The organism is Streptomyces sp. NPDC000345 (genome assembly GCF_042898825.1).
Taxonomy (GTDB): Bacteria; Actinomycetota; Actinomycetes; order Streptomycetales; family Streptomycetaceae; genus Streptomyces.
This window is the reverse complement of the sequence record NZ_JBIAZE010000020.1, coordinates 1-56,871: the sequence shown is the minus strand read 5'-3', so window position 1 is coordinate 56,871 and position 56,871 is coordinate 1. Positions and strand designations below refer to the sequence as shown.

Here is a 56,871-nt window from a genome sequence, read left to right as displayed (position 1 = left end):
CATGATCGTCGCCGGGTTGGAGTTCACCAGGACGACCCGGAGGCCCTCGGCGCGCAGGATGCGGCACGCCTGGGTGCCGGAGTAGTCGAACTCGGCGGCCTGGCCGATGACGATCGGGCCGGAGCCGATGACCAGGACGGACTGGATATCGGTGCGCTTAGGCACGCTGGCCCTCCATCAGGGAAACGAAGCGGTCGAACAGGTAGGCGGCGTCGTGCGGGCCGGCTGCCGCTTCGGGGTGGTACTGGACGGAGAAGGCCGGCTGGTCGAGCAGCTGCAGCCCCTCCACGACGTCGTCGTTCAGGCAGACGTGGGAGACCTCGGCCCGGCCGAACTTCGTCTCGCTCACCTTGTCGAGCGGCGCGTCCACGGCGAAGCCGTGGTTGTGCGCGGTGACCTCGACCTTGCCGGTCGTACGGTCCTGGACCGGCTGGTTGATGCCCCGGTGGCCGTACTTCAGCTTGTAGGTGCCGAAGCCGAGGGCGCGGCCGAGGATCTGGTTGCCGAAGCAGATGCCGAACAGCGGCGTCCTGCGCTCCAGGACGGCGGTCATCAGCGCGACGGGGCCGTCGGCGGTGGCCGGGTCGCCGGGGCCGTTGGAGAAGAAGACTCCGTCGGGCTCGACGGCGTAGACGTCCTCCTCGGTGGCGGTCGCCGGGAGCACGTGCACCTCGATGCCGCGCTCGGCCATGCGGTGCGGGGTCATGCCCTTGATGCCGAGGTCGATGGCGGCGACGGTGAACCTCTTCTCGCCGACCGCGGGGACGACGTAGGCCTCCTGGGTGGTGACCTCCTCGTAGAGGCTCGCGCCCTTCATGTGCGGCTGGGCCTGCACGCGCGTGAGGAGCTCCGCCTCCGGGGCGATGGCCTCGCCGGAGAAGATGCCGGCGCGCATGGAGCCGCCCTCGCGCAGGTGGCGGGTGAGCGCCCGGGTGTCGATGCCGGAGATCCCGACGATGTTCTGCCGGACCAGCTCGTCGTCCAGGGAGCGCTTGGCGCGCCAGTTGGACGGCACGCGCGCGGGGTCGCGCACGACGTAGCCGGAGACCCAGATGCGGCTCGACTCGTCGTCCTCGTCGTTCCAGCCGGTGTTGCCGATCTGCGGGGCGGTGGCGACGACGATCTGGCGGTCGTACGACGGGTCGGTCAGGGTCTCCTGGTAGCCGGTCATGCCGGTGGAGAACACCGCCTCGCCGAAGGTCTCCCCCACGGCCCCGTAGGCACGGCCGCGGAAGATCCGGCCGTCCTCCAGGACGAGTACGGCGGGAAGCACCTTTTTCTCAAAAGCGATTCCCCTGGTGGAGGTCGTCATCGTGCGCCTTCCGTCGTGTTGTTCTTGATCATGGAGTTGATGGCGTCGACCCACTCGGTGTGCTCGGCCGCCCGGTCGGACCGGAAGCCGGAGTCGATCAGCTTGTCGCCGTGCGCCCAGGTCACCACGAGCAGTCCGCCCTCGGTGAGGACCTTGCCGGCGATGCCCTTGCCGAGCAGGGCCTCACGCAGGGCGCCGGCCGGGATGAAGAAGTCGGTCGCGCCGGGGCGTACGACGTCCAGTCCCGCGTCCGTCAGGGTGAGCTCGGCCCGGCTGCGGGTGCCCAGGCCGCGCGCCACGATGCGGTCGAGCCACTGCCCGGCGGTGGTGGAGCCGTGGTAGCGGCCGCTCATGCTCAGTCTCGCCGGGCCGGGGTCGTCCGGCGCGGCGGGCAGCTCGGGGAGGTCGCCCTGGAGCGTGCCGCGCCACTTCCAGCCCTCGCGCATCAGCCAGTAGACGAGCGCGACGAAGAGTCCGAGGCCGACCACCCAGCCGATCCGCGCGGCCCAGTCGGTCACTTCGGCCGATTGTTTCCCGGCCGCGAGCAGTAGTGCTGCAGATGTCACGTGAGCTTCCCGTCGACGAGCGTGGCCTTGCCCCGGAGCCACGTGTGCGTCACACGGCCCGGCAGCTCACGCCCCTCGTACGGGGTGTTGCGGCTGCGCGAGGCGAAGCCCGCGGGGTCCACGGACCCACGGTATGCCGTGTCGACGAGCGTGAGGTTGGCGGGCTCACCTGCCGAGACGGGACGCCCGTGCCCCGTCGCCCGCCCGATCAGCGCGGGCTTGAAGGACATGCGCTCGGCGACCCCGGCCCAGTCCAGCAGGCCCGTCTCGACCATCGTCTCCTGGACCACCGACAGCGCGGTCTCCAGGCCGACCATGCCCATGGCGGCGGCGGCCCACTCGCAGTCCTTGTCCTCGTGCGGGTGCGGGGCGTGGTCGGTGGCGACGATGTCGATCGTGCCGTCGGCGAGCGCCTCGCGCAGGGCGTGCACGTCACGCTCGGTGCGCAGCGGCGGGTTCACCTTGTAGACCGGGTTGTACGTCCGGACCAGCTCGTCGGTGAGGAGCAGGTGGTGCGGGGTGACCTCGGCGGTGACGTCGATGCCGCGGGACTTGGCCCAGCGGACGATCTCGACGGACCCGGCGGTGGACAGGTGGCAGATGTGGACGCGGGAGCCGACGTGCTCGGCGAGCAGGACGTCCCGGGCGATGATCGATTCCTCGGCCACCGCCGGCCAGCCGCCGAGCCCGAGCTCGGCGGAGACGACGCCCTCGTTCATCTGGGCGCCCTCGGTGAGGCGGGGCTCCTGGGCGTGCTGGGCGACGACGCCGCCGAAGGCCTTCACGTACTCCAGCGCGCGCCGCATGATCACCGCGTCGTCGACGCACTTGCCGTCGTCGGAGAAGACGGTGACCCCGGCCGCCGACTCGTGCATGGCACCGAGCTCGGCGAGCTTCCTGCCCTCCAGGCCGACCGTGACGGCGCCGATCGGCTGTACGTCGCAGTAGCCGTGCTCGCGGCCCAGTCGCCAGACCTGCTCGACCACGCCGGCGGTGTCGGCGACGGGGAAGGTGTTGGCCATGGCGAACACGGCCGTGTAGCCGCCGGAGGCCGCCGCGCGCGTGCCCGTCAGCACGGTCTCGGAGTCCTCGCGGCCCGGCTCCCGCAGATGGGTGTGCAGGTCCACCAGACCCGGCAGCAGCACCTTGCCGGCGGCCTCGACGACCTCGGCGCCCTCGGCCGGCAGCCCGGTCCCGACGGCCGCGACGACCTCACCGTCGATCAGGACGTCCTGCGGCTCGCCGCCGAGCACCTTCGCACCACGGATCAGGATCTTGCTCATCGTCTTACTTCTCCTCGGTGGTACGGGCGTGGCTGACGGCGGGTTCGTTGCCGCCCAGGAGCAGATAGAGGACGGCCATCCGGATGGACACGCCGTTGGCGACCTGCTCGACGACGGTGCAGCGGTCGGAGTCGGCGACCTCGGCGGTGATCTCCATGCCGCGGACCATCGGGCCGGGGTGCATCACGATGGCGTGCTCCGGCATCTTCGCCATGCGGTCGCCGTCGAGGCCGTAGCGCCGCGAGTACTCGCGCTCGGTCGGGAAGAACGCGGCGTTCATCCGCTCGCGCTGGACGCGCAGCATCATCACCGCGTCGGACTTGGGCAGGGTGCTGTCGAGGTCGTACGACACCTCGCAGGGCCAGTGCCCGACCCCGACCGGCACCAGGGTGGGCGGGGCGACCAGGGTGACCTCGGCGCCGAGGGTGTGCAGCAGGTCGACGTTGGAGCGGGCGACCCGGCTGTGCAGGACGTCGCCGACGATGGTGATGCGCTTGCCGGAGAGGTCCTGGCCGATGCCGGCGTCCCGGCCGACCAGGCGGCGGCGCATGGTGAAGGCGTCGAGCAGCGCCTGGGTGGGGTGCTGGTGGGTGCCGTCGCCGGCGTTGACGACGGCCGCGTCGATCCAGCCGGAGTTGGCGAGGCGGTAGGGGGCTCCGGAGGCGCCGTGCCGGATGACCACGGCGTCGACGCCCATGGCCTCCAGTGTCTGGGCGGTGTCCTTCAGCGACTCGCCCTTGGACACGCTGGAGCCCTTGGCGGAGAAGTTGATGACGTCCGCGGAGAGGCGCTTCTCCGCGGCCTCGAAGGAGATACGCGTGCGCGTGGAGTCCTCGAAGAAGAGGTTGACGATCGTGCGGCCGCGCAGGGTCGGCAGTTTCTTGATGGGCCGGTCGGCGACCCGGGCCATCTCCTCGGCGGTGTCGAGGATCAGGACGGCGTCGTCGCGGGTGAGGTCGGCGGCCGAGATGAGATGACGCTGCATCTGTCAGGCTCCGTAAGGAAGTTCAGTTCGGGAGATTCCGGGCAAGGCTGAGCGCGCGTACGCCTGGGACGTACGCCTGCCGCTTGCTACTGGGTCTGCTTCACACCGAGCAGCACGGTGTCGCGACCGTCCTCCTCGGCGAGCTGGACCTTGACCGTCTCCCGCAGCGACGTGGGGAGGTTCTTGCCGACGTAGTCGGCGCGGATGGGCAGTTCGCGGTGGCCGCGGTCGACGAGGACCGCGAGCTGGACCGCGCGGGGGCGCCCGATGTCGTTCAGGGCGTCGAGGGCTGCGCGGATGGTGCGGCCGGAGAAGAGCACGTCGTCGACGAGGACGACGAGCTTGCCGTCGAGGCCGTCACCGGGGATCTCGGTGCGGGCCAGCGCACGCGGTGGGTGCATGCGCAGGTCGTCGCGGTACATGGTGATGTCGAGGGAGCCGACCGGGATCTTGCGGTCGGTGATCTGCTCGAGCTTGGCGGCGAGCCGCTGGGCGAGGAAGACGCCGCGGGTCGGAATGCCGAGAAGCACCACGTCGTCGGCGCCCTTGGCGCGCTCGACGATCTCGTGGGCGATGCGGGTCAGGACCCGCGCGATGTCGGGGCCTTCGAGAACGGGCCGCGCATCGGACGCTTGGGTGTCCATACGGAACGGACCTCCTTCTCCGCCTCACGGGACGGACCTTAAAGGACGTCGGGTTTGCGCCATCCACCGTAGCAGCCCCGGGGACGGCCCCGATCACCCCCTTGGCGTAGCCGGCCGTCGATAGCACGGAAGAGTCGGTGTGGACCATTCGGCTTGACGCAGAAGAATCACGCTGCGTAACCTCACAATGAGTTACCAGCCGCGCGGCCTGGAACCAAAGCCAGTCGCGTCGACCCAGTGCCGGGGAGCTATATGTCCAGCGAATACGCCAAACAGCTCGGGGCCAAGCTCCGGGCGATCCGCACCCAGCAGGGCCTTTCCCTCCACGGTGTCGAGGAGAAGTCCCAGGGACGCTGGAAGGCGGTCGTGGTCGGTTCGTACGAGCGCGGCGATCGCGCCGTGACCGTGCAGCGCCTTGCCGAGCTGGCGGACTTCTACGGCGTACCCGTGCAGGAGCTGCTGCCCGGCACCACCCCGGGCGGGGCCGCCGAGCCGCCGCCGAAGCTGGTCCTGGACCTGGAGCGGCTGGCCCACGTGCCGGTCGAGAAGGCGGGCCCCCTGCAGCGCTACGCGGCGACGATCCAGTCCCAGCGCGGCGACTACAACGGCAAGGTGCTCTCGATCCGCCAGGACGACCTGCGCACGCTCGCCGTCATCTACGACCAGTCGCCCTCGGTCCTCACCGAGCAGCTGATCAGCTGGGGCGTCCTGGACGCCGACGCGCGCCGCGCCGTCTCCCACGAGGAGAGCTGAGCCGCTCGGCGGCACAGCAGAAACGTACCGTCGGGGTGGCCGGAACCATGTGGTTCCGGCCGCCCCGGCTTTTTGTCCGCCGACGCCGGAGGGCCCACAGCGTGCGCTGTGGGCCCTCCGGCGGGCTGCGCGCCCCTTCAGGGGCGCGGGGAACTGCGCGACGAGCCGCAGACGGCCCGCAGGCGACGTACGGCCCGCAGTCCTTCGGCTCTCCCGACGGCTAGTCGCGGCGCAGGGACGGCTTGAGGTCCTTCAGCCGGGCGAGCAGCCCGTTGACGAACGACGGGGAGTCGTCCGTGGAGAACTCCTTCGCCAGCTGCACCATCTCGTCGATGACGACGGCGTCCGGGGTCTCGTCGACCCAGATCAGCTCGTAGGCGCCGAGCCGCAGGATGTTGCGGTCGACGACCGGCATCCGGTCGAGCGTCCAGCCGACGGAGTACTGGGAGATCAGCTCGTCGATGCGCCGCGCATGCCCGGCGTAGCCCTCGACCAGCTGCATCGTGTACTCGCTCACCGGCGGCTGCCGGGTGTCGGCCCGGGAGAGCCGCACCCAGTCCGCGAGGACCGTCAGGACGTCGGCTCCGCGCTGGTCGCCCTCGAAGAGGATCTGGAAGGCACGCTTGCGGGCCGTGTTGCGGGCAGCCACGGTTAGCTGTTCACCCGGCCGAGGTAGTCGCTGGTACGGGTGTCGACCTTGATCTTCTCACCGGTGGTGATGAAGAGCGGGACCTGGATCTGGTGGCCGGTCTCCAGCGTGGCGGGCTTGGTGCCACCCGTGGAGCGGTCGCCCTGCAGGCCGGGCTCGGTCTCGGCGACGGTCAGCTCGACGGCGGCCGGCAGCTCGACGAAGAGCACCTCGCCCTCGTGCTGCGCGACGACGGCCGTGAAGCCCTCGATCAGGAAGTTCGCGGCGTCGCCGACGGCCTTCGGGTCGATGTGCAGCTGGTCGTACGTCTCCATGTCCATGAAGACGAAGTACTCGCCGTCCTTGTACGAGTACTGCATGTCGCGCTTGTCGACAGTGGCCGTCTCGACCTTGACGCCGGCGTTGAAGGTCTTGTCGACCACCTTGCCGGACAGCACGTTCTTGAGCTTGGTGCGCACGAAGGCCGGGCCCTTGCCGGGCTTGACGTGCTGGAACTCGACGACGGACCACAGCTGGCCGCCATCGAGCTTGAGCACCATGCCGTTCTTGAGGTCGTTCGTGGAAGCCACGGTTGCGGAATCTCCTGGACTGACGTGGACGACCCCGGGGGCAAGCGCCTACAGCGCGAGCAGCTCCTTGGTCGTGATGGTGAGTAGCTCGGGTCCGCCGTCCGCCTCGGGGCGCACGACGAGCGTGTCATCGATCCGGACACCGCCCCGGCCCGGGAGGTGAACCCCCGGTTCGACGGTGACCGGCACGCAAGCGTCCAGTTTACCCATGGCCGCGGGAGCCAACTGCGGGTCCTCGTCGATTTCCAGTCCGACCCCGTGCCCCGTCAGTGCCGGAAGGCCCTGCGCGTACCCGGCGGAGTCCAGGATCTGGCGTGCCGCACGGTCCACGTCACGGTAGGCGGCGCCGGGTGCCAGGGACTCGCGTCCGGCGCGCTGGGCGGCGAAGACGAGGTCGTACAGCTCGATCTGCCAGTCCGCGGGGGACGTACCGATGACGAAGGTGCGGCCGATCTCGCAGCGGTAGCCGCGGTAGGTCGCGCCGAGACAGACGGAGAGGAAGTCGCCCTCCTCGACCCGCCGGTCGGTGGGGCGGTGCCCGCGGCGGCCGGAGTTCGGGCCGGTGGCCACGGAGGTGGGGAAGGCGGGGCCGTCGGCGCCGTGGTCGACGAGCCGCCGTTCCAGTTCGAGGGCGAGGTGACGCTCGGTGCGGCCGACGAGGATGGACTCCAGCAGCTCTCCGAGGGCCTGGTCGGCGATCTCGGCGCCCACGCGGAGACAGGAGATCTCCTCCTCGTCCTTGACGACACGGAGTTGCTCCACCGCACCACCGAGGTCGGTGAGGCGCAGGCGGGGAGCCACGGAGCGCAGGGCCCGGTGACGGGCCACGGTGAGGTGGTGTTCCTCCACCGCGAGGGAGTCTCCGCCCTGGGCCGCGAGGAGCCCGGCCGCCGCGACCGCCGGGTCGCCCCCGGCATGGGGCAGGGTGTGCAGCCGGAGGTTCTCGTCCGGCCGGCCTCCCTCTGCGGGACGGTCGTCGGGGCCCGCGCAGACGAGGAGGTCCTCGTGTCTGCCCAGGAGCAGGACGGCGCCCTGCGGGGCCACTCCCGCGAGGTACCTCACGTTGGCCGGTCGGGAGATCAGCGCTGCCGCGCTGCCGCTGGAGCCACAGCGGTCCCTCAGGCGTGCTCGGCGGGTCCCGTACACCTCTGACATGAGTCGAGCGTAGGAGCGGGCGCCGGTTTGTGCCGGTCGAGAGGGGCCGAGTGGGGTGGTTCGCCCGCTGCGGGGCGGTGGGGCCGGGCGCGCCCACGCGGCGGAGCCGCACATCGGTACAGCCCCGCGCCCCTAGGAACCCGCGGTCGCGTCGGTCACCACTTCGGGGGGCTCGCGATCGCCCTCGCCAGGACGTCGTCCAGGACCCTCGCCGTCGTCGGGACGTCCATCTGGGAGTTGTCGATGATCGGCAGACCCGAGCCGTACCAGCCGGCCATGCGGCCGTGGATGCGCGCGACCTCCTCGTCGGTGAGACGGCGGTTGCCGGAGCGTTCCGCGTTGCGTTCCAGGACGACTTCGAGGCCCGGGAGGAGGACGACCGGGAGGAGGCCGGGGCCCACGTGGCGCTTCCAGCCGCCGAGGCCGACGACCGGGCGGTCGGGGAAGATCGCGTCGTCGAGGATGCAGGAGATGCCGTTGGCCAGGAAGTTGCGGGCGGCGAAGCCGCAGGTGCGGCGGGCCAGGCGGTACTGGGCCTCGGAGTGGTCGTTCCAGCCGCGCTGCGGGTCGGCGAAGCCCGAGCGGACCCATTCGCGCACGTCGTCGAGGCTGACGTGGGCGGTGGGCACCCGGCGGTGGTCGGCCCAGAACTTGGCGACGCTGGTCTTTCCGGCGCCCGCGGGACCGATGAGCAGCACGGCGACGGTGGTGCTCGCGAGGTCCGGGGCGGTCGCGGCCGGCGGGGCGCTGGGCATGGCCACGGGACCGCCGGGCGGCAGCGGGACGTGACCGGTGACCTCGGTGCCCGGCGGGGCGGGGACGTGCTGCGGGGCCGGGGGCGGCGGCACGGGTGGGACCGGGGGCTGCGGGGCGGGCGGGACCGGCCCGGAGGGGGCGCCGAGATAGCCCGGCGGGTGCTGGGGGGTGCTGCCCGGCTGGTGCGGGGCCGGGTGTTGTGCGGCCGGCGACCAGCCGGCGGCCGGACCGTGCCCCGGCTGGTGGGGCGGCGGCAGCGGAGAACCCACTGCGTGCTGCATCCGGTGCCACTCCGTCTCGTACAGGCCATGGGCGCTGGTGGTCGGGGTGTGATCCCCTTCTTTCCTCCCGACAGCCTAAAGGGCGCGGGAAGTGATCCCGACGGAACGCTACCGCCCCCGGCCGTCCTTTGGTGAACGGCCGGGGGCGGTCTTAAGTGCCCGGTGGGGAAAGCGAATCGGGCGGAAGGGAACCCGGTGGACTTACCGGTCCTTCACGTGGTCCTACTGGCCCACCTCGCCGTACGCGGCGAGCAGGACCGCCGGGTCGGGACCCTCCAGGACGGTCGGCTTGGCCAGCCCGTCCAGGACGATGAAGCGCAGCAGGTCGCCCCGCGACTTCTTGTCGACCTTCATGGTCTCCAGCAGCTTGGGCCACTGGTCGTGACGGTAGTGCAGCGGCAGTCCGACGGATGCGAGGACCGTGCGGTGGCGGTCGGCCGTCGCGTCGTCCAACCGGCCCGCGAGGCGGCCCAGTTCGGCGGCGAAGTGCATGCCCACGGACACGGCGGCGCCGTGCCGCCACTTGTAGCGCTCGTTCTTCTCGATGGCGTGCGCGAGGGTGTGGCCGTAGTTGAGGATCTCCCGCAGTCCCGACTCCTTCAGGTCCGACGAGACCACGTCCGCCTTGACCTTGATGGAGCGTTCGATCAGCTCGGCGGTGTGCGGGCCCGCCGGGGTGCGGGCGGCCTCGGGGTCGGACTCGATGAGGTCGAGGATCGCCGGGTCGGCGATGAAGCCGGCCTTGATGATCTCCGCGAGTCCCGAGACGTAGTCGTTGACGGGGAGCGAGTCCAGCGCCGCCAGGTCGCACAGGACACCGGCCGGGGGGTGGAAGGCACCGACGAGGTTCTTGCCCTCGGCGGTGTTGATGCCGGTCTTGCCGCCCACGGCCGCGTCCACCATGGCGAGCACGGTCGTCGGTACGGCGATCCAGCGCACCCCGCGCAGCCAGGTCGCGGCGACGAACCCGGCCAGGTCGGTGGTCGCGCCGCCGCCGACGCCCACCACGACGTCGGTGCGGGTGAACCCGGACTGGCCGAGCGCCTTCCAGCAGTACGCGGCGACCTCGGCGGTCTTGGCCTCCTCCGCGTTGGGCACCTGGATGGCGACGGCGTCGAAGCCCTGCTCGGCGAGGTCGGCGCGCAGGGCTTCGCCGGTCTCGGCGAGGGCCTCGGGGTGGATCACGGCGACGCGCTTGGCCCTGGTGCCGATCAGCCCGGCGAGTTCGCCGAGGAGCTGACGGCCGACCAGGACCTCGTACGGGTCGGAGCCCGCGCTGCCGCCGACCCGGATCCGGGTCACAGACTCACTGCTCATGCTTCCTTCAACTCCAGGGCGTCCAGGGCGGCTTGGGTGACCTCTTCGGGCGTGCGGCCGTCCGTCGTCACCACGGCGGTGGCGACCGCCTCGTACAGGCTGCGGCGGGCTTCCATCAGCTCGCGCCACTGCTTGCGGGGGTTGACCGCGAGCAGCGGGCGGGCCGCGTTGAGGCCGGTGCGTTTGACGGCCTCGTCGACGTCCATCGACAGGTAGACCACCCGCTGGTCCGCCAGCAGGGCGCGGCTGTCCGCGTCCAGGATCGAGCCGCCGCCGAGCGCCAGGACGCCCTCGTGCTCGGCGAGCGCCCGGTGCACGGCCCGCTTCTCGATCGCGCGGAAGGTCTCCTCGCCCTCGTCGACGAAGATCTCCGCGATGCTGCGGCCCTGCTCGGCGACGATGTCGTCGTCGGTGTCCCGGTAGCCGACGCCGAGCCGCCCGGCCAGCAGCTGTCCGACGGTGGACTTGCCGACGCCCATCGGACCGACCAGGACGACCAGGGGCCCGCTCATCGGATGTGGAGGTTGTCGAGGTACGACCGGACGTTGCGGCGGGTCTCGGTGACGCTGTCGCCGCCGAACTTCTCGGCGACCGCGTCGGCCAGGACCAGCGCGACCATCGCCTCGGCGACGATGCCGGCCGCCGGCACCGCGCAGACGTCGGAGCGCTGGTGGTGCGCCTGGGCGGCCTCGCCCGTGGTGACGTCCACGGTCTGCAGAGCCCTCGGCACGGTCGCGATCGGCTTCATCGCGGCGCGTACGCGCAGCAGTTCACCGGTGGTCAGACCGCCCTCGGTGCCGCCGGAACGGCCGGTGGAGCGCCTGATGCCGTCGGGCGTGGTGACGATCTCGTCGTGCGCCTTGGAACCCGGCACGCGCGCGAGCCCGAAGCCGTCGCCGACCTCGACGCCCTTGATCGCCTGGATGCCCATGAGGGCGGCGGCGAGCCGGGCGTCCAGCCGGCGGTCCCAGTGCACGTGAGAGCCGAGGCCGACGGGGACGTCGTAGGCCAGCACCTCGACGACTCCGCCGAGGGTGTCGCCGTCCTTGTGGGCCTGGTCGATCTCCGCGACCATCGCCTTCGAGGCGTCCGCGTCCAGGCAGCGCACCGGGTCGGAGTCCAGCTTCTCGACGTCGGCGGGGGTCGGGTAGACGCCGTAGGGCGCCTTGGCTGCGGCCAGCTCGACGACGTGCGAGACGATCTCGATGCCGGCCGTCTCCTTCAGGTACGACCGGGCGACCGCGCCGAGGGCGACCCGGGCGGCGGTCTCCCGGGCGGAGGCGCGCTCCAGGATCGGCCGGGCCTCGTCGAAGCCGTACTTCTGCATGCCTGCCAGGTCGGCGTGGCCGGGCCGGGGCCGGGTCAGCGGGGCGTTGCGGGCGAGGCCGGCGAGGATCTCCGGGTCGACCGGGTCGGCCGCCATGACCTGCTCCCACTTGGGCCACTCGGTGTTGCCCACCATGACGGCCACCGGGGAGCCGAGCGTGAGTCCGTGCCGGACGCCGCCGAGGAAGGTGACCTCGTCGCGCTCGAACTTCATCCGCGCGCCGCGTCCATAGCCGAGCCGCCGCCGCGCGAGATGGTCGGCCACCATCTCCGTGGTGATCGGCACGCCGGCGGGAAGGCCCTCCAGCGTCGCGACAAGTGCGGGACCGTGGGACTCCCCGGCGGTCAGCCAACGCAGCCTGCTCAACGATGCTCCTCAGTGCTCGCGCCCTGGTACTGCCCTACGCGCGTCCTCGCGTACGTCGTCGGCGTGACCGGGTGCGCGGCTCCGGCCAGCCACCTCGATCCTCCCACGTCCAGAGGCCTGACCGGCGGTCCGGTCCATTAGACGGACGCAGGGAAGCGGCTCACCGCGCGTTATCGGTCCGGTGCCGTGGGTCCGTCCGGGAGGCGAGCGCGTGTTCGCCCGCCTTGCGCATGGCCTGCAGCGGGGCCGGGGCCAGGCCGGTCATCTGCTCCACCTGCAGGACGGCCTGGTGGACGAGCAGGTCGAGCCCGCTGACGACGGCGCCGCCGAACATGGACCAGCGGGCGGCCAGCTCGGTCGGCCAGGGTTCGTAGAGCACGTCGAAGAGGGTGGCGGGCCGTTCCGGCACCGATGCGGCCAGGGCGTCCGTCGCGCCGGCCGGGGTGGTCGCGACGACCAGCGGGAAGCGCAGGGCGTCGGCCGCCTCGGTCCAGTCGGCGATCCGGACCTCGACATCGAGGCGCTCGCCCCACTGCCGCATCTCGGCGGCGCGGGCCTCACTGCGGACGTAGGCCGCGATCTCGCCGGTGCAGACCCTGGACAGGGCGGCGAGCGCGGAGGACGCGGTGGCGCCGGCGCCGAGGATCGCGGCCGAGTCGACCTGTTCGACGCCGTGCTCGCGCAGCGCGGCGACCATGCCGGGGATGTCGGTGTTGTCGCCGACCCGGCGGCCGTCCTCGGCGAAGACCAGGGTGTTGACCGCGTCCACGGAGGCCGCCGTCTCGCTGATCTCGTCGAGCAGCGGGATGACCGCGCGCTTGAGCGGCATGGTCAGCGACAGTCCGGCCCATTCCGGGCCGAGCCCCTCGACGAAGCCGGGCAGTGCCTCCTCGTCGACCTCGAAGCGGTCGTACGTCCAGCCGCTGAGCCCCAGCGCCTCGTACGCGGCCCGGTGCAGCACCGGGGAGAGGGAGTGGGCGATGGGGCTGCCGAGCACGGCGGCCCGGCGGGCGTCAGTTGCCCGTGCTCTCATTGAACTTGTCCTTGAGCCTCTGGAATTCTTCGTGCGTCTTGGCGAATTCGGTCTTGCTCACACCGTCGGTCGCCACGAAGTAGTACCAGCCGTCGTCGGTCGGGTTCAGCGTCGCCTTGAGCGCGACCTCGCCCGGGTTTCCGATCGGACCGGGCGGCAGGCCCTTGTTGGTGTAGGTGTTGTACGGGTCCTTGTTGCTGTTGATCTCGGACTCGCTGATCTCGATGTTGCTCTCGCCCCTCAGGTAGTTGAAGGTCGAGTCGAACTGCAGGAAACCGTAGGTCTCGGGGTTCGCGCGGTCGAGGCGGTTGTAGATCACCTCGGCCATCTTGCGGTAGTCGTCGATCGTCTTGCCCTCGGCCTGGACGAGGCTCGCCACGGTGACGACCTGCAGCGGGTCGTCCAGCTTGAACGCCTTGGCCTTGGCCTCCAGGTCGTACGAGGCGTAGGTCTTCGCGGCCTTGGAGACCATCCCCTTCAGGACCGTCTCGGGCTTCATGCCCCTGGCCGCGGGATAGGTGCCCGGGAAGAGGAAGCCCTCCAGCGGGTCCTTGATGTCGCTGTTGTTGTTCGCCCAGCTGGGCAGTCCGAGGGTCTTGTACTCCTTCTCGGCGACCTTCTCGGTGGCTCCGGGGGAAAGGCCGAGTTTCTGGTCGATGACCTCGTACACCCGCACGTTGCGCTGGCCGGGGGTGACCATCACATTGGCCTGGCTGTCCCCGTCGAGCATCATCTCGACGGCGGCTTTCGCGGACATCTCCTTCTTCAGGATGTACGCGCCGGCCTGGATCTTGTCCCCGTCGGGGTTGTTCGTGGCCGCGGAGACGAAGGCGTCGACGCTCTTGACCACACCGGCGTCCTTCAGCAGCCGGCCGATGGCCGCACCGCCCGCGCCCTCGGGAATCTGGACGCTCACCGCCTGGCTCGTGCCGTTGCCCGAGTAGTCCGGGGCCGCGCCGTAACGATTCTTGTAGAAGTCGTAGCCGAAATAGCCGACGCCGCCGATACCGCCGGCGAACACCAGTACGACGACCAGGCAGGCGCAACCGTTGCGGCTCTTCTTCTTGCCCTTGGCCGTCTTGGCGCCCTTGCCGCCGCGGCCCCGCCGTCCCGCGCCGTCCGGCTCGTCGTCGTCACCGCCGCCCGCGAAGAAGGCGTGCTCGCCCTGGTCGGGCCCGGGGTCCCAGTCGGTCTTCTCCTCGGCCTCCGGCTCGGCCCGCCGCCGGGCCGGCGGTTCGGGGGGCGGATACGCGTCGGGGGTGCCGTACAGGTCGGGCTGCTCGGCGCCGTACGCGGCGGCCTGCTGGCCGTACGGATCACCGGGGTCGGCGGCGTACGGGACATGGGCGTGGGTGCCGGTGCCGTCCCAGCCGCCCTCCTGGTACCCCTCGTGAGAGGGCTGCTGCCCCTGGGCGGCGTACTGCTGCGGGTACTGCTGCTGGTCGTAGGGCTGCTGCGGATACTGCTGCTGACCGTACTGGTGCTGCTGGTCGTACTGCTGCGCCTGTCCGTCGGCCCAGTCGCCGTATCCCGGCTGCTGCGGCTGCTGCGGGTAGTGGTGGTGCTGCGGCTGGCCGCCGTAGGCAGGCTGTTGGCCCATGTGAGCCTGCTGCCCGTCCCATCCGCCGTCCCCGTACAACGGGTCCTCCGGATGCCACGGTTCGGAGCCTGGGCCCCGGCCATACTCAGTCATCGATCCCCTAGAGCCGCGAGGCGGCGATCACGCGGCCTTCGCCGGGCCCGTCACCGTTCCGCCTCTCTCTGTGCGGTGGCTGTTCGAACACCGCCGCATCGACGCGGAACGTTACCGTATCGCGATCAGATGACCACTTCGACGCCCTCGCCCGGTGCTTTACCTGACACTCGTTCGGATTCCAGGGCCTGTTGAAGGATGATCACAGCGGCCGCCTGGTCGATCACCGACCGGCCCTTCTTGGACTTCACGCCCGAGGCACGCAGTCCCTGACTGGCCGTCACGGTCGTCATCCGCTCGTCCACGAGGCGTACGGACACGGGCGCGATGCCCTTCGCGAGCTCCTGCGCGAAGCCGCGGACCTTGACCGCGGCCGGGCCCTCGCCCCCCTTGAGGGAGCGAGGGAGACCGACGACGACCTCGATCGGCTCGTACTCCTCGACCAGCTGCTTCAGCCTGCGGTGAGCTGCCGGGAGGTCGCGTCCGGGGACCGTCTCCACCGGGGTGGCGAGGATCCCGTCGGGGTCGCACGAGGCGACCCCGATCCGGGCGTCCCCGACGTCGATCGCGAGTCGACGGCCCCTTCTCATCGGCCCACTCACTTGGCCGTTTCCGCCACGAGCCGCTCGACGGCCTGGACGGCCTCGCCCACGGCGGCCGGGTTCTGGCCACCGCCCTGGGCGACGTCCGGCTTGCCGCCACCGCCGCCGCCGAGGGTCTTGGCCGCCGTGCGCACCAGGTCGCCGGCCTTCAGACCGCGCTCACGGGCGGCCTCGTTGGTGGCGATCACCGTCAGCGGCTTGCCGTTGTTGACCGTGAACAGGGCGACCACGGCGGCCCGGCCGCCCTGGATGCGGCCGCGCACGTCGAGGACCAGCTTGCGCAGGTCGTCGGGGGTCGTACCGTCCGGAACCTGCCCGGTCACCACGGCGATGCCGCGGATGTCCCCGGCGGACTCGGCGAGACCGGCGGCGGCCTGCAGCACCTTCTCGGCGCGGAACTTCTCGATCTCCTTCTCGGCGTCCTTCAGCTTGCCGAGCATGGCGGAGACCTTCTCCGGGAGCTCCTCCGGGCGGCCCTTGATCAGCTCCTGGAGCTGGGCGACGACCGTGTGCTCACGGGCGAGGAAGTTGTAGGCGTCGACGCCGACGAGGGCCTCGATACGGCGCACACCCGAGCCGATCGACGACTCGCCGAGCAGCTTCACCAGCCCCAGCTGGGCGGTGTTGTGCACGTGCGTGCCACCGCACAGCTCCTTGGAGAAGTCGCCGATGGTGACCACGCGGACGCGCTCGCCGTACTTCTCGCCGAACTCGGCGATGGCGCCCTGCTTCTTGGCCTCGTCGATGCCCATGACGTCGGCGCGCACGTCGAGGTCGCGGGCGAGCACCTCGTTGATCTTCTGCTCGACGTCGGTCATCACGGCCGTGGGAACGGCGGACGGCGAGCCGAAGTCGAAGCGGAAGCGGCCCGGCTGGTTCTCCGAACCCGCCTGGGCGGCCGTGGGGCCGAGGGCGTCGCGCAGGGCCTGGTGGGTGAGGTGGGTGGCCGAGTGGGCGCGGGCGATGGCCTTGCGGCGACGGGAGTCGATCGTGGCGTGGACGAGGTCGCCGACGGTCACCTCGCCGACCTGGACGACACCCTTGTGGACGTAGACGCCCGGGACCGGCTTCTGGGTGTCGCGGACCTCGACGACGGCACCGGAGCCCACCTTGAGCCGGCCGGTGTCGCCGATCTGACCGCCGCCCTCGGCGTAGAACGGGGTGCGGTCGAGCACGATCTCGACCTCGTCGCCCTCGGTGGCGGCCGGGGAGGAGACGCCGTCGACGAGGATGCCGACGACCGTGGACTCGCCCTCGGTGTCGGAGTAGCCGATGAACTCGGTCTCGCCGGCCTTGTCGGCGATCTCCCGGTAGGCGCCGGCACCGGCGTGACCGGTCTTCTTGGCCTGGGCGTCGGCCTTGGCGCGCTCCCGCTGCTCCTTCATCAGGCGGCGGAAGCCCTCCTCGTCCACGGAGAGGCCCTGCTCGGCGGCCATCTCCAGGGTGAGGTCGATCGGGAAGCCCCACGTGTCGTGGAGCAGGAAGGCCTTGTCGCCGGGCAGGACGGCGGAGCCGGCGGCCTTCGTCTCGCTCACGGCGCCGTCCAGCACGTTCGTACCGGCGTTGAGCGTCTTGAGGAAGCGGGCCTCCTCGGCGAGGGCGACGTTCTCGATGCGCTCGCGGTCGGTGACCAGCTCCGGGTACTGCTGCCCCATCATCCCGATGACGGTGTCGATGAGGTCCTTGACGACCGGGCCGGTGGCGCCCAGCAGGCGCATGTTGCGGATGGCGCGGCGCATGATGCGGCGCAGCACGTAACCGCGGCCCTCGTTGCCGGGGGTGACGCCGTCGCCGATGAGCATCACGGAGGTGCGCATGTGGTCGGTGACCACGCGCAGCGAGACGTCCGAGTCGTGGGCGTCGCCGTAGGCCACGCCGGTCAGCTCGGTGGCCTTCCTGATGACGGCCATGGAGGTGTCGATCTCGTACATGTTCTGCACGCCCTGCAGAATCATGGCGAGGCGCTCCAGGCCGAGGCCCGTGTCGATGTTCTTGCTCGGGAGCTCGCCGAGGATCTCGAAGTTGTCCTTGCCGATGCCCTCGCCCCGCTCGTACTGCATGAAGACGAGGTTCCAGATCTCCACGTACCGCTCGTCGTTGACGGCGGGGCCGCCCTCGACGCCGAACTCGGGGCCGCGGTCGTAGTTGATCTCGGAGCAGGGGCCGCAGGGGCCGGGGACGCCCATGGACCAGTAGTTGTCCTTCATGCCGAGGCGCTGGATGCGCTCCTTCGGCACACCGACGACCTCGTGCCAGATGCGCTCGGCCTCGTCGTCGTCCTTGTAGACGGTGATCCACAGGCGCTCCGGCTCCAGGCCGTAACCCCCCTTGTCCTGGGGCGTGGTGAGCAGCTCCCAGGCGTACTTGATGGCGCCTTCCTTGAAGTAGTCGCCGAAGGAGAAGTTGCCGCACATCTGGAAGAACGTGCCGTGGCGGGTGGTCTTGCCGACCTCTTCGATGTCGGGCGTGCGCACGCACTTCTGCACGCTGGTGGCGCGCTGGAAGGGCGGCTTGACCTCACCCAGGAAGTAGGGCTTGAAGGGCACCATGCCGGCGGGGACGAGGAGCAGAGTCGGGTCGTCCGCGATGAGCGACGCCGAAGGGACGACGGTGTGCCCGCGCTCCTCGAAGAAGCTCAGCCAGCGGCGGCGAATCTCGGCCGACTCCATCAGTGGTCCTCATTCCGGTTGTACGAGTACGTCGTGTTCTCGATGTACTTCGGGTTGCTGCGGTCCTGCGGGTTGCTGCTGTTCTCGAGGGCGGCGAACCGCCGGGGCGCGGGAAGCCCGGGGTCGGCGTGGATGCCGAGGGCGTCCTCCAGCTCGGCCTCCCGCTGGGCCATGTTCTCGCGGACGTCGAGCGCGAAGCCCACCGCGCGGTCCTTCAGGCGCGCTCCCGTCTCGAGCGCCTTGTTGGCCGCGGTCGCGGCGAGGCTCTCGGGGGTCAGCTGCCTCAGCTTGCGGTTGACCTTGGTGGTGGCCCACACACCGGCGGCGACGCCTGTGGTGAACCAGAACGTACGGCGGAACATGGCTGGCTCTCAGTCCCTCTTTCCACGGGCGTTCCGCTTCTCGCGCCGGGAGACCGTACGGCCCACGATCACGGTACGCCGGGGCTTGCTGGCGGGTACGTCGTCCTTGCGGCCACCGAGGGCCCGGCGTACGCCGTACCCGAACGCGGCGACCTTGACCAGGGGGCCGCCGAAGGTGGAGGCGACGGTCGTCGAGAGCGCGGAGGCGTTCGACGTGACCTCCTGGACGTCGGAGGCGATGGCGTCGACCCGGTCGATCTGGGTCTGCGCGGAGCGCACCGCCGCGGAGGCGTCGGCCAGCAGCGGGACGGCCTGGTCGGTCACGTCCGCGACCAGCTTGGTGGTCGCCCTGAGCGTCTGGGCCAGCCTCGCCAGCGCGACGGCGAGGAAGGAGACCAGGATCGCCCAGAAGACGGCCACCAGGATCCCGGCCACCTCTCCACCGGACACTGCGCACCCGCTCCCTGCTGTTTCGAGACCGCCGTCTCCAGGACGCCGTCTCGAGAACGCTGTCTGTGAACGCCTCTCTCTGGAGGCGAGCCTATCGCGCCCACGCGGCCGGTCCGTACCGGATTAGGGGTGCGCGAAGGCCCGCCGCCCCGCCCGCCCCGAGGGGCGGGAGGACGACGGGCCCGGGCGCGGAAGTGCTACGGCCGCCGGGAGATCAGCGGGCGTAGTACTCGACGACGAGCTGCTCGTCGCAGATCACCGGGATCTCCTTGCGGTTCGGCTCACGGTCCAGGCGGAACGCCAGGGCCTTGAGGTTCACCTGGAGGTAGCGCGGGGTCTCACCCTCGGGGGCGAAGCCGCCCTCACGGGCGATGGAGAAGAGGGTCTTCTCGCGGCTGCGCTCGCGGACCATCACGACGTCGTCGGGACGGACACGGAACGACGGCTTGTCGACCTTCTGGCCGTTGACCTCGATGTGGCCGTGCACGACCATCTGGCGGGCCTGGTAGATGGTGCGGGCGATGCCCGAACGCAGGACCAGCGCGTCGAGACGGCGCTCGAGCTCGATGATCAGGGCCTCACCGGTCTTGCCCTGGACCTTGGAGGCACGCTCGTAGGCGCGGACGAGCTGGCGCTCGGACACGTCGTACTGCGCGCGCAGACGCTGCTTCTCCAGCAGACGGACCTTGTAGTCCGAGTTCTGCTTGCGGCCACGGCCGTGCTCACCCGGCGGGTAGGGGCGGGCCTCGAAGTACTTGACGGCCTTCGGGGTCAGCGCGATACCGAGGGCACGCGACTTCTTGACCTTGGGGCGGGACTGGTTCGCCACTTGTCTCTCATTTCCTGGTTTTCGGCTTGTCAGGGTTGAGGGAGGTCGCATCCGCAGCCGGGGAAACCCGTCGGGTCCTCATGGGACCTGCCGGGCAGCCGCTCCCCTGGTCTGGGCACATACGTGCAGCACGCGAGTGGCCCACCGACCGTCCCGGAAGTGCGGGTGGTGGTGGGCTGCCCGCGACACCGTTCGACGGTGCGCGACGCTCCTGGAGCCGGTCCGGGGACCCGCTCCGGCTGACTGTCCCGTTCTGACTGCACGGGACCCAGCACTCCGAGCGAGTTTACAGGGTGCTCAGGACCGCTTTCGACCCAGGTGCTTCCTGGTCCACTCCACGGCGTCCGCGTAGCGCGCCTCCGCGCCGTGCCGCGTCGGGGTGTAGTACTCCCGGGCCTTGATCGCGTCCGGCGCGTACTGCTGGGTGGCGATGCCCTCCGGCAGGTCGTGCGGGTAGACGTACCCCTGGGCGTGTCCCAGCTTGGCGGCGCCCTGGTAGTGCCCGTCGCGCAGATGGGGCGGCACGGGTCCGGCCAGGCCCTTGCGTACGTCGTCCAGGGCGGCGCCGATCGCGGTCGTCGCGGAGTTGGACTTGGGGGCCAGGGCGAGGGCGATGGTGGCGTGGCTGAGGGTGAGGGCGGCCTCGGGGAAGCCGATCATGGCGACGGCCTGGGCGGCGGCGACGGCTGTGGGCAGCGCGGTGGGGTCGGCGAGGCCGATGTCCTCGCTGGCGGAGATCATCAGGCGGCGGGCGATGAAGCGCGGGTCCTCACCGGCCTCGATCATCCGGGCCAGGTAGTGCAGCGCGGCGTCGACGTCCGATCCCCTGATGGACTTGATGAGGGCGCTGGCGACGTCGTAGTGCTGGTCGCCGTCACGGTCGTACTTGACCGCCGCCCGGTCGACGGTCTGCTCCAGGGTCTGGAGGCTGATCTCGCTCTCGTCCTGGTCGAGGGCGGCCCCGGCGGCGGCCTCCAGGGCGGTCAGGGCGCGGCGGGCGTCGCCGCCGGCGATGCGCAGGAGGTGGGCCTCGGTGTCCTCGGGGAGGGTGACGGCGCCCTTGAGGCCGCGCTCGTCGGCCAGGGCGCGCCGGATGAGCCCGCGCAGGTCGTCGTCGGTGAGGGGCTCCAGGGTGAGGAGCAGGGAGCGGGACAGGAGCGGGGAGATCACCGAGAAGTACGGGTTCTCCGTCGTCGCCGCGATCAGCGTCACCCAGCGGTTCTCGACGGCCGGCAGGAGCGAGTCCTGCTGGGCCTTGCTGAACCGGTGGATCTCGTCGAGGAAGAGGACGGTCTCCTTGCCGTAGCCGCCGGTGGCGCGGCGGGCGCCCTCGATGACCGCACGGACCTCCTTGACGCCGGCGGTGATCGCGGAGAGCTCGACGAAGCGCTTGTTCGTCGCCTTCGACACGACGTACGCCAGGGTCGTCTTGCCGGTGCCGGGCGGCCCCCAGAGGATCACCGAGGAGGGACCGGCCGGGCCCTTGGCGCCCTCGCCGACCAGGCGGCGCAGGGGGGAGCCCGGCTTCAGCAGGTGCTGCTGGCCCACGACCTCGTCGAGGGTGCGCGGGCGCATCCGGACCGCCAGGGGACTCCCGGCGGGGTCCTTCTCCTGGCGTTCTTCTGCTGCGGCGGTGAACAGGTCGGGCTCCACGCTGAAACCCTAAATCACACCGCTGACAATCCCGCCGGGCCGGGCGAGGCGGCCGTCAGCTGGTCCAGAACTCCCACCAGCGGGTCAGGATCAGCATGCCGATGATCCCGATGTGCAGCACGGGCACGACCCAGGTGAACTCGCCGAAGAAGCTCTTCAGCCAGCGCGGGGCCGGCAGGAAGTCGTTGCGGACGTTGAAGGAGGTCACGTACCAGAACATGACGATGGTGGCGACCCAGGCCAGCGAGCACCACAGGCACAGGGCGTTGATCCGGTACAGCGACTGGAACTGCAGCCAGGTGCAGAAGGCCACGCCGAAGAGCGTGCCGAAGTTGAAGGTGAGCCAGTACCAGCGCGGGAATCGGGCGCGGGCGAGCAGGCTGACGCCGACGCAGACGACGATGCCGTAGCAGACCAGGCCGAGCATCGGGTTGGGGAACCCGAAGGCGGCGGCCTGCTTGGACTCCATGACGCTGCCGCAGGAGACCACGGGGTTCAGGCTGCAGCCGGGCGTGAAGGTCGTGCCGGCGACCTTGGCCTCGAGCAGCTTGAACTTGTCGATCGTGATGACCCACGCGGCGAGCAGGCCGGCCGCGCCGGTGATGATCAGCAGGATCGCGAACGCGCGGCTGCCGCCCACCGTCCGGCTCGCGGACGCGGTGTCGCGCTCGGGCTCGGACTCCGTGGAGACGTCTTTGACTGTCGTCTTGCTCATCACGCCGATTCCGTCGTTGGGAGGGGCCAGCTTCGGGCAGGGGCCATTGTGCCGCACCAGGCCGGGTATCCACCGTTCGGTGGACATAAGGAAGTACGTGTGGTCGTCCCCCGGCGTTCGGTTCCGGCCGGGTCTCGGAGCATGACAACACACGCGGACGAACCCGCGGTGGACGTATGGGGGCTGCGCGGGCGGTACGGGGACGTGACCGCCGTGGACGGCGCCGACCTGGGGATACGCACGGGCGAGGTCGTCGGGCTGCTCGGACCGGACCGGGACGCGGGCGGGGTCGGGGGGCTGGGCGCGGACCCGGGGACGGGCACGTGCGCGTGGCGCTCGCGCGTCGGAATCGTCTGGCAGGACGAATACGTGCCCGCCGAGTTGACGGTCCGCGAGACCCCGCGGATGCCGGGCGGCGGTGCGCGGCGAGACGGTCCTGTGGGCCGTCGGTGGCGGCACGGCTGCTCGACCGGTCGCGGGTGAAGCCGGAGCGGCCACGCCCGTCGGCCCGCGAGACTCTCCTCCCCGTACCCGGGTACGTGGCGGTTCCCGTGTTTCCACGGAGGCGCCCCGGCCCGCGGCACGCGAAGGTCATCCCTGTCCGCGTGACGAAGGACCAGGGGGAGCGCGCTGTGAAACTCGTGATCGCCGAGCGGTGGAAGGACGCGGTCCGCCCGGGACCGGACACCGAACTCCGCCACATCCTGTGGCCCGCGTCCTTTCCGGGCACCTCCCGGGCCCGGATCCCCGCGCACGCGCTCGCCGGGCTGCTCTTCACCACCGCGATGTGCCAGGCCTTCCTGCTCTTCTACTGGGCCGACAACGCCCAGGTACGCGCGGAGTACCGCCACGACGCCCTGTGGCAGACCTTGGTGATCATGGCCGTGCCGGTCCTGCTGATGCGCGAGGTACTGAAAGGCGCCCTGAAGGGCTGGAAGGGGGCCTGGTACAAGACGCTGACCGCCGCGGCCTGGATACCGTCGGTCCCCGCGGTCTTCCTCGTCCTGCTGCTGGCGACCCAGCAGACCCGCGGCACCTTCTGTACCGGGGGCACCCACCCGCCCGAGCATCCCCTGCCCGAGTACGCGGTCCCCCTCTGCGTCGCGCTGTCACTGGCAGCCGGATCATCGGCCGCGTGGCTCGTCTGGATGGTCTCGCGCCGCCGGGCCCGGCCCGAGCATCTGTACCGGGCGTGGCTCGCCGCGCTCCTCGTCACCCTCGTGACGAGCCTGGCCCCGTGGCTGGAGTCGGCCCAGACCTGCCGCACCGGAGGCTGACGCCCCCGGGCGCGTCGGTGCACCCCTCCGCCGCCGGCCGCAGCACCGCCCCGACGGCATGACGAAGGCGCCGGGTCCGAGGACCACGGCGCCTTCGTCGCACTCTCGACGGTCGCACACTCGACGAACGGGTGCACGAACGAGCTCGCGCACTAGCCGAGCCGCGCCTCCAGCTCCGCCACGATCTCGTTCACGCCGATCGCCGTCTGCTCGCCCGACTCCATGTCCTTGAGCTGGACGACGCCCTCGGCGAGGTCGCGCTCACCCGCGATGACCGCGTACCGCGCCCCGCTGCGGTTGGCGTTCTTCATGGCGCCCTTGAGCCCCTTGACGCCGAAGGAGAAGTCGGCCGCGACGCCGAGCTTGCGCAGCTCGGTGACCTTCGCGAACAGCAGCCGGCGGGCGTCCTCGCTCAGCGGCACCGCGAAGACGGACGTCGAGGACGGCAGGTCGAGCTCGACGCCCTCCGCCTCCAGGGCCAGGACCGTGCGGTCGACGCCCAGCGCCCAGCCGACGGACGGCAGCGCCGGGCCGCCGATCATCTCCGACAGACCGTCGTAGCGGCCGCCGCCGCCCACCGCGGACTGGGAGCCCAGACCGTCGTGGACGAACTCGAAGGTCGTGCGGGTGTAGTAGTCGAGGCCGCGGACCAGCTTCGGGTCGTCCTCGAAGGCCACGCCCGCCGCCCTGATCAGCTCACGGACCTCCTCGTGGTACGCCTTGCAGGCGTCGCAGAGGTAGTCCCTCAGCAGCGGCGCGTCCCCGAGCTGCTTCTGGACCGACTCGCGCTTGTCGTCCAGGATCCGCAGCGGGTTGATCTCCGCGCGGCGCAGGGTGTCCTCGTCCAGGTCCAGGCCGCGCAGGAAGTCCTGCAGGGCGGCCCGGTAGACCGGACGGCACTCCTTGTCGCCCAGGCTGTTCAGCAGGATCCGGAAGTTGCGCAGACCCAGCGAGCGGTACGCCTGGTCGGCCAGGATGATCAGCTCGGCGTCCAGCGCCGGGTCCTCCGCGCCGATCGCCTCGGCGCCGACCTGGGAGAAGTGGCGGTAGCGGCCCTTCTGGGGGCGCTCGTAGCGGTAGTAGGACCCGGAGTACCAGAGCTTGACCGGGAGGTTGCCCGCCTTGTGCAGACTGGCCTCCAGTGCGGCGCGCAGGACGGACGCGGTGCCCTCGGGACGCAGGGCGAGCCGGTCGCCGCCCTTGGTCTCGAAGGCGTACATCTCCTTGGTCACGATGTCGGTGGACTCGCCGACACCGCGGGCGAACAGTTCCACGCTCTCGAAGCCGGGCGTCTCGACGTAGCCGTAGCCGGAGTTGCGCAGCGGCGCGGCGATCGCCTCACGGACGGCGAGGTATTTGGCGGAGTCGGGCGGCAGCAGGTCGTAGGTGCCCTTGGGGGCCTTGAAGGTGCTCACGGAAGGTCTCTCGTCACATTCCTCGTCGGGGAGCCTGGGACGCTCCCTGGCCGCCGGCGGCCACCTGCCGCAGATACGGGTTGGTGGCGCGCTCCTGGCCGATGGTCGTCTGGGGGCCGTGGCCGGACAGCACCACGGTCGAGTCGTCGAGCGGCAGGCACACGCGGGCCAGCGAGTCGAGCATCTCGGCCATGTCGCCGCCGGGCAGGTCGGTGCGTCCGATGGAGCCGGCGAACAGCAGATCCCCGGAGAAGAAGACCGAGGGGATCTCGGTCGTCTCGGGCATCCGGAAGGTCACCGACCCCTTGGTATGGCCCGGCGCGTGCGCGACGGAGAACTGCAGCCCCGCCAGGTCCAGCCGCACGCCGTCGGTCAGCTCACGGACGTCGTCCGGCTCCCCCACGGTCAGCTCGCCCAGCAGCGGCATCCCGATGGACCGGCCGAGCGCCTTCTCGGGGTCGCTCATCATGTACCGGTCCTCGGGGTGGATCCAGGCCGGTACGTCGTGCGCGCCGCAGACCGGGACGACCGAGGCCACATGGTCGAGGTGGCCGTGGGTGAGGACGACGGCGACGGGCTTGAGCCGATGCTTCTTCAGTGCTTCCTCGACTCCGGGGGCCGCCTGGTGGCCCGGGTCGATGATCACGCACTCCTCACCGGCGGCGGGGGCGACGAGATAACAGTTCGTCCCCCAGGCCCCGGCGGGGAACCCGGCAATGAGCACGATCGTCCTTCGTTGTGTCGGTACGGGAGGGCTTGTCGACGCCCTCTCGGGGGCCCCGACGGTCTTCACCTGTGGTCAGAGACTACCGGCGCTGCCGTTTCCTCAGCGAACCCATATACGGTACGGGGCACACGCACGCGGTCGGCTCACAAGACGCACGCGTACCCGTCGACGCACGAGACGCACGAGGAGAGAACCCGGTGGTCACCCAGGAACAGCGCAAGCGTCAGCTCGCCCGGGAGAAGTTCTTGCGGCAGCAGCAGCGCCGCACGGCCGCGCGGCGCAAGGCGCGCGTGCGCAACTCGGTGATCGCGTCGGTCCTCGGCGTGATCCTGGTGGGCAGCCTGGCGCTCTACACGACCGGCGTCCTCAAGGACGACAAGGACGACAAGGCGAACGCCGGCGCGGAGGCGTCCCCGAACGCCTCGCCCAGCGCCGCGAAGGACCCGTGCGAGAAGGCCGCCGCCGGCAAGGTCAAGGAGCTGACCTGGAAGAAGGAGCCGGCGATGACCGTCGACAAGTCGGCGGACTACACCATGAAGCTGGCGACGACCTGCGGTGAGATCGGCATAGCGCTCAAGACGGCCGCGGCCCCGCACACCGTCAACTCGTTCAACTTCCTTGCCGGAAAGGGCTACTTCGACCACACGAAGTGCCACCGCCTGACCACCAACGGCATCTACGTGCTGCAGTGCGGCGACCCGACGGGCAGCGGAAGTGGTGGTCCCGGCTACACCATTCCGGACGAGAACCTGAAGGACAAGAGCCTCAAGGACAACGTGTACCCGGCGGGCACGGTCGCGATGGCCAACACGGGGCAGGCGCACACCGGCGGCAGCCAGTTCTTCCTCGTCTACCAGGACAGTTCGCTCCCGCCGAGCTACACCCCGTTCGGTACGGTCTCGGCCGCGGGCATGAAGGTGCTGCAGAAGATCGCCACCGCGGGGGAGAACACCGGCGCCGGTGACGGTGCCCCGAACGCGACGGTCGTGATCGACAAGGCGACGGTCACGAAGTCCTGACGGCCGGGGGCGCCGAGTCCCGAGGTCCGGGCGGCCAACAGCGGAATTTCGGTCGCGCTGGATGCGGACAGGCGCCCCGCCGGTCGCCTATGTTGGCCGTGACGAAACTGTGGACGATGCCCAGGGGCGCCGAAGCCCCTCGGAGGCATCATGTGGAGGAGGCGCTGTGAGCAGCGACCCGTGGGGCCGCGTCGACGAGACGGGGACCGTGTACGTGCGTACGGCCGATGGCGAGCAGGTCGTCGGTTCCTGGCAGGCCGGCTCCCCCGAGGAGGCGCTGGCCTACTTCGAGCGCAAGTACGAGGGCCTGGTTGTCGAGATCGGCCTCCTCGAGAAGCGAGTGCAGACGACCGATCTGTCGGCCAAGGACGCGCAGGTCGCCATCGACCACATCCGCGAACAGGTCGACGCGCATCACGCGGTCGGCGACCTGGACGCGCTGCGGGCCCGGCTGGACAAGCTGGTGCAGACGGTCGAGTCGCGCCGCGAGGAGCGCAAGCAGCAGCGGGCCAAGCAGTCCGACGAGGCCCGCAAGGCCAAGGAGGACCTGGTCGTCGAGGCGGAGCAGCTGGCACAGTCCGACCAGTGGCGGGCGGCCGGCGAGCGGCTGCGGGCCCTGGTGGACACCTGGAAGGGCCTGCCGCGCCTGGACCGCAAGTCCGACGACGAGCTGTGGCACCGGTTCTCGCACGCGCGCTCGGCGTTCTCCAAGCGCCGCAAGGCGCACTTCGCGCAGCTGGACGCGCAGCGCGAGGAGGCCCGCCGCACGAAGGAGCGGCTGGTCGCCGAGGCCGAGGCGCTGTCGGGCTCGACGGACTGGGGTCCCACCGCCGCCCGCTACCGCGAGCTGATGGCCGACTGGAAGGCCGCCGGGCGCGCCCAGCGCGAGCACGAGGACGACCTGTGGAACCGCTTCCGCGGCGCCCAGGACGTCTTCTTCGCCGCGCGCAGCTCGGTCTTCGCCGAGCGGGACGCGGAGCAGGCCGAGAACCTGAAGCTCAAGGAGGAGCTGGCCGAGGAGGCCGAGAAGCTCCTGCCGATCGGCGACCTGAAGGCGGCGCGTGCCGCGTTCCGTTCGATCAACGAGCGCTGGGAGTCCGTCGGTCACGTGCCGCGGGACGCCCGGCCGAAGGTCGAGGGCCGGATGCACACCGTGGAGCGGGCGCTCCAGGAGGCCGAGGAGGCCGAGTGGCGCCGCACCAACCCGGAGGCACGCGCGCGTGCCGAGGGGCTGACCGGCCAGCTGCAGGCCGCGGTGGACAAGCTGAAGGCACAGATCGAGCAGGCCCGCGCCCAGGGCAACTCCGCGCGCGCGGAGAAGCTGGAGCGCGAGCTGGAGGGCCGCCAGGCCCTGCTGGACCAGGCGCTGAAGGGGCTGCAGGAGTTCGGCGGCTGACCCCGTCCCGCGCGAGAGGCCCCCGTACGTGGTGTACGGGGGCCTCTGGCGTGTGTCCGGCGGGCAGTTACGGCCGGCGGGCCGACGTCACGCGGTAGACGTCGTACACGCCCTCCACGCCCCGTACGGCCTTCAGGACGTGTCCCAGGTGCTTGGGGTCGCCCATCTCGAAGGTGAAGCGGGAGGTGGCGACCCGGTCGCGGGAGGTCTGGACGGCCGCGGACAGGATGTTGACGTGCTGGTCGGACAGGACGCGGGTGACGTCCGACAGCAGCCGGGACCGGTCCAGTGCCTCGACCTGGATGGCGACCAGGAAGACCGAGGACTGCGTGGGCGCCCACTCGACCGCGAGGATGCGCTCCGGCTCCCGGGACAGTGACTCCACGTTGACGCAGTCGCTGCGGTGAACCGATACGCCACTACCGCGCGTGACGAAACCGATGATCGGGTCGCCGGGGACGGGCGTACAGCAGCGGGCCAGCTTGACCCAGACGTCGTCGACGCCCTTGACCACGACGCCGGGGTCCTGGTTGCTGCGCCGCTTGCGGCTCCGGCCGCGCGACGGCGGGACCGCCTCGTCCATCTCCTCGGTGGCCGCCTCCTCGCCGCCGAGCGCCTGCACCAGCTTCTGCACGACGTTCTGCGCGGCCACATGACCCTCGCCGATCGCCGCGTAGAGCGAGGAGATGTCCGGGTAGCGCATCTCGTGCGCCAGGGTGACCAGCGAGTCGCCGGTGAGGATGCGCTGGATCGGAAGGTTCTGCTTGCGCATCGCCCGGGCGATGGCGTCCTTGCCCTGCTCGATCGCCTCGTCGCGGCGCTCCTTGGAGAACCACGCCCGGATCTTGTTGCGGGCCCGCGGCGACTTGACGAAGCCGAGCCAGTCGCGGGAGGGGCCGGCGCCGGTCGCCTTGGAGGTGAAGACCTCCACCAAGTCACCGTTGTCCAGCGTCGATTCGAGCGGTACGAGCCGGCCGTTGACCCGCGCTCCTATGGTGCGGTGGCCGACCTCGGTGTGGACGGCGTAGGCGAAGTCGACCGGGGTGGCCCCGGCCGGGAGCGCTATGACATCGCCCTTGGGGGTGAAGACGAAGACCTCGTTGCGGGACAGGTCGAAGCGCAGGGACTCCAGGAACTCGCTGGGGTCCTCGGTCTCCTTCTGCCAGTCCAGCAACTGCCTCAGCCACGCCATGTCGTTGATGGCGTCCTTGTCCTTGCCGGACGACTTGGGCGCGTCCGTACGGACCTTGGAGGCGCCGGCGACGGCCTCCTGCTTGTACTTCCAGTGCGCGGCGATGCCGTACTCGGCGCGGCGGTGCATGTCGAACGTGCGGATCTGGAGTTCGACCGGCTTGCCGTTGGGGCCGATGACCGTCGTGTGCAGCGACTGGTACATGTTGAACTTGGGCATCGCGATGTAGTCCTTGAACCGGCCGGGGACCGGGTTCCATCGCGCGTGCACGGTGCCGAGGGCGGCGTAGCAGTCGCGGACCGTGTCGACGAGGACGCGGATGCCCACCAGGTCGTAGATCTCCGCGAAGTCACGGCCGCGGACGATCATCTTCTGGTAGACGCTGTAGTAGTGCTTGGGCCGGCCGGTGACGGTCGCCTTGATGCGGGCGGCGCGCAGGTCGGACTGGACCTCGTCGGTCACTATGGCCAGGTACTCGTCACGCTTCGGTGCCCTCTCGGCCACCAGCCGTACGATCTCGTCGTACATCTTGGGGTAGAGGATCGCGAAGGCGAGGTCCTCCAGTTCCCACTTGATGGTGTTCATGCCGAGGCGGTGGGCGAGCGGCGCGTAGATCTCCAGGGTCTCGCGCGCCTTCTTCTCCTGCTTCTCGCGCTTGAGATAGCGCATGGTGCGCATGTTGTGCAGGCGGTCGGCGAGCTTGATGACCAGGACGCGCGGGTCCTTGGCCATGGCGACGACCATCTTGCGCACGGTCTCGGCCTGCGCGGCCTCGCCGAACTTGACCTTGTCCAGCTTGGTGACGCCGTCGACGAGCAGGGCGACGACGTCGCCGAAGTCGCGGCGCAGGTCGTCGAGGCCGTACTCGGTGTCCTCGACGGTGTCGTGCAGCAGGCCCGCCATGAGGGTGGCCGGGTCCATGCCCAGCTCGGCGAGGATCGTGGTCACCGCGAGGGGGTGGGTGATGTACGGGTCGCCGCTCTTGCGCTTCTGGCCGCGGTGCCAGCGCTCGGCGACCTGGTAGGCCTTCTCGATCTGCCGCAGCGTGGCCGTCTCGATCTTGGGGTCGTTGCTGCGCACTATCCGCAGCAGTGGCTCCAGGACCGGGTTGTACGGGTTGGCGCGCTGGACGCCGAGGCGGGCGAGGCGGGCGCGGACGCGGTTGGAGGAGCCGGAACGGGCCGGTGGCTGCGCCGCCGCAGGCCGCTCGGGCGGGGCCGGCTTGGGGCGCGTCTGCTCGGCCGGCTTGTCGACGGGCGCGGAACGGTCGTGCTCGACCGGCCCGCGGGCGTCGTGCTGCGCAGGCTTGGCCGCGGGCGCCGAAGCGGTCTCGGGCTTTGCGGCGGTCAGGTGCTGGGCCTCGTCTGGCAAGAGGACTCCTCGTGCGCGATCCGGGTCCCCCGGTCAGGCTCCGGAGCACCCATCGTAGCGATCCTGAGCTCCAGGATCGCCTTCAGGCCGATGTGAGGGCCGTCTACCGGAGAAACGCAAGGGGCGGGCGCCGGATTCCTCCGGGCCCGCCCTCGTGCCGTACTGCGGTTCTCAGACGGTCAGCAGTGCTTCCAGCGGGGCCTCGCCGAGCGCCGCCTCCAGGCGGGGGCGGCCGTCGAGGAAGCTCAGCTCCATCAGGACGGCGACGCCCGCGACCGCCGCGCCGGCGCGGTGGATGAGCTGGATCGCGGCCTCGGCGGTGCCGCCGGTGGCGAGCACGTCGTCGACGATCAGGATCCGGTCCTCGGCGGTGAGGTCCTCGGCGTGCACCTCGATCTCCGCCGAGCCGTACTCCAGGTCGTAGGCCTGGCTGAGGGTGGCCCCGGGGAGCTTGCCCGCCTTGCGGACGGGGATGAAGCCGAGGCCGGCCCGGACGGCGACCGGGGCGCCCAGGATGAAGCCCCGGGCCTCCAGGCCGACGACCTTGGTGGCGCCGGTGCGCTCGGCGATCCCGGCGAAGGTGTCGGTGAGCACGGTGAACGCCGCCGGGTCCGCCAGGAGCGGGGTGATGTCCTTGAACATCACGCCCGGCTCCGGGTAGTCGGCCACGTCGCGGATGCGGCTGAGCAGCAGGGTCGTGGTGTCCGCGAGCTCGGTCATCGGCGCTTCCCCGAGGCACGGCGGCGGCCGCCGCGCGGCGCGGACTGGTCGCGCGGTCCGACGACGGCCGGAGTGGCGTCCTCGTGGTCGTCCGCGAGGCCGCGGGTCCCCGCCGGCTCGTCGCCGGCGGCGGCCTGGGCGCGCTTGGCCAGGACGCGCTTCCTGAGGGCCTTCATCTGCGGCTCGCGCTCCTTGAGGTCGGCGACGAGCGGCGTGGCGATGAAGATCGAGGAGTAGGCACCGGCCGCGAGGCCGACGAACAGCGACAGCGAGATGTCGTTGAGCGTGCCCGCGCCGAGGACGCCGCCGCCGATGAACAGCAGGCCGGCCACCGGCAGGAGCGCGACCACGGTGGTGTTGATGGAGCGGACCAGGGTGCCGTTGATCGAGCGGTTGGCGACCTCGCTGTAGGTGAAGCGGGTCTGCTTGGTGAGGTCCTTCGTCTGTTCCTTGAGGGAGTCGAAGACGACGACCGTGTCGTACAGCGAGTAACCGAGGATGGTCAGCAGACCGATCACCGTGCCGGGCGTGACCTCGAAGCCGACCAGGGCGTAGATGCCGACGGTGATGGTGATGTCGTGGATCAGGGCGACGAGCGCCGCGATGGCCATGCGCCACTCGAAGGCGATGGCCAGGTAGATCACGACGAGGACCATGAAGATCGCCAGGCCCTGCCAGGCCTTGTTGGCGATCTGGTCACCCCAGCTGGGGCCCACGAGGTCGGCGGCGATCTTCTCCGGGTCGACCTTGAAGTCCTCGGCGAGCTTGTTCTTGATCTCGTCGGACTGCTGGGTGTCCATGCCGGCGATCTGGATGCGCAGCGTGTCGTTGCCGAGCTTCTGCACGACCGCCTGATGGCCGGAGGCCTCTTCCGCGTAGGTCTCCGCCTGGGAGACGGACACGCCGGTCTTCGGGGTGGTGAAGACCGCGCCGCCCTGGAAGTCGATGCCCATGTTCAGGCCGCGCACCGCCAGGCCCAGGATGGCCGTGATGGTGATCAGGACCGAGATGCCGTACCAGAGCTTGCGGTGGCCGATGAAGTCGTAGCTGACCTCGCCACGGTGCAGTCGGGCGCCGAGGTTGCCGAGTTTCGACACGCTCACGCCTCCTTCGTCTCGACGGGGCCGGCGACGGGACCGGCGGGACGGCGGGTGCGGCGCAGCGGGGGCTTGGCACCCAGGCTCTTCGGGTCGAGCCCGGACCACTTGTGGCCGTCGGCGAAGAACTTCCGGCGGGCCAGCAGCGTCATCAGCGGCTTGGTGAAGAAGAAGACCACGACGACGTCGAGGACGGTGGTCAGACCCAGCGTGAACGCGAAGCCCTGGACCTTGCCGACGGTGACGATGAACAGCACGGCGGCGGCGAGGAACGACACGAAGTCGGAGACCAGGATGGTGCGCCGGGCGCGCGGCCAGGCCCGCTCGACGGCGGGGCGCAGGGTGCGGCCTTCGCGGATCTCGTCCCGGATGCGTTCGAAGTACACGATGAACGAGTCCGCCGTGATACCGATGGCGACGATGGCGCCACAGACGGCGGGCAGGTTCAGCGCGAAGCCGATGGCCGGGCCGAGCAACGCCATGAGGACGTAGGTGAGGGCCGCGGAGACCAGCAGCGAGGCGATCGCGATGAGCGACAGGCCCCGGTAGTAGGCCACCAGGTAGATCACGACCAGGGCGAGGCCGATGGCGCCGGCGAGCAGACCGGCGTGCAGCTGGTCACCGCCGAGGGCGGCGGTCACGGTGGTCACGCTCTGCTCCTTGAAGGAGAGCGGGAGCGCGCCGTACGACAGCATGTTGGCGAGGTTCTGGGCCTCTTCCTGGGTGAAGCTGCCGGAGATCTGCGCGTTGCCACCGGTGATGGCGGACTGCACGTACGGGCTGGAGACGACGTCGCCGTCGAGGACGATGGCGAACTCGTTCTGCGGCTGGGTGTTCTTCGCGAGCTGGGCCGTGACGTCGGCGAACTTCTTCGTCCCCTTGGAGTTGAAGTCCATGGTGACCTGCCAGCCGGCGGCGGTCTGCGTGTCGTAGACGGCCTGGGCCTTGTCGACCTCGGTGCCGTCGACGGCGGCCGGGCCGAGCAGGTACTTGTACCAGACGCCCGAGCTCTCACCGCAGGCCACGGTCGGGTCGCCGGCCTTGACGCCCTCGCCGGCCTTGGTGCGGACGGACTCCTTGGAGCAGTCCAGCGCCGCGTACTTGGCCTGGAGCGCGGCGGACTCGGCGTCGGCGCCGCCGCTCGCGGAGGCGGAGGCCGAGGGGCTGGCGGAGGCCTTGGCGCTGCCGCTGGCGGACGCCGACGGCGTGGAGTCGGCCTTCAGCGCGTCGGTGACGGCGCGGCCCTGGGAGGTGGCGGTGGCCGACGGGGACGTCGAGGAGGTCGCCTGCTCACCGGTGGAGCTCGCCGAAGGGCTCGCCGAGGAACTGGGCGAGGCGCTGGAGGAGCCGCTGGCGGACGCGCTCGGCGAGGCGGCGGCGCCGGTGGCCTCCTGGGCGAGGACCGGACGGAAGTACAGCTTGGCGGTGGTGCCGACCTGATCCCGGGCTTCCTTGGAGTTGGTGCCCTTCGGGATGTTCACGATGATGTTGCGCTCGCCCTGGGTCTGCACCTCCGCCTCGGAGACGCCCAGGCCGTTGACACGGCGGTTCATGATCTCGACCGCGGTGTCCATGTTGGCCTTGTTGATCGCGGACCCTTGGTCGGCCTTCGCCTCCAGCGTGATGCTGGTGCCGCCGGCAAGGTCGATGCCGAGACGCGGAGTGGTGTGCCCGGAGACGAACATGCCCCCGGTGAGCCCCACGATGGCGATCAGGATCAGGGCCAGCGAGCGCCCCGGCTTGCTCTGGGCGCTCGCGTTCCGGCCCTTCTTAGGTGCTGCCACCTTCTTGTACTCCCTCTCGGGCCGCCTGGCGCCGGGTCAGCGCGGCGGCGGCCATGACATGTAGTCGGGATCCCCTGCGAGATGCGCACGCCCCGGGGCGCACGGGTGTGACCCGTGTGCCCCGGGGGCGTGACTACTTCTTCGCGTCGGAGTCGCCGTCGGACTTCTTCGGCTCCTCGTCGGCCTCGGCCTGCTGGGCCTCGGTCCCGGCGGCCTTCGTCCCGGCCTCGTCCTTCTTGCCGAGGTCGACGGACGAATCGTCGGCGGCGGCGGCAGCTTCGTCGGCGGACTCGTCGGCGTCGGCGGACTCGGTGAGGGAGGAGGCGTCGTCCGGGACGACGTCGGAGCCGGACTTCAGGTCGTGCTCGATGCCGTGGACGATGCGGTTGTACTCGTCGTCGCTCAGCACGGCGCCGATCGCGTTCTTCGCGAAGAGCAGTTCCACGCCCGGGCCTGCGTCGAGGAGGACCGTGTCGTCACTGACCTCCTTGACCGTCGCGTACATGCCCCCGATGGTGCGGACGCCACTGCCGGGCTGCATCTGGTTCCGCATGTCGGCGGCCTGCTGCTGCTTCTTCTTGGCCGACCGGGTCATCAGGAACATGGCCCCGATGAGCACGATGAACGGCAGGAGGGTCAAAGGACTCACGGGTCGGAACTTCCTTCAAGCGACCGCGATGGCTGAGCGGCCTGATGGATGGGGGTGTGTTGTGTGCTGCCGACAACGGCGGCATCGGCGGAGTCTAAGCGAGTCCGCGCACATGGAACAACGCTCAGCATGGCACCTGGGTTCCTGGCCCCGCCATTGCCCCCGCCGATGAACCGCTCAGGTCCCGAACAGGTCCTGTTGTCCGTTTCCCGCCGCGGCGGTGCGCGGCGGGGTGAGGCCGAGGTGCGTCCAGGCGGCGGGGGTGGCCACGCGTCCGCGCGGGGTGCGGGCGAGCAGTCCCTCGCGCACGAGGAACGGCTCGGCCACCTCTTCCACCGTCTCGCGCTCCTCCCCCACGGCGACGGCGAGCGTGGACAGGCCGACCGGGCCGCCGCCGAACAGTTTCAGCAGTGCCTCCAGGACCGCGCGGTCGAGGCGGTCGAGGCCGCGCCCGTCGACCTCGTAGACGGCGAGGGCCACCGAGGCGATGTCGCGGGTGATCACGCCGTCGGCCTTGACCTGCGCGTAGTCGCGGACGCGGCGCAGCAGCCGGTTGGCGATGCGGGGGGTGCCGCGGGAGCGGCCGGCGATCTCGCCGGCGCCGGCGGTGTCGATCTCGACGTCGAGGAGGTTCGCGGAGCGGTGGATCACGCGCTGCAGTTCGGCGGGCTCGTAGAACTCCATGTGCGCGGTGAAGCCGAAGCGGTCGCGCAGCGGGGGCGGCAGCAGGCCCGCGCGCGTGGTGGCGCCGACGAGGGTGAAGGGGGGCAGTTCGAGGGGGATGGCGGTGGCGCCGGGGCCCTTGCCGACGATGACGTCGACGCGGAAGTCCTCCATCGCCATGTACAGCATCTCCTCGGCGGGCCGGGACATGCGGTGGATCTCGTCGAGGAAGAGGACCTCGCCCTCCTGGAGGGAGGAGAGGATCGCGGCGAGGTCGCCGGCGTGCTGGATGGCGGGGCCGGAGGTGATGCGGATGGGGGCGCCCATCTCGGCCGCGATGATCATCGAGAGGGTGGTCTTGCCGAGGCCGGGGGCGCCGGAGAGCAGCACGTGGTCGGCGGTCGCCCCACGGGCGCGTGCGGCACGCAGGACGAGGTCGAGCTGTTCGCGGACCTTCTCCTGGCCGATGAACTCGCCCAGGTCCTTGGGGCGCAGGGCCGCCTCGACGGCCTGGTCCTCGCGGTCGGCGACAGAGCCCACCAGCCGTTCGCCGGCGGCGTCACTGTCGGTCGTGTCGTCCCAGTTCATAAGTGATGTGCCTCAGGGGTGGTGGGTCAGCGGGCTCGGTTCAGCGTCTGCAGGGCGGCCTTGAGCAACTGGCCCACCTGCGGGGTGCCCTCGGCGGCCTCGGCCTGCGGCGTCACGGCGGCCACGGCCTCGTCGGCCTCGCGGGTCGCGTATCCCAGGCCGATCAGGGCGGCGTGCAGCTGGTCGCGCCAGCCCTGGGTGACCGGGGCGCCGATCGCGGGGGCGCCGAGGGGCTCGCCGAGCCGGTCCTTCAGCTCCAGCAGCAGCTTCTGGGCGCCCTTCCTGCCGATGCCGGGGACGGCGATCAGCGCTTTCTCGTCACCGGTCGACACGGCGCGGCGCAGGGCGTCCGGCCTGTGCACGGCCAGCATGGCCTGGGCGAGGCGGGGGCCGACCCCGCTCGCGGTCTGGAGCAGCTCGAAGACCTGTCGCTCGTCGTCGTCGGCGAAGCCGTACAGGGTGAGGGAGTCCTCGCGGACGACGAGGGAGGTGGCCAGTTTCGTCTGCTGCCCCATGCGCAGTCCGGACAGCGTGTCGGGTGTGCACTGGACGGCGATGCCGATGCCGCCCACCTCGACCACGGCGGAGTCGGGGGCGAGCGCGGCGACCGGTCCGCTGACGAAGGCGATCATCCCTTACGGCCTTTCGATGTGTGCAGGGCGACGGCCTGCTGGAGTCGGTTCTGCGCGGGGGCGCGCCAGATGTGGCAGATGGCGAGGGCGAGTGCGTCGGCGGCGTCGGCGGGCTTGGGGGGCGCGCTCAGCCGCAGCAGCCGGGTGACCATGGCGCCGACCTGCGCCTTGTCGGCGCGGCCGCTGCCCGTGACGGCGGCCTTGACCTCGCTGGGGGTGTGCAGGGCGACGGGGATGCCGCGGCGGGCGGCGCACAGCATGGCGACGGCGCTGGCCTGGGCGGTGCCCATGACCGTCCGGACGTTGTGCTGGCTGAACACGCGCTCCACGGCGACGAATTCGGGCCGGTACTCCTCGAGCCACCGCTCGATGCCCTGCTCGACGGCGACAAGGCGCAGCCCCAGCTCGGCGTCGGCGGGGGTGCGGACGACCCCCACGCCGAGCATGGTGAGCGGCCGGCCCGCGACTCCCTCGACGACGCCGACACCGCACCGCGTCAGTCCGGGGTCCACCCCGAGTACGCGCACCCGCGCCCCCTCCCTCTCGGCCTCGGCCGTCGATCGCCTGTTTGTGCAGGCTATCGGGTGCCACTGACAACGCGACGGGCCGACGGGGGTGTCCCGTCGGCCCGTTCGAGCAGGAGCGCCGGCTCAGGCGTCGACCTTCTCCATGATCTCGTCGCTGACGTCGAAGTTGGCGAAGACGTTCTGCACGTCGTCGCTGTCCTCGAGCGCGTCGATCAGTTTGAAGATCTTCTTGGCGCCCTCCTCGTCCAGTTCGACCTGGACGGACGGCACGAAGCTGGACTCGGCGGAGTCGTAGTCGATCCCGGCCTCCTGGAGGGCGGTGCGGACCGCGACCAGGTCGGTGGCCTCGCTGATGACCTCGAAGGACTCACCGAGGTCGTTGACCTCCTCGGCGCCCGCGTCCAGGACGGCGCCGAGGACGTCGTCCTCGCTCAGCTCGCCCTTGGGGACGATGACGACGCCCTTGCGGCTGAACATGTACGACACCGAGCCCGGGTCGGCCATGTTGCCGCCGTTGCGGGTCATGGCGACGCGGACGTCGGAGGCGGCGCGGTTGCGGTTGTCGGTGAGGCACTCGATGAGCACCGCGACGCCGTTCGGGCCGTAACCCTCGTACATGATCGTCTCGTAGTCGGCGCCGCCGGCCTCGAGACCGCCGCCGCGCTTGATCGCGGAGTCGATGTTCTTGTTCGGCACCGACTGCTTCTTGGCCTTCTGCACGGCGTCGTACAGCGTGGGGTTGCCGTCCAGGTCGACGCCGCCCATCCGCGCGGCGACCTCGATGTTCTTGATCAGCTTCGCGAAGAGCTTGCCGCGCTTGGCGTCGATCACGGCCTTCTTGTGCTTCGTCGTAGCCCATTTAGAGTGGCCGGACATCTGCCTGTCTCCTTCGCGTAACCATCCACATAACGAACGCCAGAGATCCTACAAGGACTCGGCCGCCCGGTTGGCGCGCACCATGTCGACGAACAGGGAGTGCACACGGTGGTCGCCGGTCAGTTCCGGGTGGAACGACGTGGCGAGCGCGTTGCCCTGACGGACCGCGACGATGTGGCCGTCGTGCTCGGCGAGCACCTCGGCCTGGGCGCCGACGGACTCCACCCAGGGGGCGCGGATGAACACGCCTTCCACAGGATCGCCCTCGACGCCCCGGACGTCCACCGCCGCCTCGAAGGACTCGTTCTGGCGTCCGAAGGCGTTGCGGCGCACGATCATGTCGATGCCGCCGATGGTCTCCTGGCCCGAGCGGGGGTCGAGGATCTTGTCGGCGAGCATGATCAGTCCGGCGCAGGTGCCGTAGACGGGCAGGCCGGCGCGCACGCGCGCGCGGAGGGGCTCCATCACGCCGAAGAGGACGGCCAGCTTGGAGATGGTGGTGGACTCGCCGCCGGGGATGACGAGGCCGTCCACCTCGGCGAGTTCCTCGGGACGCCGCACCGGCCTGGCCACGGCGTCGGCCGCGGCCAGGGCGATGAGGTGCTCCCGTACGTCGCCCTGGAGGGCCAGGACGCCTATGACAGGGGCTTCGGTCATGGGTGCTTACCAGCCGCGGTTGGCGTAGCGCTCGGCCTCGGGGAGGGTGTCGCAGTTGATGCCGACCATGGCCTCGCCCAGGTTGCGGGACGCGTCCGCGATGATCTTCGGGTCGTCGTAGAAGGTGGTGGCCTTCACGATGGCGGCGGCGCGCTTGGCCGGGTCGCCGGACTTGAAGATGCCGGAGCCGACGAAGACGCCCTCGGCACCGAGCTGGCGCATCAGCGCGGCGTCGGCCGGGGTGGCCACACCGCCGGCGGAGAACAGCACGACGGGGAGCTTGCCCAGTTCGGCGACCTCCTTGACCAGCTCGTAGGGGGCGCGCAGCTCCTTGGCGGCGGCGTACAGCTCGTTGTTGTCGTAGCCGCGCAGCCGGGCGATCTCGTTCTTGATCTGGCGCAGGTGGCGGACGGCCTCGACGACGTTGCCGGTGCCGGCCTCGCCCTTGGAGCGGATCATCGCGGCGCCCTCGGCGATACGGCGCAGGGCCTCGCCCAGGTTGGTGGCGCCGCAGACGAAGGGGGTGGTGAAGGCCCACTTGTCGGAGTGGTTGACCTCGTCGGCCGGGGTGAGGACCTCGGACTCGTCGATGTAGTCCACGCCGAGCGACTGCAGGACCTGGGCCTCGACGAAGTGGCCGATGCGGGACTTGGCCATGACCGGGATGGAGACGGCCTCGATGATGCCCTCGATCATGTCCGGGTCGGACATCCGGGCCACGCCGCCGTCCTTGCGGATGTCGGCCGGGACCCGCTCCAGGGCCATGACGGCGACGGCCCCCGCGTCCTCGGCGATCTTCGCCTGCTCCGGCGTGACGACGTCCATGATCACGCCGCCCTTGAGCTGCTCGGCCATCCCGCGCTTCACGCGCGCGGTGCCGGTCTCGGGAGCCTGGTTCTCGGTGATGGACACGGGTTGACCTCACTGGAGTGGAAGAGGGGATGGTGCAATCACCGAGGAAACGTGAGTGGACCAGTCCACAGCAAGGGCCAATGGCAACCCGGTGGATCCTTTTCGGCTTCCGGCCCTGCCGGGGCCGTCTCAGGCGGCCCGGTCGGCGAGGGCGGCCGGCGGCTCGTCGTCCATCTCGAAGGCCATCGGGAAGGGGGCGTGGCCGGCGAGGCGGAACCAGCGGACCTTGCGGTGCTCGCGCAGGCGGCGGGCCGCGCCCACGGCGTCGTTGTGGAAGCGCCGGGCCATGGGGACGCGGCGGACGGCCTCCGTGAGCTCGTGGGTCGCGGCCTCTCCCCCGGGCACCTCGCGTACGACCTCCACCTGCTGCGGGTCCGCGAAGACCGCCCGCAGGGCCTGGCTCAGCTCGCTCTCGGCGACCTCCCGCTGTTCCTCCTCGGCCTGCCGGGCGGCGTGCGCGGCCTCGTACAGGACGATCGAGGCGGCCGGGTCGAGGACCCCGGAGGTGGCCAGCTCCTGGGCCACGGACGCCCGGCGCAGCAGCTGGGCGTCCAGCGCGGCGCGGGCGGCGTCGATGCGGGCGTGCAGGCGGTCCAGCCGCCCGGCCGTCCAGCTCAGGTACAGGCCGATGGCTACGAGGACGACGAGGGCCCAGATGAGGGTTGCGGTCACGGGCAGCAAGGCTAGCGGTGCGCCCCGCCGCACCGGGGGGCCGGTCAGTCCCGCGCCAGCCCCAGCCGGGACCGCAGCCCCGGCGCCCCCCGGTCGTCGCCACCGCCGCCGCGCCCGCCGTGACCGTCTCCTGCACCGACACGATGTACGCGCCGACCAAGGAGCAGCCGAGGGTTACGGTCACGCGCAGCAAAGCCGGCGGTGCGCCCCGCCGCACCGGGGGGGGCCGGTCAGTCCCGCGCCAGCCCCAGCCGGGACCGCAGCCCCGGCGCCCCCCGGTCGTCGCCGGCCGCCGCCACCGCCGCCGCGCCCGCCGTGACCGTCTCGTACACCGACAGGATGTCCGCGCCGACCGTGGACCAGTCGAAGCGCCGGACGTGGGCGCTGCCCCGCTCGCGCAGTTCGGCCCTGCGCTCCGGGTCGCCCAGGAGCCGTACGGCCGCCTCGGCCAGCGCGTCGGCGTCCTCGTTGGCGAACAGCTCGCCCGCCGCGCCCTGGTCGAGGACCTGCGCGAAGGCGTCGAGATCGGAGGCGAGGACGGGGGCGCCCGCCGACATGGCCTCGACGAGGATGATGCCGAAGCTCTCGCCCCCGGTGTTGGGGGCGACGTACAGGTCGACGCTGCGCAGGAAGCGGGCCTTGTCCTCGTCGCTGACCATGCCGAGGAACTCCACGCGCCCGCGCAGCTCCTTCGGCAGGTGCGCCACCGCCTCCTCCTCGTCGCCGCGCCCGGCCACCAGCAGACGGGCGTTCGGGCGCTCGGCGAAGATCCGCGGCAGCGCCTTCATCAGCACCGGCAGGCCCTTGCGGGGCTCGTCGATGCGGCCGACGAAGCCGATGGTGTCGCCCTGCCACTCGGGTCTGGGCTCGGCCTTGGCGAAGAAGTCGACGTCGACGCCGTTGGGGATGACGACCGCGTCCCCGCCGAGGTGCTCGACCAGGGTGCGGCGGGCGTACTCGCTGACCGCGATCCGCGCGCTGATCTTCTCCAGGGCGGCCTGGAGGATCGCGTACGCGGCGATCATCGCGCGCGAGCGGGGGTTGGAGGTGTGGAAGGTCGCCACGATGGGCCCCTGCGCGGCCCAGCACGCCAGCAGGCCCAGCGAGGGGGACGTGGGCTCGTGGATGTGGATGACGTCGAAGGACCCGTCGTGCAGCCAGCGGCGCACGCGCGCGGCGCTGAGGAAGCCGAAGTTCAGCCGGGCCACCGACCCGTTGTACGGCACCGGGACCGCGCGGCCGGCCGAGACGACGTACGGCGGCAGCGGGGTGTCGTCGTCCGCGGGGGCGAGGACGGACACCTCGTGGCCGAGCCGGATGAAGTACTCGGCGAGGTCGCGGATGTGGAATTGGACGCCACCCGGCACGTCCCAGGAGTACGGGCAGACGATGCCGATTCTCACGCGGTCCCCCCGGGACCCGAGCGGGCGGGGTCGAGATCCGCGCGCCACAGCCGCTGCAGCATGTGCCAGTCCTCCGGGTGGTCGGCGATGCCCGAGGCGAAGGTGTCTGCCAGGGCTTGTGTCATGACAGACGTCTTCTCGGCCCGCGTACCTGTCCCGGGCACCTCGACCGGGGGATGGACGCGGCCCTGCATGACCGGCGAGTCGTCGTACCAGAGCGTGACGGGGAGCAGGAGCGCGCCGGTCTGCTGGGCGAGCAGGGCCGGGCCGGCGGGCATGGTGGCCGTGTCGCCGAAGAAGGTCACCTCGACGCCCGAGGCGGACAGGTCGCGCTCGGCTACCAGGCAGACCAGGCCGCCGTCGCGCAGCCGCCGGGCCAGCGTGCCGAAGGCGGCGCCGCCGCTGTGCGGCAGGACCTCCATGCCGAGGCCCTCGCGATAGGCGACGAAGCGGTCGTACAGGGACTCGGGCTTGAGGCGCTCGGCGACCGTGGTGAACGGGATCCGCAGCCGGGTGGTGACCCAGGCGCCGGCGAGGTCCCAGTTCGCCATGTGGGGCAGCGCGAGGACGACGCCCCGGCCGGAGGCGAGGCCGTCGGTGAGGTGGTGCAGGTCCTTGGGGTCGAATCCGGTGCTGATCCGCTCCTCGCTCCACGTGGGGAGCCGGAAGGACTCCATCCAGTAGCGCAGGTAGGACCGCATGCCCGCGCGTGAGAGCTCGGCGAGGCGCTCGGGGCCGGCGTCGGGCAGCACGCGCGCGTAGTTGCTCTCCAGCCGGCGCACGCCCTTGCCACGGCGTTTCCAGGCGAGGTCGGCGACGGACCGGCCCAGACGCACGGCGGCCGGCTCGGGGAGCTTCTTGACGGTGCTCCAGCCGAGACCGTACAGCGCGTCGGCCAGGCGCTCCTGGGGGTTCACTTCGCGGCCTCGCTCCCCTGGGTCTCGTGTCCCTGGGCCTCCTCGGCCGCGGCGGCCTCCGCCTCGGCCGACTCCCGCCGGACGGTGACGACCCGCTGGATCAGGGTGACCAGGCTGCCCACGGCGACGATCCACAGGGCGACCGGCAGCAGGTACTGGATGCCCGGCACGCCGAACTTGTGCAGCCCCGCGAGTCCGGCCGCGACCAGGGAGACCACCAGGCGTTCGGCCCGTTCGACGAGCCCGTTGACGGCGACCGGCAGCCCGATCGACTCGCCCCGGGCCTTGGTGTACGACACCACCTGGCCGCTGGCCAGGCAGAAGATCGAGACGGCGCACAGCACGTTGTCGTCGCCGCCTCCCGCGTACCAGAGGGCGAAGCCGCCGAAGATCGCGCCGTCGGCGACCCGGTCGAGCGTGGAGTCCAGGAAGGCGCCCCAGCGGCTGGAGCGGCCGAGCTGGCGGGCCATGTTCCCGTCGACGAGGTCGGAGAACACGAACAGCGTGATCACGACCGTGCCCCAGAAGAACTCGCCCCGGGGATAGAAGACCAGCGCCCCCGCGACCACCCCGGCGGTGCCGATGAGCGTGACCGTGTCGGGGCTGACGCCTCTGCGGATCAGAAACGCGGCGAACGGAGTGAGGACACGCGTGAAGAATGCACGCGCGTACTTGTTCAGCATGGCCTTCCCGAGGGTCGGTGTCGCCGCGCGGCCCCTGCTGGCCACCGGCTGGCCCATCGTAGTCACGCGCGCGTGTGTGCGACGGGCGGGCACCCGGACCCCGTGTCACGGCCACGCGGCATCCCGGTCGCGCCCCGGTCGCGGAACGGCCGGAACGCGCCGCCCGGCGCGGCCCCCGGCACGGCCGGGAGGTGCCGTGGCGTCCGTCGTATGGACGCGCCGTGACGGGAGTGGAAAGCTCGAAGGACCGCGGGCGTCGCCGGAGCCGCCAGCACGCGGGGCCGTCGTGCCCGCGCCCCCAGTGACCTCACCGTGCACGGGAGGCAAGACGATGGGCGACAAGGCGAACACACACCCCGGGGCCGCCGGCAGGGCTACGGCGGCCGACCATCCCGCGTCCGTACGGAATGTGGTGCTGGTCGGCCACTCCGGTTCGGGCAAGACGACATTGGTGGAGGCTCTCGCGCTGACGGCGGGAGCGGTGAACCGGGCGGGCCGCGTGGAGGACGGCGGCACCGTCTCGGACTACGACGAGATCGAGCACCGGCAGCAGCGCTCCGTACAGCTGTCCCTGGTGCCGGTCGAATGGGACGGCATCAAGGTCAACCTTCTCGACACCCCCGGATACGCCGACTTCGTCGGGGAGCTCAGGGCCGGTCTGCGCGCCGCGGACGCGGCCCTCTTCGTCGTCTCGGCCTCGGACGGAGTGGACGGCTCGACCCGCATGGTGTGGGAGGAGTGCGCGGCCGTCGGCATGCCGCGCGCGATCGTCGTCACGCATCTGGAGGCCGCCCGCGCGGACTTCGAGGAGATGACACGGGTCTGCGCGGAGGCGTTCGGCGGCGACGATCCGGACGCCGTCCTCCCGCTGTACCTGCCGCTGCGCGGCCCGCAGGCGCCGGACGGGCACGCGCCCGTGACCGGTCTGACCGGGCTGCTGTCGCAGAAGCTGTTCGACTACTCCTCCGGCGAGCGCAAGGAGCTGGAGCCGGGCGAGGACGTGCTGCCGGACCTCGAGGAGGCCCGGGGCCGGCTGATCGAGGGGATCATCGCCGAGAGCGAGGACGAGACCCTGATGGACCGCTATCTCGGCGGCGAGCAGGTCGACGTCAAGACGCTGATCGAGGACCTGGAGCGGGCCGTCGCGCGCGGCACGTTCTTCCCCGTCCTGGCGGCCGCCCCCGCCGCCGACGGCGCCCGGCAGGGCATCGGCACCGTCGAACTGCTGGAGCTGATCACGAGGGGTTTCCCGACGCCCCTGGAGCGCGAGGCGCCACGGGTGACGACGGTCGACGGCCGGCCGCGCGAGCTGAAACCCTGCGACCCGGACGGGCCGCTGGTCGCGGAGGTCGTGAAGACCTCGTCCGACCCCTACGTCGGGCGGGTGTCGCTGGTGCGCGTGTTCTCCGGCACCCTGCGCCCCGACGAGACCGTCCATGTCTCCGGACACGGGCTGACCGACCGGGGTCACGAGGACCACGACGTCGACGAGCGCGTCGGCGCCCTGTCCGCTCCCTTCGGCAAGCAGCAGCGGGTCCTGACGCACGCCATCGCGGGCGACCTCGCGTGCGTGGCGAAACTCAGCCGCGCGGAGACCGGCGACACGCTCTCCGCGAAGGACGACCCGCTCCTCATGGAGCCCTGGCAGATGCCCGACCCGCTGCTGCCGCTGGCCATCCAGGCGCACAGCAAGCCCGACGAGGACAAGCTGTCGCAGGGCCTGGCCCGGCTGGTCGCCGAGGACCCGACGATGCGCCTGGAGCAGAACCAGGACACCCACCAGGTCGTGCTGTGGTGTCTGGGCGAGGCGCACGCGGACGTGGCCCTGGAGCGGCTGCGCTCCCGCTACGGCGTCCAGGTCGACGTCGTACCGCACAAGGTCTCCCTGCGGGAGACGTTCGCCGGCCCGTCGGCCGGGCGCGGGCGGCACGTGAAGCAGTCCGGCGGGCACGGGCAGTACGCCATCTGCGAGATCGAGGTGGAGCCGCTGCCGGGCGGCTCCGGCATCGAGTTCGTGGACAAGGTCGTCGGCGGCGCGGTGCCGCGGCAGTTCATACCCTCCGTCGAGAAGGGCGTGCGGGCACAGGCGGCCAAGGGGGTCGCGAGCGGGCATCCGCTGGTCGACGTGCGGATCACCCTGCTCGACGGCAAGGCGCACTCGGTGGACTCCTCCGACGCCGCGTTCCAGACGGCCGGCGCGCTGGCGCTGCGGGAGGCCGCGGCGGACGCGAAGATCCATCTCCTCGAGCCGGTGGCCGAGGTGAGCGTCCTGGTCGGCGACGACTACGTGGGCGCCGTGATGAGCGACCTGTCGGGGCGGCGCGGCCGGGTGCTGGGCACCGAACAGACGGCCGGCGGGCGCACCTTGGTGCGGGCCGAGGTGCCCGAGATCGAGATCGGGCGGTACGCGGTCGATCTGCGCTCGGTCTCGCACGGCACGGCCCGTTTCCACCGCGCCTACGCCCGGCACGAGCCGATGCCGGCGCAGGTGGCCGAGCGGGTCCGCCAACAGGCGGAGGCCAGTTAGGGATTGATGCCTCGGCACACTCAAGTGACGTGGGAGGAAGGTAATCCTCCGGTTCGGCGGGCGGCTTCGGCCGTCCGCCGACGGACGCCGGTGGCTGGGGATACGCTGATGACCTGATCAACAGGTGTGCGGCGTACGGAAGTCGGGAAGGCCGCAGGAGCGAGAGTTGCGGCGATCGGGGGCGGGAATGACCGTTGACAGCGGTTGGGCGGACATCTTCGGACCACAGGTGCCGCGGACGGGCGGCGAGGGGCAGGCCCCGACCTACGCCCTGGCCTCGGCGGCCTACCGGGACACCCCCATGGAGGAGATAAAGAAGGCCGACAACGAATGGCACCAGTCGACGGTCAACGAGGGCCGCAGGTGGGCCAGGATCTTCCGGCCCAACTTCGGTGAGGCGTACTCCCAGGCGGTGATCGACCGCATGCTGGGCGTCGGCCGCAAGCCGCTCATCCAGTCCTTCGGCAGCGAACCGCAGGTCGTCGTCGAGCACTGCCTCGCAGCCAACCGCATCCGCCGCGAACGCGACCAGAAGCTGACCGGCATCATGCTGCTGTGCGGGGTGCTCTTCCTGCCGGGCCTGCTGGTGTGGCTGCTCGTCTTCCAGCTCCGGGCCACCGTGGGCAGGACGGACAACAAGCGGATCTCCGGCCTCGGTACCGGCCTGCTCGTCGCCGTGGCCGCCCTCGCAGTGATCTTCCTGGTCCGTATGCCGTTCGCCGGCCTCGCGGGGTGGTACGCGCGCGGGTGCATCGTTGCCCCGGTGGCCGGCTGGTTCCTGGCCAAGCGGGTGTGCGAGAGCACGGCGCTGGATCTGCGCGAGCGCTGGGACAGCCTGCTGTCCGGCGGCAGCGTCGGCGCGAAAGTCCCCGAGGCGGTGCCCACCAGCCCCGACCAGGCCGCGGCCGAGCAGCTGCGCCAGTCCCTGGCGCGGCTCAGCGCCGAGCAGCAGTCGAACTCGGTCTTCTACGCCGGCCCCAAGGGCATACTCGGCATGGGCACGCGGTGGGGCGCCTGGCACCTCGCGGAGGAGCTGGTGCCGACCGACCCGGTCAAGGGCGTCCACGAGTTCCGCAGCTGGACGGTCGTCCGGGCGATCCACGACGAGCTGAGCGTGCTGCACCGGCAGCATCTGAAGACCGGGGGCTTCCCCCAGCCGTCGGTACGGCACTGGATCGTCACGCATGTGGGAGCGGGCGCCAAGGCGGTGGCCCGGCCCGAGGGGACCGACGTGGAGGCGTACCAGGTCAAGCCGAAGGCCGTCGAGGACATCTGCAACAACCAGCAGTTCGACAGCGGCGACCGGCACTACCTGGGCGTGCAGTGGCCGCATCTGTGGAACGGCGATCTGATCCTCACCATGATGATCACGGTGACCGTGCTCAAGGAGACCCTGCGCATCGAGGTCACCGGACACGCCCTGGGCCCGGTCAACGGCCTGTTCAGCACCAAGCCGGAGGCCCCCACCAAGGAGGTCGCCAAGACCGTCCGCTTCTGGGAGACCCGGACCGTCAAGCTGCCGCTGGTCACCCCCGACGAGGTGGTCCGGCTGGCCGCCCGGGCCACGATCAGCTGGTACCCGCCGCTGCTGAAGTGGCTCGGCGGCTCCATCGGCCTGCCGGAGCCCTTCGGCCTGCGGCACGCCTGGGCCGACCAGCCCTGGAGCCATCGCTTCATGGCCGACGACGCGCTGCGCGCGGCCACACCGGTGCTGCGGGCGGTGCACAGGGCCGCGCTCCGGGTGCTCAGGGAGCACGACGTGGACGTGGAGAAGTTCAGCTCGCGCGCCTCGGCCCTCAGCGGTGCGGTCCAGGAGGTCTCCCCGAAGAAGGCCGACACCTACGACGCGTAGGCCTGCGGCGGCTCGATCCGCGTGCGGACGGGCCGACGGGGGCCGGGGCTCCGCGCCCCGGCCCCCGTCGGCCCGCACTCCCGTCCTCACCCGCCGGACGAGCTGACGATCACGCCTGCGGCCAGGCCTCCGCGAGCATCTTCCTCGTGTCCGCCAGCAGCTGGGGCAGCACGCGCGTGTGGCCGACCACCGGCATGAAGTTGGTGTCGCCGCCCCAGCGGGGCACGATGTGCTGGTGGAGGTGGGCGGCGATGCCCGCGCCCGCCACGGTCCCCTGGTTCATCCCGATGTTGAAGCCGTGCGCGCCGGACGCGGTGCGCAACGCCGTCATCGCCTGCTTGGTCAGCTCGGCCAGCTCGACGGTCTCGGGACCGGTCAGATCGGTGTAGTCGGCGACGTGCCGGTAGGGCACGGTCATCAGATGGCCGCCGTTGTACGGGTAGAGGTTGAGCACCGCGTACACGTGCTCGCCCCGCTTGACGACCAGCCCGTCCTCGTCGGACTTCGCCGGAATCGAGCAGAAGGGACAGCCGTCGTCGGCACCCGGGCCGGTCGGCTTGTTCTCGCCCTGGATGTAGGCCATCCGGTGGGGCGTCCACAGGCGCTGGAACGCGTCCTGCGTCCCCACTCCGATCTGCTGCTCCGGCTCACTCGTCATGCAAGGCAGCATATGGCTTCGCCCGTTTGCGGCGTGTCGCCGGGGTTGGGAGAAGTGCCTCCCGGGCGAAGCTGGGACGGTGGACGCCGAAGACCGTACGGCCCGCTGGGAGCGGCGGGCGGGACTCCCGCTCGCCGTGGCCTCAGTCCTGTTTCTCGTGTCGTACGGGGTGCGCGTCCTGGGGGAGGGACTGCCCGAGCCCGTGCGCGATCTGTGTCTCGCGGTGACGTACGCGTCCTGGGCCCTGTTCGTCGTCGACTACGCGGTGCGCTGGCGGCTCAGCGGTGAGGGGCCGGCCTTCGTGCACCGTCACTGGCTGGACTCGCTGGTGGTGCTGCTGCCGCTGCTGCGACCGGTGCGCATCGTACGGATCTACGAGGGCGTGGACGCGCGCCGCCGGGGCGAGCCGCGGCTGCCACTGCAGGCGCGGGTGATGATGTACGCGGGCCTGTCCTCCGGCCTGCTCGGCGTCACCGCGGCCTTGTCCGAGTACCACGTCGAGCACGACGCCGCGGGCGCCTCGATCCGCACGTTCGGCGACGGGCTGTGGTGGGCGGCCGCCACGCTGGCGACCGTGGGCTACGGCGACGTCGTCCCGGTGACGCTGCTGGGGCGGCTGATCGCGGTGGGCCTGATGGGCTGCGGCCTCGCGCTGCTGGGCGCGGTGACGGGATCGTTCTCGTCGTGGCTGATGCAGCGGTTCGCGCGGGACGGGGAGGACCCGGGGTGGCCCCCGGGGAAGTGATCTCCCCCGGGGGCCGGTGTCACGGGTGCGTCAGACCTGGGTCCGCTCCTCGACGACCTTCGCGATCTTCGCGAGGGCCTCGTCGAACGGGATGCCGTTCTCCTGTGAGCCGTCGCGGTAGCGGAAGGACACCGAGCCGTTCGACATGTCCTCGTCGCCCGCGATGACCATGAAGGGCACCTTCTGCTTCTGGGCGTTGCGGATCTTCTTCTGCATACGGTCGGAGGAGGAGTCGACCTCGACGCGCAGCCCCTGCTTCTTCGCGGCCGCGGCGAACTTCTCCAGGTACTCCACGTGCCCGTCGCCGATCGGGATGCCGATCGCCTGGACCGGGGCCAGCCACGCCGGGAAGGCGCCCGCATAGTGCTCCAGGAGCACCGCGAAGAACCGCTCGATGGAGCCGAACAGCGCGCGGTGGATCATGACCGGACGCTGCTTGGAGCCGTCCGGGCCGGTGTACTCCAGGTCGAAGCGCTCGGGCAGGTTGAAGTCGAGCTGGATGGTCGACATCTGCCAGGTGCGGCCGATGGCGTCCTTGGTCTGGACGGAGATCTTCGGCCCGTAGAAGGCGGCGCCGCCCGGGTCGGGCACGAGGGGCAGGCCCTGCTTCTCGGCGACCTGGCGGAGCGTCTCGGTGGCCTCCTCCCAGACCTCGTCGGAACCGACGAACTTCTCCGGGTCCTTGGTGGACAGCTCCAGGTAGAAGTCGGTCAGGCCGTAGTCGCGCAGCAGGCCGAGGACGAAGGTGAGCGTCTTGTCGAGCTCGTCCGACATCTGTTCACGGGTGCAGTAGATGTGCGCGTCGTCCTGGGTGAAGCCGCGGGCACGGGTGAGACCGTGCACGACGCCCGACTTCTCGTACCGGTACACGGTCCCGAACTCGAAGAGACGCAGCGGCAGTTCGCGGTAGGAGCGGCCGCGCGCGTCGAAGATCAGGTTGTGCATCGGGCAGTTCATGGGCTTGAGGTAGTAGTCCACGCCCTCGTCGAGCTGCATGGGCGGGTACATGCCGTCGGCGTACCAGTCCAGGTGGCCCGAGGTCTCGAAGAGCTTCCCCTTCGTCGCGTGCGGGGTGTAGACGAACTCGTAGCCCTCCTCCTCGTGGCGGCGGCGCGAGTAGTCCTCCATCACGCGGCGGACGATGCCGCCCTTGGGGTGGAAGACGGCGAGGCCGGAGCCGATCTGCTCGGGGATGGAGAACAGGTCGAGCTCGGAGCCCAGCTTGCGGTGGTCGCGCTTCTCGGCCTCGGCGAGGAAGTCGAGGTACGCCTTCAGCTCGTCCTTGGACGGCCAGGCGGTGCCGTAGATGCGCTGGAGCATGGGGTTCTTCTCGCTGCCGCGCCAGTAGGCGGCCGCGTTGCGCATCAGCTTGAACGCCGGGATGAGGCGGGTGGAGGGCAGGTGGGGACCGCGGCAGAGGTCCTTCCAGCACAGCTCGCCGGTCTTGGCGTCGAGGTTGTCGTAGATCGTCAGCTCGCCGGCGCCGACCTCGACGTCCGCGCCGTCGTCGCTGGACGCGGAGCCCTTGAGACCGATCAGTTCCAACTTGTAGGGCTCGTCCGCGAGCTCCTCGCGGGCGGCCTCGTCGGTGACGACACGGCGGGCGAACCTCTGCCCCCGCTTCTGGATCTCCTGCATCTTCTTCTCGATGGCCTTGAGATCCTCGGGCGTGAACGGCTTCTCGACGTCGAAGTCGTAGTAGAAGCCGTCCTTGACCGGCGGGCCGATGCCCAGCTTGGCCTCGGGGAAGAGCTCCTGCACGGCCTGGGCCATCACATGCGCGGTGGAGTGGCGCAGGATGTTGAGGCCGTCCTCGGAGGAGATCTCGACGCCCTCGACCTCCTCGCCGTCCAAGAGCACGTACGACAGGTCCCTGAGCTCGCCGCCCACGCGTGCGGCGATGACGGAGCGCTCGCCGGCGAAGAGCTCGGCGGCCGTGGTGCCCGTCGTCACCGCGCGCTCTTCCCGCTCGGAATCGCGTTGGATGATCACACGGACGTCTGACACCGGTCTCTCCTGACTGCAGGTGGGTGCGGCGCCATACCGGGAGCGCGCGCAATTGGGAATCGTACCGACCCGCACCCGCCGACCGCGAAATCAGTCCCCGTCGTACTCCCCTCCGCAGGCCTCCTCGAAGAAGTCGAGATGTTCCTGCAGCGACTTCATCAACCGGTCCCGCTCCGCGTCGTCCACCTGCACCGGTACGACCCCGCAGGCGCCGGTGAGCCTGCGGAAGCCGCCCCTGCTCTCCAGCCGCCCCTGCACCCGCACCGGCAGCCCCACCAGGTGGGCCTGCCCGGCGATGCGGTAGTCCTCCTCGTCGAGGGTGAGCCGGACGTTCGGGATCTCCGCGCCGGCGAGCACCCGCAGCCGGACGCTGCCCTCGCCGCGCGGCCCCGACCTGCGCAGCCGGACCACGGTCCCGGTGATCCGCACGGCCACCGCGGGCTCCTCGCGCAGATAGCGGGCGCCGGCCTCGCGCAGCACGGGCAGGTCGCCGGGTGAGAACTCGACGGGCTCGGCGCCGGCGGCGCAGCCCTCGGGCACCCCGGCGGCGGGCGCCCACTCCACCGCGACCCGGGCGCCCTCGGTGCCGCGGACCAGGGCGATCAGAGCGTCGGTGAGCTCACGGCTGGCACCGGCCTCCACGGCGCCGTCGAAGGCGTCCATGCCGCCGGTGGCCCGCTGGTAGTCGATCGCCTCACGGACCGCGTACAGGGCCTGGTGGAGGCGTACGGCGAGGGGGCGGGCCGGGTGGGCCGGCACGAAGGCGGTCAGGCGGCGGCCGCCGGCCCCGGAACCGACCAGGACCTGGTCGAGCAGCGCGGCGGCGGCACGGCGGTGGCGGGCGCCGTAGTAGCCCGCACGCGCGCGGGTGGCGAGCGCGCCGGCGAGGAGCATCTGGCGGGCGGCGCCGCGCAGCTGTTCCTCGACCGTCCAGGGCATGGCCCCGGCGGGCCCGGCAGCGCCCTCGGGGGTGTCGCGCCACCAGCGGATCTCGTCGCTCGGCACGGCGAGCCCGACCAGCACCTCGCGCGCGGAGGGCGTGCCGCTGCGGGTCAGGGCCTGCAGCGCCTCGCCGAGCAGGTCGTCGCTGTCGGGGAAGGCCCGGCTCTCGGGCACGAGCAGGCTCGTGCCGCTGCCGCCGGGCCCGGGCGGGGTCCAGCGGCCGTAACGTCCGGCGGCACCGCCGCGCCGCTGCCAGCCGTGCCGGCGCAGCAGGGCGGCGAGGACGGCCGGATCGACCTCGCCGGGCTCGGGGGCCCGGTCCCAGCCGGGCTCGGGGTGCGGACGGACCGCCCTCAGGGGCTCGTCGTGGGGGCGGTGGGTCATGGTCTGCCTCCCGTCCCGACCCGCGTCATGATCTCGCACAGCGCCCGGTCGTCGAAGATGCGTGAGGTCGGTATCCGTACGGTGGTCCGGGTCCGCCCGGTGATCGGGTGGCCGGCGAGATTGACCCAGTAGCAGCAGTGCCGCAGGTCGAGGCGGTCGTGGCCGGCGCGCAGCCAGTGGTCCTGCGACCGGGGGACGATCATCACGACCAGGATCTTGTGCACCGACACCGGGGTGCGGGCGAGCTTGCGCAGATGGTCGTTGTCGAGCGTGAAGGAGAAGGACCGGCCCGGGGGGCTGGGCGGGATCTGGTAGGTCGCCTTGAGCTGCACTTTGATGGTGACCTCGTCGTCCACGGTGTGCCCGGGTGCGCTGTGGCTGACGTGCCAGTCGATGCCGTTGTCCGGGAACGGCTGGGACAACGAGCAGCCCGCGGCCGCCGCGACCGCGTGCAAGTAGCCCACCTGCAAGGTCTCCATGCAGGCGGTGGTGGCGAGCGTGCCGCGACGGGGGCCCGTGTGTTCGGGCAGCAGCCCGCCCCGCTCGGGCTGCGCTATCGCCATGGCCAACAGCCTTCCAAGCCGCGTGAGATGCCCGAAACCGGGCCGGGTGACAACCGGGTGAGATCCCGCCTCGGGCCGCTGAACTGCAAAGACCCGTACTCCTGTTGTGTCCTTCCGGCGTACGGCGCAAACAGCCCGGGTATCACCAAACAGGCAGAAGACGGTGCGTCAGCTGCCGTGGGTGAACGAGGGGTTGTGCAGATATGACCAACTGGTACGAGGGCCCGCTGGCCGCTTTCGACACGGAGACGACGGGCGTCGACGTGGAGGCCGACCGGATAGTGTCGGCCGCCCTCGTCGTCCAGGACGCTCCGGGGGCACGCCCGAGGGTGAGCCGCTGGCTGGTGAATCCGGGGGTGCCGGTGCCCGCCGAGGCGACGGCGGTGCACGGGCTGACGGAGGAGCATCTGCAGCGCAACGGCCGCTGGCCGGCGCCGGTGATGTTCGAGATAGCCGAGCTGCTGGCCGAACAGGCCGCGGCCGGGCGGCCGTTGGTGGTGATGAACGCGCCGTTCGACCTGACGCTGCTGGACCGCGAGCTGCGCCGGCACCGGGCCTCGACACTGGGGCACTGGCTGGAGCCGGCGCCACTGCGGGTGCTGGACCCCCGGGTCCTGGACAAGCACCTGGACCGCTACCGCAAGGGCCGGCGCACGCTCACCGACCTGTGCGCGCACTACGGCGTGACGCTGTCCGACGCGCACGACGCGGCGGCGGACGCGCTGGCGGCGCTGGAGGTCGTCCGCGCGGTGGGCCGCCGCTTCGCGGCCCGGCTGGAACGCCTGACCCCCGCCGAACTGCACGCCCTCCAGACGGCGTGGCACGCGGCACAGGCACGCGGCCTCCAGGCGTGGTTCGCCCGCAGCGGTTCCCCGGAGACGGTGGACACGTCGTGGCCGGTGCGCCCGGAGCTGTCGGCGGCGGCCTAGAGAGACGGCCGCGAACGAAAAGAGCCGGCCCGCATGACGCGGACCGGCTCCTTCCCGGTGGGCGATACTGGGTTCGAACCAGTGACCTCTTCGGTGTGAACGAAGCGCTCTCCCACTGAGCTAATCGCCCGGGAACGCAGTGAACAATACAGGTCCCCGCACGCTTCCTTCAAACCGCTTGCAGGTACGCGGCCAGGCCGCGCCGGCCGGACCGCATCATCAGCCGGTGGTTGGCGCGGAACAGCGGGCGCCCGGGCACGGCGAAGCGCCTGAGCAGCGGCTTGTTCACGTCGACCTCCTGCTCGTAGCGGACGAGGGCGCCGGGGCCGCCGGCGGTGACCGTCCAGCGCGCCGCGCCCTCGATGTCACCGGACAGCGCGATCTCCAGGACCCCGGCCGCCCGATCGCGCCGCACCTCGCGCACGGTGAACGTCATGTCGTACGGCAGGAGCGAGCGGATGCGGACCACCCCGCTGGTGCCGTCGCGGCGGGTCACCTCGCGCACCTGGCGCCACCAGCGCGGATAGTCCTCGGCCCGCTCCAGGACGGCGTACACGGCGGCGGGCGGCGCGGGCAGGGCCCAGAGACTGAGGAAGCGGTAGTGGGTCCAGTCCATGGGCAGAGTGTGCCCGGGCCGGGGTCCGGCGAACGGCATTTGAGTACGTACTGAGTACGCGCACTCATGGCATCCGGCGTGACGCCGACCACACTCCAGGCATGACGCACTTTCCGCCCCCGGCCGAGGAGTTGCGGCTCCTCGACGCCGAGCTGCGCCAACTGGACGCCCGCAGGGTCCAGTTGCTGGCGCGCCGCGCCTGGCTGGTCACCACGCTCCAGCCGGTACGTCCCCTGCCCCCGGCCCCGCCCACGGCGCCCCGGCCGGAGACCACCGCCCCGAGCGTGCAGAACGTTCTGCTCCTGCTCGGCGGCATCCTGCTGACCGTGGCGGCGATGGTGTTCACCCTGGTCAGCTGGGGGCACCTCGGTATCACCGGCCGTTCCCTGGTGCTGGGCGCGGTCACCGTGGCCGTGCTCGGCGCCCCGGTGGCGCTGCTGCGGCGCGGGCTGCGCTCGACCGCGGAGACGGTCGCGGGGCTGGGCCTGGCGCTGACCGTGCTGGACGCGTACGCGCTGCACGAGACCGCGTTCGGAGCGGCGGACGGCGTGACGTACACGGCGGTGGCGTCGACGGGGCTCGCGGCGCTCTGGGCCGCGTACGGCACCGCGCTCACCGCCCTGCGGCTTCCCCGCCCCGCCGCCCTGCTGGCCGCCCAGCTCCCGCTCCCCCTCGGGGCGGTCGCGGCGGACGGCGGCCCGTACGCGGTCACGACCGCCGTGCTGCTGACGGCGGCCCTGGACACGGTGGCCGCGCTGCGGGTGTCCGTGCGGCCCGTCCGGCTCGTCGCCGTGGTCTGCGCGTTCGCCACGGGTGGCTGGGGCGCCCTGGCGGCCGGGCTGCTCTCCCTGGACGCGGCCGGTCCGGGCGCCGCGGCGCGTGCGGCCGCGCTGTTCTCCCTCGCGGCGGTGGTGGCTCTGGGTGCCGCCCGGTTCGCTCCGCGGCCCGGTCTCGCGACGGGCACGGCGGTGGCGGGCGGCCTGTGCCTGGTCGCCGGTGCGGGCGGCGTGCTGCGGGTGTCACTGCCCGCCGACTGGACCGTCCCGGCCTTCCTGGCCTGCGGGATCGCCCTGCTGGCCGGCGCGCGCGGCCCGGAGCCGGTCCGCCGGGGACTCGTCTCGGCCTCGGGCGCGGTGCAGGCGTGCGCGGTGCTGTGGACGGTGCCCGCCGTGGGCGTCGCGCTGCTGGGGCCGGCCGTGTGGGCGGGCCGCCCCTGGTCGGGGGTGCCCGCTGACGCCCGTACGGCGGCGACCCTCGACGCGTTCTGGCCGCCGCACGCGGTCACCGCGCCCCTGATCCTGGCCACGGTGGCCGCGGTCCTCGCGGTCCGCTCCGGTGAGTGGCGCCCGCACGCGCTGCCCCTGGCGTGGGCGGCGGTGCTCGTCCTGCCCGCCGCTCTGGAACTGCCGTACACCGCCGGCCTGCTGGTGCACGGACTCGCAGTGCTGGCGCTGCTGGGGCTCACCGCCCGCACGGCCACGGCGCTCGCCCTGGCGACCTCGGTCAGTCTCGCCTTCCTGTCCCTGGCCGCCGAGCCGGCGACCCTCGCCGTCCTCGCGGCGCTGACCGCCGTGTTCGCGGTGGCCGCCCGGCGCGGGCGGCTCGCCCCGGTGTGCGCGGCCGCCTCCGTGGGGTACGCCACGGCCCTGGCGTGCGCCGTGGGCGCCTCCGCCGGCTGGCGGCCGGAGCACATCGCGCTTCTGGTGCTGGTGGTCCCGGCGGCCGCCGCCCTGGCCGCACCGCGCGTCACCGACCCCGCCACCACGCTCGCGGTGGAGGCGGCGGGCGCCGCGGCGGGTCTCCTCGCCGTCGGGCTGGCGGTCCTCGACCTGCCGCTGCTCGCCCTGGTGCTGTCCCAGTGCGCGGTGATCGCCGCGGGGACGGCCCTGCGCCCCGAGCGGCGCCCTGTCGGATACGCCGCCGCCGCGCTCTTCGTCCTGGCCGCCTGGGTGCGGCTGGCCGGCTGGGAGGTCACCGTCCCGGAGGCGTACACCCTGCCGGTCACGGTCCCCGCGCTGCTCGTCGGCGTCCTGCGCCGGCGCCGCGACCCGCAGGCCTCGTCCTGGACGGCGTACGGGCCCGGGCTCGCCGCCACGCTCCTGCCGAGCCTGGCCGCGGCCTGGGGCGACCCGGAGTGGACCCGCCCCCTGCTGCTGGGCGCGGCCGCCCTGCTGCTCACCCTGCTGGGTGCCCGGCACCGTCTGCAGGCGCCCCTGGTGCTGGGCGGCTCGGTGCTCGTCCTGGACGCGCTGCACGAGCTGGCCCCGTATCTCGTCCAGGTGGCCGACGCGCTCCCCCGCTGGCTGCCTCCCGCCCTCGCCGGCCTGCTGCTGCTCGCACTCGGGGCGACGTACGAGCAGCGGCTGCGGGACGTCCGGAAGGTACGGGAGGTCCTGGGGCGGATGGGCTAGTGTCCCGGTCTTGAGGTCTCGCTTCGCCTCGTGAGTTGTGTTCTGTTTCAGATCATGGCCGTGCCGGTGACAGCGCTGCTCTTCTTCGGTG

At 71.4% G+C, this 56,871-nt stretch carries 53 protein-coding genes, 1 tRNA gene and 1 pseudogene (1 of these 55 only partly in view); 10 read left to right on the top strand and 45 right to left on the bottom strand.

Annotated features, from left to right (window positions below):
- The 6 genes from carB to pyrR form a co-directional block, all read right to left on the bottom strand.
- Positions 1-165 carry the 5' portion of a carbamoyl-phosphate synthase large subunit gene (gene carB / locus ACFY30_RS34790; protein ID WP_390849132.1) on the bottom strand. Its footprint begins 3,144 nt before the window's first position, so only the first 165 of its 3,309 coding nucleotides appear in the window; it begins with the start codon at positions 163-165; the stop codon falls past the left edge of the window.
- Positions 158-1,312, bottom strand: coding sequence for a glutamine-hydrolyzing carbamoyl-phosphate synthase small subunit (gene carA / locus ACFY30_RS34785; protein ID WP_390849131.1), 1,155 nt, complete (start codon positions 1,310-1,312; stop codon positions 158-160). Before carA ends, carB begins: the two co-directional genes overlap by 8 nt.
- On the bottom strand, positions 1,309-1,878 hold the full coding sequence (locus ACFY30_RS34780; RefSeq protein WP_390849130.1) for a hypothetical protein: 570 nt from the start codon (positions 1,876-1,878) through the stop codon (positions 1,309-1,311). The genes carA and ACFY30_RS34780 overlap by 4 nt, the downstream gene beginning before the upstream one ends.
- Positions 1,875-3,161, bottom strand: coding sequence for a dihydroorotase (locus tag ACFY30_RS34775; protein ID WP_390849129.1), 1,287 nt, complete (start codon positions 3,159-3,161; stop codon positions 1,875-1,877). Before ACFY30_RS34775 ends, ACFY30_RS34780 begins: the two co-directional genes overlap by 4 nt.
- Before the next feature lie 4 nt (positions 3,162-3,165).
- Positions 3,166-4,146 (bottom strand): aspartate carbamoyltransferase catalytic subunit, encoded by a 981-nt coding sequence (locus ACFY30_RS34770; protein WP_390662343.1) that lies wholly within the window; start codon positions 4,144-4,146, stop codon positions 3,166-3,168.
- Between the two features lie 86 nt (positions 4,147-4,232).
- Entirely contained in the window at positions 4,233-4,790 is a 558-nt protein-coding gene (gene pyrR, locus ACFY30_RS34765) for a bifunctional pyr operon transcriptional regulator/uracil phosphoribosyltransferase PyrR (protein WP_390662342.1), read from the bottom strand.
- Between the two features lie 252 nt (positions 4,791-5,042).
- On the opposite strand from pyrR, the gene bldD reads away from it, so the two are divergent.
- On the top strand, positions 5,043-5,543 hold the full coding sequence (bldD, locus tag ACFY30_RS34760; RefSeq protein WP_009313753.1) for a transcriptional regulator BldD: 501 nt from the start codon (positions 5,043-5,045) through the stop codon (positions 5,541-5,543).
- Positions 5,544-5,763: 220 nt separating this feature from the next.
- Here bldD and nusB read toward each other — a convergent pair whose 3' ends face one another.
- The 16 genes from nusB to ACFY30_RS34680 form a co-directional block, all read right to left on the bottom strand.
- Positions 5,764-6,192, bottom strand: a complete 429-nt coding sequence (gene nusB / locus ACFY30_RS34755; RefSeq protein ID WP_390660925.1) for a transcription antitermination factor NusB — start codon at positions 6,190-6,192, stop codon at positions 5,764-5,766.
- A 2-nt stretch (positions 6,193-6,194) separates the two neighbouring features.
- On the bottom strand, positions 6,195-6,761 hold the full coding sequence (gene efp, locus ACFY30_RS34750) for an elongation factor P (protein ID WP_390660924.1): 567 nt from the start codon (positions 6,759-6,761) through the stop codon (positions 6,195-6,197).
- 48 nt (positions 6,762-6,809) lie between these two features.
- The gene (locus ACFY30_RS34745) at positions 6,810-7,916 is read right to left on the bottom strand and encodes an aminopeptidase P family protein (RefSeq protein ID WP_390849128.1); all 1,107 of its coding nucleotides are present in this window, start codon (positions 7,914-7,916) and stop codon (positions 6,810-6,812) included.
- A 155-nt stretch (positions 7,917-8,071) separates the two neighbouring features.
- Complete coding sequence (locus ACFY30_RS34740) at positions 8,072-8,953, bottom strand: Pro-rich N-terminal domain-containing protein (RefSeq protein WP_390849127.1); 882 nt, start codon at positions 8,951-8,953, stop codon at positions 8,072-8,074.
- Positions 8,954-9,175: 222 nt separating this feature from the next.
- Positions 9,176-10,270, bottom strand: coding sequence for a 3-dehydroquinate synthase (gene aroB / locus ACFY30_RS34735; protein ID WP_390849126.1), 1,095 nt, complete (start codon positions 10,268-10,270; stop codon positions 9,176-9,178).
- Positions 10,267-10,782 carry a shikimate kinase gene (locus tag ACFY30_RS34730; protein WP_390849125.1) on the bottom strand — a complete coding sequence of 172 codons (516 nt, stop codon included), beginning with the start codon at positions 10,780-10,782 and terminating at the stop codon, positions 10,267-10,269. The genes aroB and ACFY30_RS34730 overlap by 4 nt, the downstream gene beginning before the upstream one ends.
- Entirely contained in the window at positions 10,779-11,963 is a 1,185-nt protein-coding gene (gene aroC, locus ACFY30_RS34725; protein WP_390849124.1) for a chorismate synthase, read from the bottom strand. Before aroC ends, ACFY30_RS34730 begins: the two co-directional genes overlap by 4 nt.
- A gap of 160 nt (positions 11,964-12,123) precedes the next feature.
- Positions 12,124-12,996, bottom strand: coding sequence for a shikimate dehydrogenase (locus tag ACFY30_RS34720; RefSeq protein ID WP_390849123.1), 873 nt, complete (start codon positions 12,994-12,996; stop codon positions 12,124-12,126).
- Entirely contained in the window at positions 12,977-14,689 is a 1,713-nt protein-coding gene (mltG, locus tag ACFY30_RS34715) for an endolytic transglycosylase MltG (protein ID WP_390849122.1), read from the bottom strand. Before mltG ends, ACFY30_RS34720 begins: the two co-directional genes overlap by 20 nt.
- 125 nt (positions 14,690-14,814) lie before the next feature.
- Complete coding sequence (gene ruvX, locus ACFY30_RS34710; RefSeq protein ID WP_390849121.1) at positions 14,815-15,279, bottom strand: Holliday junction resolvase RuvX; 465 nt, start codon at positions 15,277-15,279, stop codon at positions 14,815-14,817.
- 8 nt (positions 15,280-15,287) lie between these two features.
- Positions 15,288-17,960 (bottom strand): alanine--tRNA ligase, encoded by a 2,673-nt coding sequence (gene alaS, locus ACFY30_RS34705; RefSeq protein ID WP_390849120.1) that lies wholly within the window; start codon positions 17,958-17,960, stop codon positions 15,288-15,290.
- Positions 17,960-18,322, bottom strand: a complete 363-nt coding sequence (locus ACFY30_RS34700; RefSeq protein ID WP_390849119.1) for a hypothetical protein — start codon at positions 18,320-18,322, stop codon at positions 17,960-17,962. Before ACFY30_RS34700 ends, alaS begins: the two co-directional genes overlap by 1 nt.
- A 9-nt stretch (positions 18,323-18,331) precedes the next feature.
- Positions 18,332-18,772, bottom strand: coding sequence for a DUF948 domain-containing protein (locus ACFY30_RS34695; RefSeq protein WP_390660913.1), 441 nt, complete (start codon positions 18,770-18,772; stop codon positions 18,332-18,334).
- A 214-nt stretch (positions 18,773-18,986) separates the two neighbouring features.
- Complete coding sequence (gene rpsD, locus ACFY30_RS34690) at positions 18,987-19,601, bottom strand: 30S ribosomal protein S4 (protein WP_015661793.1); 615 nt, start codon at positions 19,599-19,601, stop codon at positions 18,987-18,989.
- A 297-nt stretch (positions 19,602-19,898) separates the two neighbouring features.
- Positions 19,899-21,254 carry a replication-associated recombination protein A gene (locus ACFY30_RS34685; RefSeq protein WP_390849118.1) on the bottom strand — a complete coding sequence of 452 codons (1,356 nt, stop codon included), beginning with the start codon at positions 21,252-21,254 and terminating at the stop codon, positions 19,899-19,901.
- Positions 21,255-21,309: 55 nt separating this feature from the next.
- Positions 21,310-21,969: a vitamin K epoxide reductase family protein gene (locus ACFY30_RS34680; protein WP_390849117.1), complete on the bottom strand. Its 660-nt coding sequence runs from the start codon at positions 21,967-21,969 to the stop codon at positions 21,310-21,312.
- A gap of 141 nt (positions 21,970-22,110) precedes the next feature.
- Between ACFY30_RS34680 and ACFY30_RS34675 the strand changes: the two are divergent.
- Together ACFY30_RS34675 and ACFY30_RS34670 are read left to right on the top strand one after the other, a co-directional pair.
- A pseudogene (locus ACFY30_RS34675) lies at positions 22,111-22,374 on the top strand (ABC transporter ATP-binding protein); the annotation flags it as partial.
- Between the two features lie 227 nt (positions 22,375-22,601).
- The gene (locus ACFY30_RS34670) at positions 22,602-23,246 is read left to right on the top strand and encodes a hypothetical protein (RefSeq protein WP_390849116.1); all 645 of its coding nucleotides are present in this window, start codon (positions 22,602-22,604) and stop codon (positions 23,244-23,246) included.
- Between the two features lie 152 nt (positions 23,247-23,398).
- On the opposite strand, the gene hisS is transcribed toward ACFY30_RS34670, so the two are convergent.
- Entirely contained in the window at positions 23,399-24,661 is a 1,263-nt protein-coding gene (gene hisS, locus ACFY30_RS34665; RefSeq protein WP_390849115.1) for a histidine--tRNA ligase, read from the bottom strand.
- Between the two features lie 13 nt (positions 24,662-24,674).
- Positions 24,675-25,385, bottom strand: a complete 711-nt coding sequence (locus tag ACFY30_RS34660; RefSeq protein ID WP_390660908.1) for an MBL fold metallo-hydrolase — start codon at positions 25,383-25,385, stop codon at positions 24,675-24,677.
- A 200-nt stretch (positions 25,386-25,585) separates the two neighbouring features.
- Here ACFY30_RS34660 and ACFY30_RS34655 point away from each other — a divergent pair, with 200 nt between their 5' ends.
- Together ACFY30_RS34655 and ACFY30_RS34650 are read left to right on the top strand one after the other, a co-directional pair.
- Positions 25,586-26,407 carry a peptidylprolyl isomerase gene (locus ACFY30_RS34655; RefSeq protein WP_390849114.1) on the top strand — a complete coding sequence of 274 codons (822 nt, stop codon included), beginning with the start codon at positions 25,586-25,588 and terminating at the stop codon, positions 26,405-26,407.
- 166 nt (positions 26,408-26,573) lie between these two features.
- A complete protein-coding gene (locus ACFY30_RS34650) occupies positions 26,574-27,803 on the top strand; it encodes a DUF349 domain-containing protein (RefSeq protein ID WP_390849113.1) in 1,230 nt (409 codons plus the stop codon).
- A gap of 67 nt (positions 27,804-27,870) precedes the next feature.
- Here the strand turns inward: ACFY30_RS34650 and ACFY30_RS34645 are convergent, their stop codons facing one another.
- The 15 genes from ACFY30_RS34645 to pgsA form a co-directional block, all read right to left on the bottom strand.
- Positions 27,871-30,366: a RelA/SpoT family protein gene (locus tag ACFY30_RS34645; protein WP_390849112.1), complete on the bottom strand. Its 2,496-nt coding sequence runs from the start codon at positions 30,364-30,366 to the stop codon at positions 27,871-27,873.
- Positions 30,367-30,537: 171 nt separating this feature from the next.
- Positions 30,538-31,086 carry an adenine phosphoribosyltransferase gene (locus tag ACFY30_RS34640; RefSeq protein ID WP_390849111.1) on the bottom strand — a complete coding sequence of 183 codons (549 nt, stop codon included), beginning with the start codon at positions 31,084-31,086 and terminating at the stop codon, positions 30,538-30,540.
- Positions 31,083-32,183, bottom strand: coding sequence for a protein translocase subunit SecF (gene secF, locus ACFY30_RS34635; protein WP_390849205.1), 1,101 nt, complete (start codon positions 32,181-32,183; stop codon positions 31,083-31,085). The genes ACFY30_RS34640 and secF overlap by 4 nt, the downstream gene beginning before the upstream one ends.
- A gap of 2 nt (positions 32,184-32,185) precedes the next feature.
- Positions 32,186-33,967, bottom strand: coding sequence for a protein translocase subunit SecD (secD, locus tag ACFY30_RS34630; protein ID WP_390849110.1), 1,782 nt, complete (start codon positions 33,965-33,967; stop codon positions 32,186-32,188).
- A gap of 133 nt (positions 33,968-34,100) precedes the next feature.
- Positions 34,101-34,616, bottom strand: coding sequence for a preprotein translocase subunit YajC (gene yajC / locus ACFY30_RS34625; RefSeq protein ID WP_390849109.1), 516 nt, complete (start codon positions 34,614-34,616; stop codon positions 34,101-34,103).
- Between the two features lie 177 nt (positions 34,617-34,793).
- Positions 34,794-35,867, bottom strand: a complete 1,074-nt coding sequence (gene ruvB / locus ACFY30_RS34620) for a Holliday junction branch migration DNA helicase RuvB (protein WP_390849108.1) — start codon at positions 35,865-35,867, stop codon at positions 34,794-34,796.
- A 26-nt stretch (positions 35,868-35,893) separates the two neighbouring features.
- Positions 35,894-36,499: a Holliday junction branch migration protein RuvA gene (gene ruvA / locus ACFY30_RS34615; protein WP_390849107.1), complete on the bottom strand. Its 606-nt coding sequence runs from the start codon at positions 36,497-36,499 to the stop codon at positions 35,894-35,896.
- Positions 36,496-37,026 carry a crossover junction endodeoxyribonuclease RuvC gene (ruvC, locus tag ACFY30_RS34610; RefSeq protein WP_390849106.1) on the bottom strand — a complete coding sequence of 177 codons (531 nt, stop codon included), beginning with the start codon at positions 37,024-37,026 and terminating at the stop codon, positions 36,496-36,498. The genes ruvA and ruvC overlap by 4 nt, the downstream gene beginning before the upstream one ends.
- A 123-nt stretch (positions 37,027-37,149) precedes the next feature.
- Entirely contained in the window at positions 37,150-37,902 is a 753-nt protein-coding gene (locus ACFY30_RS34605; protein ID WP_390849105.1) for a YebC/PmpR family DNA-binding transcriptional regulator, read from the bottom strand.
- A 48-nt stretch (positions 37,903-37,950) separates the two neighbouring features.
- Positions 37,951-38,559: a pyridoxal 5'-phosphate synthase glutaminase subunit PdxT gene (gene pdxT / locus ACFY30_RS34600; protein WP_390849104.1), complete on the bottom strand. Its 609-nt coding sequence runs from the start codon at positions 38,557-38,559 to the stop codon at positions 37,951-37,953.
- 6 nt (positions 38,560-38,565) lie between these two features.
- Positions 38,566-39,471, bottom strand: a complete 906-nt coding sequence (pdxS, locus tag ACFY30_RS34595; protein WP_390660897.1) for a pyridoxal 5'-phosphate synthase lyase subunit PdxS — start codon at positions 39,469-39,471, stop codon at positions 38,566-38,568.
- 129 nt (positions 39,472-39,600) lie between these two features.
- Complete coding sequence (locus tag ACFY30_RS34590) at positions 39,601-40,143, bottom strand: hypothetical protein (RefSeq protein ID WP_390849103.1); 543 nt, start codon at positions 40,141-40,143, stop codon at positions 39,601-39,603.
- A gap of 230 nt (positions 40,144-40,373) precedes the next feature.
- Positions 40,374-41,546, bottom strand: coding sequence for a glycosyltransferase family 4 protein (locus ACFY30_RS34585; protein WP_390849102.1), 1,173 nt, complete (start codon positions 41,544-41,546; stop codon positions 40,374-40,376).
- Positions 41,543-42,463: a phosphatidylinositol mannoside acyltransferase gene (locus tag ACFY30_RS34580; protein ID WP_390849101.1), complete on the bottom strand. Its 921-nt coding sequence runs from the start codon at positions 42,461-42,463 to the stop codon at positions 41,543-41,545. The genes ACFY30_RS34585 and ACFY30_RS34580 overlap by 4 nt, the downstream gene beginning before the upstream one ends.
- Entirely contained in the window at positions 42,460-43,203 is a 744-nt protein-coding gene (gene pgsA, locus ACFY30_RS34575; protein ID WP_390849204.1) for a phosphatidylinositol phosphate synthase, read from the bottom strand. Before pgsA ends, ACFY30_RS34580 begins: the two co-directional genes overlap by 4 nt.
- A 274-nt stretch (positions 43,204-43,477) precedes the next feature.
- Here pgsA and ACFY30_RS34570 point away from each other — a divergent pair, with 274 nt between their 5' ends.
- Complete coding sequence (locus ACFY30_RS34570; protein ID WP_390849100.1) at positions 43,478-45,673, top strand: elongation factor G-like protein EF-G2; 2,196 nt, start codon at positions 43,478-43,480, stop codon at positions 45,671-45,673.
- Positions 45,674-45,860: 187 nt separating this feature from the next.
- Complete coding sequence (locus ACFY30_RS34565; RefSeq protein ID WP_390849099.1) at positions 45,861-47,525, top strand: hypothetical protein; 1,665 nt, start codon at positions 45,861-45,863, stop codon at positions 47,523-47,525.
- 109 nt (positions 47,526-47,634) lie between these two features.
- Here ACFY30_RS34565 and ACFY30_RS34560 read toward each other — a convergent pair whose 3' ends face one another.
- Complete coding sequence (locus ACFY30_RS34560) at positions 47,635-48,195, bottom strand: HIT family protein (protein WP_390660891.1); 561 nt, start codon at positions 48,193-48,195, stop codon at positions 47,635-47,637.
- Between the two features lie 67 nt (positions 48,196-48,262).
- On the opposite strand from ACFY30_RS34560, the gene ACFY30_RS34555 reads away from it, so the two are divergent.
- A complete protein-coding gene (locus ACFY30_RS34555; protein WP_390849098.1) occupies positions 48,263-48,928 on the top strand; it encodes a potassium channel family protein in 666 nt (221 codons plus the stop codon).
- A 30-nt stretch (positions 48,929-48,958) separates the two neighbouring features.
- Here ACFY30_RS34555 and thrS read toward each other — a convergent pair whose 3' ends face one another.
- From thrS to ACFY30_RS34540, 3 genes are all read right to left on the bottom strand, one after another.
- Positions 48,959-50,935 (bottom strand): threonine--tRNA ligase, encoded by a 1,977-nt coding sequence (thrS, locus tag ACFY30_RS34550; RefSeq protein WP_390849097.1) that lies wholly within the window; start codon positions 50,933-50,935, stop codon positions 48,959-48,961.
- Between the two features lie 90 nt (positions 50,936-51,025).
- Entirely contained in the window at positions 51,026-52,261 is a 1,236-nt protein-coding gene (locus ACFY30_RS34545; protein WP_390849096.1) for a hypothetical protein, read from the bottom strand.
- Complete coding sequence (locus tag ACFY30_RS34540; protein ID WP_390849095.1) at positions 52,258-52,824, bottom strand: DUF4365 domain-containing protein; 567 nt, start codon at positions 52,822-52,824, stop codon at positions 52,258-52,260. Before ACFY30_RS34540 ends, ACFY30_RS34545 begins: the two co-directional genes overlap by 4 nt.
- Positions 52,825-53,027: 203 nt before the next feature.
- On the opposite strand from ACFY30_RS34540, the gene ACFY30_RS34535 reads away from it, so the two are divergent.
- Entirely contained in the window at positions 53,028-53,753 is a 726-nt protein-coding gene (locus ACFY30_RS34535; protein ID WP_390849094.1) for an exonuclease domain-containing protein, read from the top strand.
- Positions 53,754-53,811: 58 nt separating this feature from the next.
- Here the strand turns inward: ACFY30_RS34535 and ACFY30_RS34530 are convergent.
- Both ACFY30_RS34530 and ACFY30_RS34525 read right to left on the bottom strand, forming a co-directional pair.
- Positions 53,812-53,883, bottom strand: a tRNA-Val gene (locus tag ACFY30_RS34530).
- A 39-nt stretch (positions 53,884-53,922) separates the two neighbouring features.
- Positions 53,923-54,369, bottom strand: a complete 447-nt coding sequence (locus ACFY30_RS34525) for an SRPBCC family protein (protein ID WP_390849093.1) — start codon at positions 54,367-54,369, stop codon at positions 53,923-53,925.
- A 101-nt stretch (positions 54,370-54,470) separates the two neighbouring features.
- Here ACFY30_RS34525 and ACFY30_RS34520 point away from each other — a divergent pair, with 101 nt between their 5' ends.
- Positions 54,471-56,780, top strand: a complete 2,310-nt coding sequence (locus ACFY30_RS34520) for an SCO7613 C-terminal domain-containing membrane protein (protein ID WP_390849092.1) — start codon at positions 54,471-54,473, stop codon at positions 56,778-56,780.
- Positions 56,781-56,871: the final 91 nt, after the last annotated feature.

Excerpts from the sequence above, each read along its gene's own strand:
- carA (WP_390849131.1), bottom strand. The coding sequence starts at position 1,312 with ATGACGACCTCCACCAGGGGAATCGCTTTTGAGAAAAAGGTGCTTCCC.
- ACFY30_RS34775 (WP_390849129.1), bottom strand. The coding sequence starts at position 3,161 with ATGAGCAAGATCCTGATCCGTGGTGCGAAGGTGCTCGGCGGCGAGCCG.
- ACFY30_RS34770 (WP_390662343.1), bottom strand. The coding sequence starts at position 4,146 with ATGCAGCGTCATCTCATCTCGGCCGCCGACCTCACCCGCGACGACGCC.
- pyrR (WP_390662342.1), bottom strand. The coding sequence starts at position 4,790 with ATGGACACCCAAGCGTCCGATGCGCGGCCCGTTCTCGAAGGCCCCGAC.
- bldD (WP_009313753.1), top strand. The coding sequence starts at position 5,043 with ATGTCCAGCGAATACGCCAAACAGCTCGGGGCCAAGCTCCGGGCGATC.
- ACFY30_RS34745 (WP_390849128.1), bottom strand. The coding sequence starts at position 7,916 with ATGTCAGAGGTGTACGGGACCCGCCGAGCACGCCTGAGGGACCGCTGT.
- ACFY30_RS34740 (WP_390849127.1), bottom strand. The coding sequence starts at position 8,953 with ATGCAGCACGCAGTGGGTTCTCCGCTGCCGCCGCCCCACCAGCCGGGG.
- aroB (WP_390849126.1), bottom strand. The coding sequence starts at position 10,270 with ATGAGCAGTGAGTCTGTGACCCGGATCCGGGTCGGCGGCAGCGCGGGC.
- ACFY30_RS34730 (WP_390849125.1), bottom strand. The coding sequence starts at position 10,782 with ATGAGCGGGCCCCTGGTCGTCCTGGTCGGTCCGATGGGCGTCGGCAAG.
- ACFY30_RS34720 (WP_390849123.1), bottom strand. The coding sequence starts at position 12,996 with ATGAGAGCACGGGCAACTGACGCCCGCCGGGCCGCCGTGCTCGGCAGC.
- mltG (WP_390849122.1), bottom strand. The coding sequence starts at position 14,689 with ATGACTGAGTATGGCCGGGGCCCAGGCTCCGAACCGTGGCATCCGGAG.
- ruvX (WP_390849121.1), bottom strand. The coding sequence starts at position 15,279 with ATGAGAAGGGGCCGTCGACTCGCGATCGACGTCGGGGACGCCCGGATC.
- alaS (WP_390849120.1), bottom strand. The coding sequence starts at position 17,960 with ATGGAGTCGGCCGAGATTCGCCGCCGCTGGCTGAGCTTCTTCGAGGAG.
- ACFY30_RS34700 (WP_390849119.1), bottom strand. The coding sequence starts at position 18,322 with ATGTTCCGCCGTACGTTCTGGTTCACCACAGGCGTCGCCGCCGGTGTG.
- ACFY30_RS34680 (WP_390849117.1), bottom strand. The coding sequence starts at position 21,969 with ATGAGCAAGACGACAGTCAAAGACGTCTCCACGGAGTCCGAGCCCGAG.
- ACFY30_RS34640 (WP_390849111.1), bottom strand. The coding sequence starts at position 31,086 with ATGACCGAGCTCGCGGACACCACGACCCTGCTGCTCAGCCGCATCCGC.
- ruvB (WP_390849108.1), bottom strand. The coding sequence starts at position 35,867 with ATGAACTGGGACGACACGACCGACAGTGACGCCGCCGGCGAACGGCTG.
- ruvA (WP_390849107.1), bottom strand. The coding sequence starts at position 36,499 with ATGATCGCCTTCGTCAGCGGACCGGTCGCCGCGCTCGCCCCCGACTCC.
- ACFY30_RS34605 (WP_390849105.1), bottom strand. The coding sequence starts at position 37,902 with ATGTCCGGCCACTCTAAATGGGCTACGACGAAGCACAAGAAGGCCGTG.
- pdxT (WP_390849104.1), bottom strand. The coding sequence starts at position 38,559 with ATGACCGAAGCCCCTGTCATAGGCGTCCTGGCCCTCCAGGGCGACGTA.
- pgsA (WP_390849204.1), bottom strand. The coding sequence starts at position 43,203 with ATGGGCCAGCCGGTGGCCAGCAGGGGCCGCGCGGCGACACCGACCCTC.
- ACFY30_RS34570 (WP_390849100.1), top strand. The coding sequence starts at position 43,478 with ATGGGCGACAAGGCGAACACACACCCCGGGGCCGCCGGCAGGGCTACG.
- ACFY30_RS34565 (WP_390849099.1), top strand. The coding sequence starts at position 45,861 with ATGACCGTTGACAGCGGTTGGGCGGACATCTTCGGACCACAGGTGCCG.
- ACFY30_RS34560 (WP_390660891.1), bottom strand. The coding sequence starts at position 48,195 with ATGCTGCCTTGCATGACGAGTGAGCCGGAGCAGCAGATCGGAGTGGGG.
- ACFY30_RS34545 (WP_390849096.1), bottom strand. The coding sequence starts at position 52,261 with ATGACCCACCGCCCCCACGACGAGCCCCTGAGGGCGGTCCGTCCGCAC.
- ACFY30_RS34540 (WP_390849095.1), bottom strand. The coding sequence starts at position 52,824 with ATGGCGATAGCGCAGCCCGAGCGGGGCGGGCTGCTGCCCGAACACACG.
- ACFY30_RS34535 (WP_390849094.1), top strand. The coding sequence starts at position 53,028 with ATGACCAACTGGTACGAGGGCCCGCTGGCCGCTTTCGACACGGAGACG.
- ACFY30_RS34525 (WP_390849093.1), bottom strand. The coding sequence starts at position 54,369 with ATGGACTGGACCCACTACCGCTTCCTCAGTCTCTGGGCCCTGCCCGCG.
- ACFY30_RS34520 (WP_390849092.1), top strand. The coding sequence starts at position 54,471 with ATGACGCACTTTCCGCCCCCGGCCGAGGAGTTGCGGCTCCTCGACGCC.